49 protein-coding genes and 1 pseudogene (1 of these 50 cut by a window edge) are annotated in these 49,206 nt (G+C 53.4%); 27 read left to right on the top strand and 23 right to left on the bottom strand.

What is annotated here, in order from left to right; genetic code table 11:
* Nucleotides 1-490 precede the first annotated feature (490 nt).
* Nucleotides 491-1,777, top strand: coding sequence for a Glu/Leu/Phe/Val dehydrogenase (locus tag H6F67_RS07500; RefSeq protein WP_190764859.1), 1,287 nt, complete (start codon nucleotides 491-493; stop codon nucleotides 1,775-1,777).
* Nucleotides 1,778-1,790: 13 nt separating this feature from the next.
* Here the strand turns inward: H6F67_RS07500 and H6F67_RS07495 are convergent, their stop codons facing one another.
* Complete coding sequence (locus H6F67_RS07495; protein WP_190764858.1) at nucleotides 1,791-2,678, bottom strand: UPF0104 family protein; 888 nt, start codon at nucleotides 2,676-2,678, stop codon at nucleotides 1,791-1,793.
* A 503-nt stretch (nucleotides 2,679-3,181) separates the two neighbouring features.
* Between H6F67_RS07495 and H6F67_RS07490 the strand changes: the two genes are divergently transcribed.
* Nucleotides 3,182-4,432 (top strand): glycosyltransferase family 4 protein, encoded by a 1,251-nt coding sequence (locus tag H6F67_RS07490; protein ID WP_190764856.1) that lies wholly within the window; start codon nucleotides 3,182-3,184, stop codon nucleotides 4,430-4,432.
* Nucleotides 4,433-4,468: 36 nt separating this feature from the next.
* On the opposite strand, the gene H6F67_RS07485 is transcribed toward H6F67_RS07490, so the two are convergent.
* A complete protein-coding gene (locus tag H6F67_RS07485; RefSeq protein ID WP_190764855.1) occupies nucleotides 4,469-5,245 on the bottom strand; it encodes an HAD family hydrolase in 777 nt (258 codons plus the stop codon).
* A 38-nt stretch (nucleotides 5,246-5,283) separates the two neighbouring features.
* Between H6F67_RS07485 and H6F67_RS07480 the strand changes: the two genes are divergently transcribed.
* Complete coding sequence (locus H6F67_RS07480) at nucleotides 5,284-6,951, top strand: D-Ala-D-Ala carboxypeptidase family metallohydrolase (protein ID WP_190764852.1); 1,668 nt, start codon at nucleotides 5,284-5,286, stop codon at nucleotides 6,949-6,951.
* 260 nt (nucleotides 6,952-7,211) lie between these two features.
* On the opposite strand, the gene H6F67_RS07475 is transcribed toward H6F67_RS07480, so the two are convergent.
* Entirely contained in the window at nucleotides 7,212-7,694 is a 483-nt protein-coding gene (locus H6F67_RS07475) for a GNAT family N-acetyltransferase (RefSeq protein ID WP_190764851.1), read from the bottom strand.
* A gap of 153 nt (nucleotides 7,695-7,847) precedes the next feature.
* Between H6F67_RS07475 and H6F67_RS07470 the strand changes: the two genes are divergently transcribed.
* Complete coding sequence (locus H6F67_RS07470) at nucleotides 7,848-9,044, top strand: glycosyltransferase (RefSeq protein WP_190764849.1); 1,197 nt, start codon at nucleotides 7,848-7,850, stop codon at nucleotides 9,042-9,044.
* Here H6F67_RS07470 and H6F67_RS07465 read toward each other — a convergent pair.
* Nucleotides 9,023-9,241, bottom strand: a complete 219-nt coding sequence (locus H6F67_RS07465; protein WP_190764847.1) for a hypothetical protein — start codon at nucleotides 9,239-9,241, stop codon at nucleotides 9,023-9,025. The two genes, H6F67_RS07470 and H6F67_RS07465, sit on opposite strands and share 22 nt — an antisense overlap.
* A gap of 103 nt (nucleotides 9,242-9,344) precedes the next feature.
* Entirely contained in the window at nucleotides 9,345-9,710 is a 366-nt protein-coding gene (locus H6F67_RS07460) for a hypothetical protein (RefSeq protein WP_190764845.1), read from the bottom strand.
* Between the two features lie 561 nt (nucleotides 9,711-10,271).
* Between H6F67_RS07460 and sigC the strand changes: the two genes are divergently transcribed.
* Nucleotides 10,272-11,513 (top strand): RNA polymerase sigma factor SigC, encoded by a 1,242-nt coding sequence (gene sigC / locus H6F67_RS07455; protein ID WP_190764843.1) that lies wholly within the window; start codon nucleotides 10,272-10,274, stop codon nucleotides 11,511-11,513.
* Between the two features lie 172 nt (nucleotides 11,514-11,685).
* On the top strand, nucleotides 11,686-12,144 hold the full coding sequence (locus H6F67_RS07450) for a transcriptional repressor (protein ID WP_190764841.1): 459 nt from the start codon (nucleotides 11,686-11,688) through the stop codon (nucleotides 12,142-12,144).
* On the opposite strand, the gene H6F67_RS07445 is transcribed toward H6F67_RS07450, so the two are convergent.
* The 5 genes from H6F67_RS07445 to H6F67_RS07425 all read right to left on the bottom strand — a co-directional run bounded on the left by H6F67_RS07445 (nucleotide 12,141) and on the right by H6F67_RS07425 (nucleotide 18,759).
* A complete protein-coding gene (locus H6F67_RS07445; RefSeq protein ID WP_190764839.1) occupies nucleotides 12,141-12,719 on the bottom strand; it encodes a peptidoglycan-binding protein in 579 nt (192 codons plus the stop codon). The genes H6F67_RS07450 and H6F67_RS07445 overlap by 4 nt on opposite strands.
* Nucleotides 12,720-12,793: 74 nt before the next feature.
* The gene (locus H6F67_RS07440) at nucleotides 12,794-12,961 is read right to left on the bottom strand and encodes a hypothetical protein (RefSeq protein WP_190764837.1); all 168 of its coding nucleotides are present in this window, start codon (nucleotides 12,959-12,961) and stop codon (nucleotides 12,794-12,796) included.
* 127 nt (nucleotides 12,962-13,088) lie between these two features.
* Nucleotides 13,089-16,352, bottom strand: a complete 3,264-nt coding sequence (locus H6F67_RS07435) for an efflux RND transporter permease subunit (RefSeq protein ID WP_190764835.1) — start codon at nucleotides 16,350-16,352, stop codon at nucleotides 13,089-13,091.
* 3 nt (nucleotides 16,353-16,355) lie between these two features.
* Nucleotides 16,356-17,735, bottom strand: coding sequence for an efflux RND transporter periplasmic adaptor subunit (locus H6F67_RS07430; RefSeq protein ID WP_190764914.1), 1,380 nt, complete (start codon nucleotides 17,733-17,735; stop codon nucleotides 16,356-16,358).
* A 112-nt stretch (nucleotides 17,736-17,847) separates the two neighbouring features.
* The gene (locus tag H6F67_RS07425) at nucleotides 17,848-18,759 is read right to left on the bottom strand and encodes a M23 family metallopeptidase (RefSeq protein WP_190764833.1); all 912 of its coding nucleotides are present in this window, start codon (nucleotides 18,757-18,759) and stop codon (nucleotides 17,848-17,850) included.
* A gap of 521 nt (nucleotides 18,760-19,280) precedes the next feature.
* Between H6F67_RS07425 and H6F67_RS07420 the strand changes: the two genes are divergently transcribed.
* The 3 genes from H6F67_RS07420 to H6F67_RS07410 are packed head-to-tail and all read left to right on the top strand — an operon-like array spanning nucleotide 19,281 to nucleotide 20,521.
* Nucleotides 19,281-19,451: a chlorophyll a/b-binding protein gene (locus H6F67_RS07420; RefSeq protein ID WP_190764831.1), complete on the top strand. Its 171-nt coding sequence runs from the start codon at nucleotides 19,281-19,283 to the stop codon at nucleotides 19,449-19,451.
* A gap of 18 nt (nucleotides 19,452-19,469) precedes the next feature.
* Complete coding sequence (locus tag H6F67_RS07415) at nucleotides 19,470-19,721, top strand: YlxR family protein (RefSeq protein WP_190764830.1); 252 nt, start codon at nucleotides 19,470-19,472, stop codon at nucleotides 19,719-19,721.
* A 2-nt stretch (nucleotides 19,722-19,723) separates the two neighbouring features.
* The gene (locus tag H6F67_RS07410) at nucleotides 19,724-20,521 is read left to right on the top strand and encodes an SDR family oxidoreductase (protein WP_190764827.1); all 798 of its coding nucleotides are present in this window, start codon (nucleotides 19,724-19,726) and stop codon (nucleotides 20,519-20,521) included.
* Here the strand turns inward: H6F67_RS07410 and H6F67_RS07405 are convergent.
* Nucleotides 20,505-22,223: an NFACT family protein gene (locus tag H6F67_RS07405; protein ID WP_190764825.1), complete on the bottom strand. Its 1,719-nt coding sequence runs from the start codon at nucleotides 22,221-22,223 to the stop codon at nucleotides 20,505-20,507. The two genes, H6F67_RS07410 and H6F67_RS07405, sit on opposite strands and share 17 nt — an antisense overlap.
* Nucleotides 22,224-22,467: 244 nt before the next feature.
* On the opposite strand from H6F67_RS07405, the pseudogene H6F67_RS07400 reads away from it, so the two are divergent.
* The 3 genes and pseudogenes from H6F67_RS07400 to gmk form a co-directional block, all read left to right on the top strand.
* A pseudogene (locus tag H6F67_RS07400) lies at nucleotides 22,468-22,794 on the top strand (extracellular matrix/biofilm biosynthesis regulator RemA family protein); the annotation flags it as partial.
* 42 nt (nucleotides 22,795-22,836) lie between these two features.
* Complete coding sequence (gene remA, locus H6F67_RS07395; RefSeq protein WP_190764912.1) at nucleotides 22,837-23,100, top strand: extracellular matrix/biofilm regulator RemA; 264 nt, start codon at nucleotides 22,837-22,839, stop codon at nucleotides 23,098-23,100.
* A gap of 78 nt (nucleotides 23,101-23,178) precedes the next feature.
* Nucleotides 23,179-23,742, top strand: a complete 564-nt coding sequence (gene gmk, locus H6F67_RS07390; protein ID WP_190764823.1) for a guanylate kinase — start codon at nucleotides 23,179-23,181, stop codon at nucleotides 23,740-23,742.
* 66 nt (nucleotides 23,743-23,808) lie between these two features.
* Here the strand turns inward: gmk and H6F67_RS07385 are convergent, their stop codons facing one another.
* The 5 genes from H6F67_RS07385 to H6F67_RS28075 form a co-directional block, all read right to left on the bottom strand.
* Nucleotides 23,809-25,122 carry a DUF58 domain-containing protein gene (locus H6F67_RS07385; protein WP_190764821.1) on the bottom strand — a complete coding sequence of 438 codons (1,314 nt, stop codon included), beginning with the start codon at nucleotides 25,120-25,122 and terminating at the stop codon, nucleotides 23,809-23,811.
* Nucleotides 25,123-25,127: 5 nt separating this feature from the next.
* Entirely contained in the window at nucleotides 25,128-26,078 is a 951-nt protein-coding gene (locus tag H6F67_RS07380; RefSeq protein WP_190764813.1) for a MoxR family ATPase, read from the bottom strand.
* 36 nt (nucleotides 26,079-26,114) lie between these two features.
* On the bottom strand, nucleotides 26,115-27,221 hold the full coding sequence (locus H6F67_RS07375) for a DUF4350 domain-containing protein (RefSeq protein ID WP_190764811.1): 1,107 nt from the start codon (nucleotides 27,219-27,221) through the stop codon (nucleotides 26,115-26,117).
* Between the two features lie 13 nt (nucleotides 27,222-27,234).
* Nucleotides 27,235-28,524, bottom strand: coding sequence for a glycosyltransferase family 4 protein (locus tag H6F67_RS07370; protein ID WP_190764809.1), 1,290 nt, complete (start codon nucleotides 28,522-28,524; stop codon nucleotides 27,235-27,237).
* Between the two features lie 224 nt (nucleotides 28,525-28,748).
* Nucleotides 28,749-28,871, bottom strand: a complete 123-nt coding sequence (locus H6F67_RS28075) for a hypothetical protein (RefSeq protein ID WP_277874563.1) — start codon at nucleotides 28,869-28,871, stop codon at nucleotides 28,749-28,751.
* Between the two features lie 33 nt (nucleotides 28,872-28,904).
* Between H6F67_RS28075 and H6F67_RS07365 the strand changes: the two genes are divergently transcribed.
* A complete protein-coding gene (locus H6F67_RS07365) occupies nucleotides 28,905-30,890 on the top strand; it encodes an alpha-amylase family glycosyl hydrolase (RefSeq protein ID WP_190764807.1) in 1,986 nt (661 codons plus the stop codon).
* Between the two features lie 22 nt (nucleotides 30,891-30,912).
* On the opposite strand, the gene H6F67_RS07360 is transcribed toward H6F67_RS07365, so the two are convergent.
* A complete protein-coding gene (locus H6F67_RS07360) occupies nucleotides 30,913-31,131 on the bottom strand; it encodes a hypothetical protein (RefSeq protein ID WP_190764805.1) in 219 nt (72 codons plus the stop codon).
* 233 nt (nucleotides 31,132-31,364) lie between these two features.
* Between H6F67_RS07360 and H6F67_RS07355 the strand changes: the two genes are divergently transcribed.
* Nucleotides 31,365-32,165, top strand: a complete 801-nt coding sequence (locus tag H6F67_RS07355) for an alpha/beta fold hydrolase (protein ID WP_190764803.1) — start codon at nucleotides 31,365-31,367, stop codon at nucleotides 32,163-32,165.
* Here H6F67_RS07355 and H6F67_RS07350 read toward each other — a convergent pair.
* The gene (locus tag H6F67_RS07350; RefSeq protein ID WP_313926779.1) at nucleotides 32,162-33,136 is read right to left on the bottom strand and encodes a diguanylate cyclase domain-containing protein; all 975 of its coding nucleotides are present in this window, start codon (nucleotides 33,134-33,136) and stop codon (nucleotides 32,162-32,164) included. The two genes, H6F67_RS07355 and H6F67_RS07350, sit on opposite strands and share 4 nt — an antisense overlap.
* Nucleotides 33,137-33,510: 374 nt before the next feature.
* Here H6F67_RS07350 and H6F67_RS07345 point away from each other — a divergent pair, with 374 nt between their 5' ends.
* Entirely contained in the window at nucleotides 33,511-34,389 is an 879-nt protein-coding gene (locus tag H6F67_RS07345; RefSeq protein WP_190764801.1) for a hypothetical protein, read from the top strand.
* 190 nt (nucleotides 34,390-34,579) lie between these two features.
* Nucleotides 34,580-35,116 (top strand): DoxX family protein, encoded by a 537-nt coding sequence (locus H6F67_RS07340; RefSeq protein ID WP_190764799.1) that lies wholly within the window; start codon nucleotides 34,580-34,582, stop codon nucleotides 35,114-35,116.
* Between the two features lie 3 nt (nucleotides 35,117-35,119).
* Here H6F67_RS07340 and H6F67_RS07335 read toward each other — a convergent pair whose 3' ends face one another.
* Nucleotides 35,120-35,404: a hypothetical protein gene (locus tag H6F67_RS07335; protein ID WP_190764797.1), complete on the bottom strand. Its 285-nt coding sequence runs from the start codon at nucleotides 35,402-35,404 to the stop codon at nucleotides 35,120-35,122.
* 393 nt (nucleotides 35,405-35,797) lie between these two features.
* Here H6F67_RS07335 and hisH point away from each other — a divergent pair, with 393 nt between their 5' ends.
* The gene (gene hisH / locus H6F67_RS07330) at nucleotides 35,798-36,445 is read left to right on the top strand and encodes an imidazole glycerol phosphate synthase subunit HisH (protein ID WP_190764795.1); all 648 of its coding nucleotides are present in this window, start codon (nucleotides 35,798-35,800) and stop codon (nucleotides 36,443-36,445) included.
* Nucleotides 36,446-36,448: 3 nt separating this feature from the next.
* Complete coding sequence (rsmD, locus tag H6F67_RS07325) at nucleotides 36,449-36,988, top strand: 16S rRNA (guanine(966)-N(2))-methyltransferase RsmD (protein ID WP_190764793.1); 540 nt, start codon at nucleotides 36,449-36,451, stop codon at nucleotides 36,986-36,988.
* Nucleotides 36,989-37,021: 33 nt separating this feature from the next.
* Here the strand turns inward: rsmD and H6F67_RS07320 are convergent, their stop codons facing one another.
* The 3 genes from H6F67_RS07320 to H6F67_RS07310 all read right to left on the bottom strand — a co-directional run bounded on the left by H6F67_RS07320 (nucleotide 37,022) and on the right by H6F67_RS07310 (nucleotide 39,570).
* Nucleotides 37,022-37,840, bottom strand: coding sequence for a WecB/TagA/CpsF family glycosyltransferase (locus tag H6F67_RS07320; RefSeq protein WP_190764791.1), 819 nt, complete (start codon nucleotides 37,838-37,840; stop codon nucleotides 37,022-37,024).
* A 384-nt stretch (nucleotides 37,841-38,224) separates the two neighbouring features.
* On the bottom strand, nucleotides 38,225-39,244 hold the full coding sequence (locus tag H6F67_RS28330) for an HD domain-containing phosphohydrolase (protein ID WP_190764788.1): 1,020 nt from the start codon (nucleotides 39,242-39,244) through the stop codon (nucleotides 38,225-38,227).
* 131 nt (nucleotides 39,245-39,375) lie between these two features.
* Entirely contained in the window at nucleotides 39,376-39,570 is a 195-nt protein-coding gene (locus H6F67_RS07310) for a hypothetical protein (RefSeq protein WP_190764786.1), read from the bottom strand.
* 377 nt (nucleotides 39,571-39,947) lie between these two features.
* Here H6F67_RS07310 and H6F67_RS07305 point away from each other — a divergent pair, with 377 nt between their 5' ends.
* The 9 genes from H6F67_RS07305 (at nucleotide 39,948) to acs (ending at nucleotide 47,981) form a co-directional block, all read left to right on the top strand.
* Nucleotides 39,948-40,763: a sulfurtransferase gene (locus tag H6F67_RS07305; protein ID WP_190764767.1), complete on the top strand. Its 816-nt coding sequence runs from the start codon at nucleotides 39,948-39,950 to the stop codon at nucleotides 40,761-40,763.
* Nucleotides 40,764-41,035: 272 nt separating this feature from the next.
* The gene (locus H6F67_RS07300; protein WP_190764765.1) at nucleotides 41,036-41,554 is read left to right on the top strand and encodes an NYN domain-containing protein; all 519 of its coding nucleotides are present in this window, start codon (nucleotides 41,036-41,038) and stop codon (nucleotides 41,552-41,554) included.
* Between the two features lie 86 nt (nucleotides 41,555-41,640).
* Entirely contained in the window at nucleotides 41,641-43,260 is a 1,620-nt protein-coding gene (locus H6F67_RS07295) for a 2-isopropylmalate synthase (RefSeq protein ID WP_190764763.1), read from the top strand.
* A gap of 139 nt (nucleotides 43,261-43,399) precedes the next feature.
* Nucleotides 43,400-43,588: a DUF4089 domain-containing protein gene (locus tag H6F67_RS07290; protein ID WP_190764908.1), complete on the top strand. Its 189-nt coding sequence runs from the start codon at nucleotides 43,400-43,402 to the stop codon at nucleotides 43,586-43,588.
* The gene (locus tag H6F67_RS07285; RefSeq protein ID WP_396797705.1) at nucleotides 43,585-44,976 is read left to right on the top strand and encodes an AtzE family amidohydrolase; all 1,392 of its coding nucleotides are present in this window, start codon (nucleotides 43,585-43,587) and stop codon (nucleotides 44,974-44,976) included. The genes H6F67_RS07290 and H6F67_RS07285 overlap by 4 nt, the downstream gene beginning before the upstream one ends.
* 97 nt (nucleotides 44,977-45,073) lie before the next feature.
* Nucleotides 45,074-45,355, top strand: coding sequence for a DUF4258 domain-containing protein (locus H6F67_RS07280; RefSeq protein WP_190764760.1), 282 nt, complete (start codon nucleotides 45,074-45,076; stop codon nucleotides 45,353-45,355).
* Nucleotides 45,349-45,597, top strand: a complete 249-nt coding sequence (locus H6F67_RS07275; protein ID WP_199304270.1) for a type II toxin-antitoxin system MqsA family antitoxin — start codon at nucleotides 45,349-45,351, stop codon at nucleotides 45,595-45,597. Before H6F67_RS07280 ends, H6F67_RS07275 begins: the two co-directional genes overlap by 7 nt.
* Before the next feature lie 49 nt (nucleotides 45,598-45,646).
* Complete coding sequence (locus tag H6F67_RS07270; protein ID WP_190764759.1) at nucleotides 45,647-45,862, top strand: hypothetical protein; 216 nt, start codon at nucleotides 45,647-45,649, stop codon at nucleotides 45,860-45,862.
* A 151-nt stretch (nucleotides 45,863-46,013) separates the two neighbouring features.
* Nucleotides 46,014-47,981: an acetate--CoA ligase gene (gene acs / locus H6F67_RS07265; RefSeq protein ID WP_190764757.1), complete on the top strand. Its 1,968-nt coding sequence runs from the start codon at nucleotides 46,014-46,016 to the stop codon at nucleotides 47,979-47,981.
* 71 nt (nucleotides 47,982-48,052) lie between these two features.
* Here acs and H6F67_RS07260 read toward each other — a convergent pair whose 3' ends face one another.
* Nucleotides 48,053-49,206, bottom strand: partial view of a DEAD/DEAH box helicase gene (locus H6F67_RS07260; RefSeq protein ID WP_242020550.1) — the 3' end only. The gene runs 1,546 nt beyond the window's last position; only the last 1,154 of its 2,700 coding nucleotides appear in the window; its start codon lies off the right edge, out of view — the gene reads right to left on this strand; its stop codon occupies nucleotides 48,053-48,055.

Raw genomic sequence — 49,206 nt, 5'->3', positions numbered from 1 at the left:
TTAACGGTCGAACAAACAGCGGTGGGTACATGATCAAAAGCATCTTTGGGATAAGTAATAGCTTATCGATTGGCTGCTGCTTGTGCAAAATAGGTCTCTTAAGACTGCACTAGCTTAATCGAAAAGGTTAAGAATTAATTGCAGCGTTCTTCAGCGAATACTGACCATGATACGAGCAGCAATCGCGGTCGAAACGCCTGTCGCAAGGTAGTTTTGAGTGAGGCGGAAGCGGGCGATCGCTCAAGCATAGTGATATCGGGCGATCCCTCAAAAAAGCGAAACCTCAAGAAATTTAGTTTGTCACGAAAAATTGATTTTTCTGTCTCAGGTTCGATTGACGTAGATTCTCGCGACAAATTTGGCTCTAAGAAGCGATCGCTTCATTTAGCATTACATTTGATTTAATTCTGTAACTTTCACTACATTTTACTCCAAAATAGGAATACAGGCTTCGCTCCAACCCAGTCTGTGATTGAGTTTAGAGGATTCTATGTCAGATACGCTTTTAGCCGATGCCAACCTGCGCCTCGAAAAGGCGTTGCGCTATGTGACGATTAGCCAAGACGCGATCGAACGGCTCACCCATCCCAAAGCCAGCCTCAGCGTCGCGATCCCGGTGCGAATGGATGACGGCTCGCTGCGCGTCTTTCCGGGCTATCGCGTCCGCTATGATGACAGTCGCGGCCCCACAAAAGGCGGTGTGCGCTTTCATCCGAATGTGTCGATCGATGAAGTGCAATCGCTCGCGTTTTGGATGACGTTTAAATGTGCCGTATTAAACTTGCCGTTCGGCGGTGGCAAAGGTGGCATCACGGTCAATCCTAAAGCCCTCTCGAAACTTGAATTAGAAAGGCTCAGTCGCGGCTATATTGATGCGATCGCCGACTTCATCGGTACGGACGTTGATATTCTCGCACCAGATGTCTACACGAACGCAATGGTCATGGGCTGGATGATGGACGAATACAGCATCATTCGGCGGCAGTTTTCTCCCGGTGTCGTCACGGGAAAACCGATCGCAATGGGCGGCAGTTTGGGGCGCGAAACCGCGACGGCAATGGGCGCTTTCTTCGTGATTCAATCGGTTTGGTCGCAGCAAAAGCGATTGCCCGCCGAGACAACGATCGCGATTCAAGGCTTTGGCAATGCAGGCGCAATCTTAGCTGAATTGCTGTTTCATGCAGGCTACAAAATTGTGGCCGTCAGCGATTCGCAAGGAGGAATTTATGCCGAACAAGGACTCGATATTCCCAGCGTTCGGCATTTGAAAGAAGCGAGCCGTAAACTGAAAGCCGCTTATTGTGAAGGCTCTGTTTGCAGCAGCGTCGAGCATCAAGTAATTACCAATGCAGATTTGTTAGCCCTGAATGTTGATATTTTGATTCCTGCTGCCTTGGAAAATCAAATCACAGTTGAAAATGCCGATCGCATTCAGGCAAACTACATTTTTGAAGTCGCCAATGGCCCGATCGCCTCTTCTGCTGACGCCATTTTAGAAGCCAAAAACATTCGGGTTTTTCCTGACATTTTGGTGAATGCAGGCGGCGTCACAGTCAGCTATTTTGAATGGGTACAAAACCGCAGCGGCTTCTACTGGACATTGGAAGAAGTTAACGATCGCCTCAAAACCAAAATGGTCGAGGAAACTGCAAAAATTCAAGCGATCGCACAAGAACTTGCCATTTCCCTTAGAACGGCGGCGTATGTTCACGCCCTGAATCGATTAGGAGAAGCGATCGACGCGAAAGGCACTCGCGAAGATTATCTCAGGCAGTAACTCAACTCGCGACTCAACTCGTCTGACTGCGATCGATCAGCCACGCCACGCCTGCCCCGATCGCCTCGGCTAACACGCTAATCAGCCGATAAAGCGCCACTACGCTGAGGACGATCGCGGTGGGCAGCAGGCCATCGAGCAGGGCGATCGCAGTAGCTTCAAACACACCCAACCCTCCGGGCGCACCGGGGATCACAAGTCCCAGCAGCCACGCCCAGCTAAACGCGCCGAGCAAACGCGGAATTTGCATCGGATCGAAGCGAGTGAGGGCAAGCAGCGTTAGCAAAAATCCGGTTCCGCGCAGCAGCAGAAACCCCAGTTCGCCCAAAAAAGGCCGCAGCGGATAGTGTTGCAGTTGCCACTGCTCGCCTGTGCCTTTCGATCGCTGCAAGCGACTCAGCAGCGGATTGAGGCAGCGCGGATGCACGATCGCCAACCCGATCGCCAAGCTCAGCAGCGACCAAGCCCAATGCGTCACATTGCCGATCAAGGCGACCACCAAGGCCGCAGTTGCCATCAGCAGCGGTTCCATAAAGACGCTCAGCGTGGCGGCAGCGATCGGAATGCCTGCGGATTTTGCAGCGGAAATGCGACCGTAAAAATGCCAAACGTTTCCCGGTAGATATTTGCTGATGTTGGTTTTGAGATAGGTTTTGATGCCCCAGCTCGCAGAAGCAGGCTGCTTGAGGTCTTGCAGAATCCAGCTCCAAACGCAGCCTGCCCAAATGTGGGCAATCAGCGTGACGGCGAGCGCGATCGCCAGCATTTCAACCGCCGATCGATCGAGTCGAATTGCGGCGACTTCTTGAGCATGACTGCGTAGCACTTGCAGTAAAAAAAACAGCGTTGCCCCCAAAATCAGCCAGCGCAGGTAGGGCTTGAGACGAGTTACGATCGACATAATGGACAAAGCAACTGATCAGCATCAGGCGATTGGAAATGCAAGCAATTTCTTACGATATTAAGAAGAATTGTCTTCATCAAATTTTCAGATTTTGCCTTCGTAATTTTACTGCTTCTTAACTCAATCAAGATTGATCTTATGACAAGATATCAGCAGAGCATGAAACAAAGATTACCGATCTCTGCGTCATCAAACAACATACTCAAACCGCTCGTTCCAGGTAAGAGTTTTTACACTCTTTCAGCTTGTTTCCTGGTTGAACTGAATTAATTTCACATATTTGTTCTCATAGGTTGATTCAACGTGTTTCACTCGTTTCTGGATTACGCCTGACAAGTTTGATCAGAGCAAACCAGCTTTAACTAGGCAAAACTTTCAAGCCTTAAGGGTTATACAATCACCGATTGAAGATAAATTTGCAACACCTGTTTTGTTGAATCTACTGAGTCATACAGCAAAAGCAAATGACATTATTAAGGTAATTTTGCGTCAAGGTAACCATGCTTGAGAAGACAGTTCGATCGCTCCGAGTTCTATATGCCGCTGGACCTGGAAATGTCTTGGGAACTTATCGGCAGTGGTTGAATAGTCAAGACGACACTTCGCAAGTTTCCGTCACCTACTCAAGCCAGTTCTACAATGCGTGCCGCAGCCTGAATGCTCAAGGCTACGTTGTGGCCTACCCCGCAGAAGCAACCGTCTATGAAGATGAACAGTTCAAAATTGAACATCGTCCACAGGCAACTCAGGGCAAGTCTGGAATTGCCTATCACCTGAGCTACTTATGGTACGGAGTGCGTTTGGTTGCCTCAGCGCTGCGCTGGAAGGCAGATGTGGTGGTAGTGGCGGATGGCACAACACACTGGTTTGTTTTACGGGCATTGCCACTGTTGGGCGTCAAGATTATTCCTACAATTCACTGTGTACTCTGGAGTAAATATCAGCCTCAAACAAAGCTAGAAAAGCAAATTACCCAGCTCAATCGTCATCTGTTTGCTCATAGCCATCAGATCATGGTGGCTTCAGAGGACATTGCAGAACAAATTAAACAAATCACGCCGAATTCACCGAAGCTCGCTGAATTCTTGCCGCTCTATCGCCGCAGTGAATTTCAGGAGATCGCGCCGCCCTCGATCGATCGATCGCCGTTCAATGTTTTATTTGTTGGACGAGTTGAAGTTGATAAAGGCGTGTTTGATCTACTCGAAATCGCTAAACGCTTCGCTGCCGAAGGACGGCAAGACATTCACTTTCATCTGTGCGGCGTTGGGACAGCCCTCGAAGCCTTGCAGCAGGCCGTCGCGGAGGCAGGCTTGAGCGAAACCTTCATCTGTCACGGCTATTGCCTCAAGCCGCAGATGCAGACGCAATTTAGCCAGTCGCATGTGGTCATTGCGCCAACGACGACGCAGTTTATCGAAGGCTTCTGTCAGGTTGTCGCAGAAGGGGTTTTGGCTGGGCGTCCGGTCGTTACCTCCAGCGTTTGTCCAGCACTTGCGTATGTGCGTCCGGCTGCGGTTGAAGTTCAGCCAGATGATGTACAGGGCTATGGCGATGCGCTGCTGAAGCTGTGTGACGATCGCGCCTTCTACGAAACCAAGCAGCAGGGCTGTCTAGAAGTGCAAGAGCAGTTCTATGACTGGACGCGAAGCTGGGAAGCCACGCTTAAATCTGCCTTGATCGCGGCGCACCCTATGCAACCCGCCAGCAATGCAGTGATTCCCGACAGTCCTGCATCTGCTCAGCAATGAAGCCAGAACAAATTGGAGCAGTGCTGCGCGAGTGGCTCAATCCTTGCTGGCCGATATCAGCAGTTGGGCAAGTTCGCAAAAGCCGTCAACTTCGGCTTTAGCAGTAAGATGGGCGGGCTGATGCTGCATTCGATCGGCATAGTGCCGCAGATTGGCGACGCCGATCGAATGCGGAAACCGCTGGGGATCAAACAAGCTTTCATCGTTCGGACTGTCGCCCACTGTGGCAACCTGCGCGGCGGAGAGGTGCGGAAAATGGCGATCGATCACCTGCTGCAAGCCTGCGGCTTTGTCCTGCTCTGGCAATTTGATGTGGCACTGCACGTTGCTATAGGTAAATCCCCATCCCAAATGGTGAGCGCGATCGCTCAGCCGCTCTAAGTCCGCCAAGCTCAAGCCCTGCACGTCAAACGTCCAGTCGGTGAGACGAAACGCATTATCGATCGCAGGCTGCAACTGCGGAAATTCTATTTGCAGTTCGCGAAAGACTTGTGCGAGGCGATCGCGATGATCGACCGTCAGGGAAACTAGCGGTTCCGGAGCGCGATCGGCATTGGGAAAATAGAGGCCGCCATTTTCGGCAATCGCCCCGTCGATCGGCAGGTAGTTGACGATCGCCTGCACCCAGCCTGCCGATCGTCCCGTCACAATGGCGATCGCGATATTGGCCTTGCGTAATTCCACGAAAGCGTTTAGTAAAGCAGGCGTAAATTTGCCGGATTTCGTCAAGGTTCCGTCCATATCGGTGGCGATCAGGCGAATTTCTTTAAGAAACTTGGCGCTTGAACCCGAAGTGAGAAGCGTTGGCGTCATAATCTGGTGTTTAGCGTGCCTTTGTTTCAGTATCGACGATGGCGAATCTCAATCCAGATCAGCGCAACTACTTCTACCTGTTTGAGGCCGATCGAGCAGGCATCCACAAACCGATTTTGGCTGCCCTCTATGTTGCCCACAAAAGTCCGAATCTGACGGACGGCGAAACAGGCTTGGGGATCGCTCCAGCCAATCGCATCCCGATCGATCAGGTAGACACCTTTCAAGAACAAGTGCTGTATGCCGCCAACACCGTCCGCAGCATCACCGATCGACTGACGACGCAGGGCTGGAAAGGCAGCGATATCTGGGACGCTGACCAAGGCCGCTACAGCGATCGCTTTGTGCAGTCGGTGTCCGAAGGATATGTGCCGCCCGCCAGCGATCGCACCGCCGCCCGACTGGAGCCAACCAACGTCCAAACGCTGCTGAAGGCATATTTGGAAGATATCGCAGCGGATTTCCGGGGCGATGTTTTGCCGCAAAATTTGGCTTATCTCGATCGCAGCCTGCTTTCCTTCACTGAACGCATCAGCAGCTACTACACCGGAATTCCCTATCAGCGCGACGCCCTGCTCGAAACGGTGCGGCTGTGGCGCAAGCTGGATGTGCGCGACGAAGCCGTCAATGCCATGCGAGCCACAATTCCCGGCGGCGCTCCGGCCAATCCGCCGGATGAAAGCTATCTCGATCGCCCCCTCCTTCAGTTCATTCGCAACATCTCGCCGAACTTTACAGGCTATCCGCATCAGCGTGAGGCGATGCTCCGGCTTGTGATGCTGTGGCGACAGTTGGATTCCCGCGAGGAAGCGATCGAATCGCTGCAAACTAACTATTCCGCCGAAAGCAACATCGAGATTGTTGATCCTGCCCTGGTTGCCTTCGCGCAGCGATTGCCGCAGTTCTATCAGGGCAAAGGCGACCAGCGCAACGCTCTCACCGAAGCCTATCGCCTCTGGGCCGGACTCGATTCTAGAGGCGCAGCGCTTTCGGCTTTGGGCGTCAATTCGCAGGTGTTGAACTCGGCCAATCCAGCCACCACCGATCTACAAAACGCCGCACGACAACTCGATCGCGAACTGATCAATTTCATCAGAACAATTCCCTACACCTATGAAGAAACGCCACAGCAGCGCGAAGCCCTGATTCGTCTCGTTCAGCTTTGGCGCGGTTTGGGCGTCCGAGAACAAACAATTCAGTCGCTCTTCAACGACATCCGCCGGATGCAGCAGGCGCGGCGCGACTCGCAAGACGCGCCGCCGCGACCCGAACCGCCCCCCTTGCCGCGCCGCCCCGATCGCTGGACGCTGAGCAACATTCAGCTTGACGCCGCGATCATCCCCAACGGCAGCTTCACCTGGGCAGAAGCGACACGCGGCGGCGCAAGAATGCCACCGAATCAAGCCGTTCTCGATGCGATGATTCGGATTGCGCGATTGGCACAGCAAGGCCGCGATCGCATCGGTCGCCCGTTTCACGTTACAAGCTGGTATCGTCCGCCCGACGTAAATCGGCGCGTCGGCGGTGCATCGCGCAGCCGCCACATGGTCGGCGATGCGATCGACTTTTACTGTGATGGACTAACCGGAAATCAAATTTACTGGGCACTCGACCCTTGGTGGCCGGGTGGCCTCGGTCGCTACACGCAGTTTCCGCGCTTGTGCCATATCGATTCACGCGGCTTCCGGGCACGCTGGCGGCATTGAGGGATGAGGGATGAGGGGTTGGAGTGTGTGTTGACAGCCTGCGATCCTCCCTAGCCCTCCTTCTCAAGGAGGGAGCCGAACCGCTCAAAGTCTCCTTGAGAAGGGTAGAGATGATTCTCTAGAGGAAGGAAATCAGCGTGGGTAGATCATGCCTGAATTGCCGCATCGCTTTGGTATTGCATCCTAAGTTTTTCATTCCGCTACTTCGGCATTCGCTGCGTTGATTAGTGATTAGAATCGATCGTCTTTTCTACATAAATTCACGACGCTTGAGCGCTCAGCGCCTTGCGGAAAACAATTTTGTCTGCTCCTTCCGCATAAAACTCGCGTATCCGTGCTTCCTCGTCGAAACCATTTCTGCGATAGAACGATCGCACATACTCAAAATCTGGCGTACCCAACGTTTCAACTAATAAGATTCGCGCACCCCGCTCTCTCAAGGTCTGCTCTAGAAAACGGAGCAGTTTCGCGCCGCGTCCTTGCTTTTGGTGTGTCGGTCGGACACCAATCAATTGCAGGTTCCATGTCCCGTTCGTCATTCGTTCTGGTTCGCAGTAGGCCAATGCCACCAGTTCGTTATCCTCGTCGTCCGTAATCCAAAATGGATGAGCATCGCTATCTTTGCTCAACGAATTGTCTAGCATCTGACGCAACTCTTCTAGTTCGTCGGACGAAAAAAGTTCGATCGAATCGGCTAAAGCAATCAGCGCATCTGTATCATCAAGCGTAACTGGTCGGATCATTGTGGACTTTATCCATGTAGATATACTACAACATACTACATTAATGACGCCGGAGAAGCAAACTAAAGGTTCATCTATTGAGCGAAGGATCGATCCTTCATCAAATTCCAATGTTGAAAACACCGATTCCCGAACCAGCTAAGCTGTGAAATCATGACTGCTCGATCGCCCTTTCGCTACTATTTGTTTTTCACGCGAAATGCGCTACCGCAGCCCAGAGCGGATTTGGTGCAGGTGACAAACTGCGCGAACGCAGCAGCAAACTTGGGATATCCGACCGTTTTGGCTTATCTTCAGCGCGATCGCGCCGCCAACCATCCGATCGCCTGGATTGCGCCACAGATTCGATCGCCCAACGCTCAGTTGCAGCAGTTCTATCATTTGCAGGCGCGATTGCAAACGTTGCCGCTACCGATTCCGCAGTGGTGCGATCGAGTTGCGCCGTTGCATCCCAGTAGGATCGCCTGCAAATACTACCTGCCGCTGCATCTCAAGCGGATCACGCAACTGGTGCATACGCGCGACTGGAATTTTGCCAAAGCTGCGGTTTTGAACGGCATTGCCGCAATCTACGAACATCATCACCACGAAGACAAACAGTTTGAAGCCTCGATCGTTCAGCATCCGCTGTTTCAAATTGCCGTCACAGTGGCGGACTCGGTGCGCGATCGCCTCATCTCGCAGGGAATGCCCGCTGCCAAAGTCGTCAAAATCCACAACGGCTTCAACCGCGCCTTTCTCGATCGCCAGCCCCAAGCGGCACAGGCATGGCGCGATCGACTGCTTACCCCAAATTTTCAGCATCTCGTTGTGTATGCCGGGGCGCTCTACCCGTTCAAAGGCGTTGATTTGCTGCTGCAAGTGGCGCGATCGATGCCGCAGGTGCAGTTTGCCTTTGCGGGCGGCAGTGCCGATCAGGTGCAGTCCTATCAGCAGCAGGCGCGGGATCGATCGCTGCAAAACGTGATGTTTCTCGGCTTTTTGCCACAGGCGCAACTGGCAAGTCTGCTGCAAGCGGCTGACGTTTTGGCGCATCCGCACACCAGCGGCGCGGCATCAACTTTCACCTCGCCGCTCAAGTTTTTTGAATATCTCGCCGCCAATAGGCCGATCGTCGCGACCGAAATCGCTTCCCTGAAAGAATTTCGATCGCTCAACCTCGTCGCAGGCTGGTGTGAACCCGACAATCCAACGCAGTTTCAAGCCTGCCTTGAGCATCTGCTGCGCCGACGTTACGGCAGATTCGACCGTCAAGCGATCGAATCTGTGCAGCAGTTTTCCTGGGAAAATCGCATCCAGAAAATTCTCAGCTATGTTGATCCGATTCATCAGCCGCGATCGATCGCGTAATCTTGCCCATAGGCCGCGAGGTATTCACCTAAAACCTGCTGCGCTTCGTCCTCAGTTTCCAGCCGCTGATTGATCATAAAGAGAAACGGCTTGAGCCGCTGATTGTTCATGGGGGCAGGCTCCCAAATTTTCAGCAGAACGCCAGGATGAGCGGGTGTCACATTATATTTCAATAGATGCGGAGTCGTCGATCGCATAGCAAAATGGATGAACTCAGCAAAATAAGCTCGATCGCAAACAGCCTTCCGTTCGTGCTCACGAAGGGCATAGTCAATTTTTGCACTAATGTCATCGTGATTTCTACGGAGAAGACGATACGCGAATAATTTTTGTAAAGGTGCGATCGAACCAGTCCGTCGCCTGCTGCTTCGCCTGCAAATCTTCTAAGTCGCGAATGCACATCATTTCGGTGATTTTGCTGTTCACCTCACTGGGAAAATCGCGATCGAAATACTTAAATCCGTAGTCATACCGATCGGGTCGGTGCAGCATTCCCAGCAGTTCCACCAGCGGCTTGATCGTCAGCTTGTGATAGTTGGCGATCGCTTCTGCCAAATGGCCGCGATGCAGTTCTTTTTGCACAAAAAGCTGACCGAGCGAAAAGGTCTGACCACGCATCTGTCTTGCCGTGTGCTTCGGAGCCGCTCTGCCACAGCGCCAACCCAAAGCTGAGCGCCTCCAAGATGGCAGCGATCGCGCTTAGCAGTTCTGTCCGCTTCAGCACAGTGGTTAGCCACCTGCGGCAAATACGGCCATCAGCAGAATTGACAGCAGCAAACCGGGGGTGAGCAGCAAAATCAGCGTGAATAAATCGTTGAGTTCCATCGTGTCTCCTTCACAAATCCATTTTTCTCCATCCTATCGATCGCGAGCTTGCAATGTTGCGCCGTTCCGAAATTACAGGCCATCTTCAGGATCGTGCTGCATCCGTGATTTCCGCGCTCGATTGTGAAGCTTTTCAGGAAACAAAGGCGATCGTCATGAAGATTCACCTATTGCAGTTCCCAAATCGTTCATCAGCGGCATTCCGCTTTCTATACTGCTTGACGGATACAGGCCTCGCTGCTCCAGCCCCATTGTGAGCAGTTCCGCCGCCCCCAGGGAAGCATCACGGCTACAAGGAACCCCCGCGCTTGTTAAATAGTCCTGAATTCCGGGAATACTAGCGCAAATGAAGTAGATAGCAGAACGCCCCCTTACTTAACCTGGAGCAACGAGACAGTCACCATGCCAGCAAACTCTTTTTACGCTGAAGCAGAATACGATGAGCCGTCCACCGCGATCGACTTCCAGCCAGAAGTTGATGTGGATATGGAGCGGATGGCAAGCGATCTCGCCAGCCTAGAAATTGAATACGCCAGCTCAGACATGGCAAAAGGCGTCGGTCGCCGCAGTACCGATCTGGTGCGCCTCTACCTTCAGGAAATTGGCCGAGTGCGTCTGCTCGGTCGTGATGAAGAAGTTTCTGAAGCTCAGCGCGTTCAGCGCTACATGCGCCTGCTAGAGCAGTGCCACGAAGCGGCTACAACGGATGAAGCGCTGCAAATCTACGTCAAGCTAATCGAAGCGCACGATCGCCTCGCTTCGATCCTCGGTCACCGTCCTTCTCTGGAACGCTGGGCCGCCGAAGGCGGCGTGGCATTGGCCGACCTCAAGCCCACGATCGCTGAAGGCAAGCGCCGCTGGGCAGCTTTGGTTGATCTCACGCCTGCGGAACTAGATCAGGTACAGCAAGAAGGCACATCCGCCAAAGATCACATGATCAAGGCGAATTTGCGCCTCGTAGTTTCCGTTGCCAAAAAGTACCAAAATCGCGGTCTGGAACTGCTCGATCTGATTCAAGAAGGCACGCTCGGATTGGAGCGGGCAGTTGAAAAGTTCGACCCGACGAAAGGCTATCGGTTTAGCACCTACGCTTACTGGTGGATTCGTCAGGGCATCACGCGAGCGATCGCCACGCAAAGCCGCACGATTCGGCTTCCGGTTCACATCACCGAAAAGCTCAACAAAATCAAAAAGGCTCAGCGCAAAATCTCGCAGGAAAAAGGCCGGACAGCCACGATCGACGACATCGCGGTTGAACTGGAGATGACCGCTCCCCAGGTGCGCGAAGTGCTGCTGCGCGTTCCCCGTGCGGTTTCGCTCGAAACCAAAGTCGGCAAGGAGCGCGACACGGAACTGGGCGATCTCTTGCCGGAAGAAGGTGTTTCGCCGGAAGAACTGCTGATGCGCGAAGCGCTGCGGCGCGATCTTCAGCAGTTGCTCACCGATCTCACTAGCCGCGAGCGCGATGTGATTCAGATGCGCTTTGGTTTGGGCGACGGTCAACCCTACTCGCTTGCTGAAATTGGTCGCGCCCTTGACTTGTCGCGCGAGCGGGTTCGACAGATTGAAGCGAAAGCCTTGCAAAAGCTGCGCCAGCCGAAGCGTCGCAATCGTGTCCGCGACTACCTCGAATCGCTGAGCTAGTCTTGGTTTCCTCCGTGTTCTGACTGAATCGATCGGGATGGGTGTGACCTGCACTCATCCTTTTTTTTTGCTGCTTATCAGTGATTATTCTCAATAAGCAAATTTTGTTGCAACTTCGATCGCCAATTGTGTATCCTGTCAGTAAGCCAGCGCTATTGAGAAGGAAAAGCTAATGGCAATCTACACAGCCTCGTCACTCAAAGCCGAATTGAACGAGCGCGGATGGCGGCTAACGCCCCAGCGTGAAACGATTCTTCAAGTTTTTCAAAATCTTCCCGAAGGCAATCACCTCAGCGCCGAAGATCTCTACAACCATCTGCATCGGCAGGGCGAAAACATCAGCCTTTCGACAATCTATCGGACGTTGAAGCTGATGGCACGGATGGGCATTCTGCGCGAGCTGGAATTGGCGGAAGGCCACAAGCACTACGAGATCAACCAGCCTGCGCCGCATCACCACCACCATTTGATCTGCGTCCGCTGCAACAAAACGATCGAGTTCAAAAACGATTCGGTGCTCAAAACAGGCACGAAAACCGCCCAGCGCGAAGGCTATTACCTGCTCGACTGTCAGATGACGATTCACGCCATCTGTCCGGCCTGTCAGCGTGCCCTGCTGCCGCTCGGTTAAAAGCGTCCGTTGAGAATGTCATCTGCCTCCAGTCCGTATGCACGCTGGGCAGCACGGATGGCGGCGCGAGTTTGCGACCCTAAAATTCCATCGATCGCACCCTGATAAAATCCTCTGGCCTGAAGTCGCCGCTGAAGTTCGACCACGCTGAAGCGCCCGCCTTGAATTGAACTTGCAGGCGCACTTGGAACTCCGCTGACAGGTGCAGGCAGCGGAATCGGATCGGTAACGATCGGGCTAGGCGAACTGGTCAGGCGGTCGATCGCGGCGAGGGTTTGTGGCCCCACAACGCCGTCTGGTACTAGACCTTGTGACGTTTGAAATTGAATTACTGCCGCTTCGGTCTGAGATCCAAATTCACCGTCGATCGCCCCTTGATAAAAGCCCAAACTCGCCAGTTGCGTTTGCAACAGCGCGACTGCATTGCCGCTGTCACCCACACCAAGCAGTCCACTAGCTTGAGCAACGAGCATGGGTAGCGCCACCTGAGCAGCACTCAGAGGCAAAGCCATCGCCGCAGGTGAAACGGCAATCAGCGAAATCAACAGCAGGCCGAAGCGAAAAGAATTTTTCACAGGTCATCGCACCTCGATCGAATGGCGGCTATTCTACCAAAGCAACTGCATCAGTCGATCGAGGTGACAAGTTTCTAGGCGTAATGATCGATCATCAGCGCAGCAGCGATCGCCATTCCCGTCACGCCAAACGCAACTAGCGGATGCTGACCTTGGCTGATGGCAAAAGAGGTGACAACGCCTGCACCGATCGCGGCCGTAACGATCGAACCGAGCCAGTCTTTTTTCGTATTTTTATACATTTGGGCAGATGAAAAAAGGAAAATGATGTTTTTTAAGCTACCATTCTCTTTTTTTCAGCTACGTCTGCGCTGAGAAATTGTAATTAAGATTTAGCTTCTTTTACTTTCTGTTACAGATAAGTAGCTGCTACAGGCGAGTTGAAACAGAATCGATCGCCTCCTGACGGGGCGGTGCAGGCGGACGAGGGCGCGATCGCCGTTCCAGCAACTCATGCAGCAGCACATAGAAGCAGGGGATAATAAACAGCGTCAGCAGTGTCGCCACCGACAAGCCGGAAAAAACCACAATCCCCAATGGCTGCAAAAATTCGCCGCCCTGCCCCAGTCCGAGCGCGAGGGGAAACATTCCTAAGACCGTTGTAATCGTCGTCATCAGGATCGGGCGGAGGCGGGACGGAGCGGCTTGGAGAATGGCCGATCGCCGATCGAGTCCTTCGCGATCGCGAATTTGGTTCGCCAGTTCGACCATGATGATTGCGTTGTTGACGACAATCCCGACCAGCAGGACGGCTCCAACGATTACGGTTGCACCGATCGCCGTTTGTGTGAGGAACAAGCCCCAGATGCCGCCCGCCAACGCCAAAGGAATTGTGAACATAATCACCAGCGGATCAACCAGTGAATTGTACTGAACCGCCATGACAACGAAGACGAGAAAGGCCGCCAATCCACCCAGTAACGGCAAGGCAGACTGAATTTGCTGATTGCTTTCCGCTGCGGAACTGGGTAGGCGCGTAATGCCGTCGGGAAGCTGAACGCTGCTGATGAGGCGATCGGCTTCCTCCAAGGCTTCACCCAAACTTGCCCCTTCCGCTAAGTTTCCAGCAATCAGAAACACCTGACGCTGATTGATGCGCTGCACTTCTCCTGGCGCTTCGTTTGGCTCGATGCGGGCAACGTCTTGAAGGCGAATTTGGCGATTGTTGGAGGTAAAGAGCGGCAGGCGATCGAGTTGCGAAGGCTGCGCGATATCCGCTTCATCAAGCTGGACGCGCACATCCACAAGGCGATTGCCGCGCTGAATTTGCGTTGGAATCGAACCTTGAATGGCCGTTTCCAACGTTTCACCGATGTTTTGAACCGTGAGGCCGAGGCTGGCGAGGCGTTCGCGATCGGGAATAATCTGGATTTCGGGCTGACGGCGATCGCCATCCGGTCGATATCTCGCCAAGCTTGCCTGCTCTAGCGCTCCAAGTACCTGAAGTCCAGTCGCCGCCAGTTCGCGAGCATCTTGCCCCTGCAAAATGATATCGAGTTCCGCGCCACGAACCGGGGAGTTATTCAAAATCAAGCCGCGCACCTGTCCTGGACTGAGGCGCAACCGCACATCCACGAGATTGAGCTTGTTGAACTCCTGTGTGACTTTGGCGACGAACGCCTCGACATCCGCACCTGGCTTCAGCGTCACGGTACTGGATGCCCGCAGCGGGTTTTCGCTAGTCGCGCTGCCAAACAGCGAACCACCGACAGTTGAAAATGCATATTCGGTTTCCGGCTGCGCCACCAAAATTTCATCCACAGCGGTCATAATCTTGCGGCTTGTTTCTAGCGGCGTACCAGGCGGAAACTGAGCAAACAGCGAAGCTTGCCCGGTATTGATGCGCGGCAAAATTTCCTGGGGAATTCGGCCAACCATGAACAAGCTGCTGCCGCCAAAAATGACGATCACCACGCCAATCACGAGCCAGCGCAATCGCAAGACCCGCTGCAATAAGCCGCCATAGCCACGAGTCGCCGCCTCAAATCGTCGGTTGAACTCGCGCAGCAGCCAAAAGTTTCCAACGTGGCTCGATCGCCGAATGCCCAGCAGCCGCGAGGTCAGCATTGGCACAACCGTCACAGCAATCAAAATTGAGGCAGCAACCGCAAACGTAATCGTCAAAATCAGTTCGTTAAACAGCAGGGCGATGAAGCCGCCGATCAGCAAAAATGGCAAAACGGCAACGAGGTTTGTGCTAGTGGAAGCAATCAAGGCCGATTCGACTTCTTGACTGCTGCGAATCGACTGATCGATAAGCTGTCGGGGCGTCAGTCGCGATCGAGAATCTTGTCCGGGTGTCAGTCCGGCTCCGTCTGCGATCGTCTCCAGCATCACAATCGCGTTGTCCACCACGATCCCCACGCCCAAGGCCAAACCGCCCAAGCTAAAAACGTTCAGCGACAAGCCAAATAAGCCCATCAAAATAATTGCGGCCAGCGTTGCCAGAGGAATTGCCAGCACGATGATGAAGGTTTGCCGCAGCGAGCCAAGAAACAGAAGAACGGCGATCGCAGCCAAGCCCGCCCCGATCAAGCCCGAAGAAGTTACGTTCGAGATCGCGTTGCGGATGAACACCGATTCGTCGAGCGTCGGCAAAAGCTGCATATCTTCGGGGATTAGTCCCGACTGGCGTAGCTGCTCGATCCGCTGCTTGACACCATCGACAACGGCGATCGTATTCGCGTCCGGCTGCTTCTGAACGCTAAGCTTGACCGCAGGCTGACCGTTGAGCGACACGAAGATGCGCTGCTGCTGCGTTCCGTCTACGACTTTGGCAAAATCACGTAGGTAAACGCGACGGGGTGGCAGGGGATCAGGCGTTGCGGTCGCCTCAGCGGTTGAGGCATTCTGAGATTCACCCTGAGATTCACCGACGAGAAATGAGACATCGGCAATTTCGTTGGCGTCTTGAAACCGCCCGATCGCCCGCGTCAACGGTTCCGAGTTTTCACCCAAAATTCGTCCGCCAGAAATGTCTTGATTGGTTTCCGTCAAGCGATCGAGTACGTCTGTCAGTCCGACGCCCAGCGCTTGCAGGCGATCGAGGTCGATCGTCACGTTGACTTCTTCCTCGACGCCGCCCGCCACATCAACTGAGGCAACGCCAGAAATCACACCCAGTTCGCGACTGAGTTCTTCATCGGCAAACACGCGCAAATCCGAAGCTTCAAGCGAGGGCGAAGTCAAAGCAAATTCGTAGACCGGAAGCTGGGAGGGATCAACTTTGAACAGGCGCGGTTCTTCGATCGTGTCTGGCAGATTTGCTCTGGCGCGGTTGAATGCTGCCGTCGCGTCGTTCAGCGCCTGATCGATATTGCCTCCAGGCTGAAAGAACAAGTCGAGACTCACCTGGCCTTCGCGAGTTTGCGAATACACCTGCACGACGCCTTCCGTTGCAGAAAGCGCTTCTTCTAAAGGGCGCGTCACCTCATCAACGGCAACCTCCGGCGAAATTCCAGGCGCATTGACGCGAACGCCGATGCGCGGATAGGTGATGGAAGGCAGCAAATCGACCTGAAGCGTCGTGATGAAGAACACGCCCAAGACGATCACGGCTAACGTCAACATCAGCGTGCCGATGTGCCGCCGAATGGAAAGGGCGCTGATGCTGAAACCAGAAGAATTCGCCATCGGTTAGGAATTAGGAGTTTCTGAGATTATGCTGAGTCTCACGGTTGCGCCGTCTTCTAGCTCACCGCTGCTGCGAATCACGATCGATTCTCCGGATCTCAGGCCAGAAATTACTTCTACCTGACCATCCGCGCGATCGCCCAGTCTCACCGTTCGTTCGCTGACAGTGGCCGATTCGCCGCTGCCATTGACCACAAAAATTTTGCCCTCGGTCGGCTGGCTATCTGGCTGGCTGTTGGCTGACTGGCTGGCTGACTGATCGGCAGATGGAGCAGCCGCAGACGATTCACCGGATGGCGCTTCGCTCGATCGCTCCCCGGAATCTTGCAGTGCCGATTCCGGAATCACTACGCGATCGGCTTCTGGCTGAGTGAACTGGACACGAGCCAGCAATCCGCTTCCGATGCGGCGATCGACATTCGGGATCGTCACTTCAACGGGGATCAGGCGAGCTTGGGGATCGGCGGCGGGCGAGATGCGGGTGACTCGTCCGGTGAACGTGCGATCGCCAAATGCATCGAGCCGCACTTGCACCGTTTGATTCGGGCGAATGTTGGCAAGCTCTAGTTCTGACACCTGCACCACGATTTTCACCTGGCTAAAATCACCCAGCCTCAAGATTTCGCTGCCGACCTGCGCCAAATTTCCCGGTTCTGTGACGCGCTCCAGCACCAAACCTGTGACAGGAGAAGTCAGCACGGCGAAAGACTGCTGCTTTTGCAACTGCGCCACTGCCGCTTGCTGCGCTTGCACCCGACGCTGCGCGGCGGCGACGGCCTGCTGGCGCGTCCGCACCGTTGCCTGAGCCGATCGCACCGCCTGCTGCGCCGTTCCCACTGCCGTTAAGCTCGTTTCGTATTGCTGTTCGGGAATCGCGCCGCTGCGAAAAAGCTGACCTAGTCGATCGGCATCCGATCGCGCCTGTGCCAGTTCAAGCTGTGCCTGATTGACTTGCGTAACGGCGTTGTTGACTTCCGCTTGAGCGCTGGCAACTTCCGATTCGCGGGCGGCCACTTCTGCTTCGGCTTCCAGGACGGCGGCTCTGAGCGTTTCGCCGTCAAGCTGACCGATCGTTTGTCCCTGCTGCACTGAATCACCTGTGTCAACCGTGAGATTCACCAGTTGACCTGTGACTTGCGATCGCAGCGACACTTCGCGGTAAGGGCGCGTTGTGCCCGTGTATTCCGGGTCGTTCTCAACGCGGCCTGTTTGAGCAACTTGGGCATCGACAGCGGGGGGTTGCTGACTTTGCCCAGGCGGTTGAGTTTGGGCTTCTCCGGCAGGAATCAAATTGCAGCCGCCCAGCAAAAGGCCGATCGTAAGGAGGCTCCCAGCGATCGATTGTTGGCGGTAAAAGCGTATCCGGGCGATCGCATTTGACATAGACACGGCAGCGCTTCTTCAAACTTTCTTAACATAGTTTGCCTATAGAATACGCTGCTGCCGACAGGTTATGCCTCTAACGATCTGAGTAGATCCATCGAGAAACGGCAGTTTACTCAAATCCCTGATTGCGCCAGGGAACCGGATCAACTGCAACGCCGTTCACGTACAGCCCCCAATGTAGGTTTGGACCTGTGGCGGAACCTGTAGCACCCAACGTGCCGATCGTCTGTCCGGCCTGCACGCTGTCGCCTTCTTGCACGTCGATGCGGCTGAGGTGAATGAAAATGCTGCTCACCCCTTGCCCGTGATCGATGCCGATCGTGTTGCCGTGCAGTCGAAAGCCATCCGCAACACGACCGACCAGCACGACGCGACCTGCGGCTGGAGCAATGATTGGCGATCCGCTGCCGCCTGCATAATCAACGCCTCGGTGATAGTAGTTTTCGGCAAATACGCCGTTGTAATAGCGACGAACCCCATAAACTGAGCTGACTTCACCGCGATTGGGGCGCTGCATTGCGCCACTCCAAAGCTTTTGTGGCGATCGCACTTCGCGAAACTGAGCAACGCGATTCATCTCAAAATCAGTTCCGTCTGAGCCGCCGCCGCGCACGGTAATCCGCTGAGTGGGAAAGGAGCGTCCACGCAGGTTCAAGGCGATCGCTTGTGTCTCGCCACCTCGATTCACGCGCAAATTCAATCGTCCGGGGCGATCGAGCGGGCTGGTCGGCACAAAGGCACGGAAGCGATTGCCTGAAATTGGATAGGACGGGTAGGAGCGATCGCCCAACGTCACGGTTGGTGCAGCGTTGCCTTCGGCGGGAACAATGACGGAAATTGTGTCGCCAAGCTGCGGATTGGTTGGGGAAACTTGGACTTGGAAGGCTTGGGCGGGCGTTGTGAGCCAGGTGAGGAGGGCGATCGATCCCAGCACCAGGGTAACTAAAATTTTGTGCGACCAGAGATAGCGGGTGAAGGGGCGAATGGTTTTGAGCCAGTGCCCGGAGTGGCGTGTGTTCATGGGGAGCGATGGGGAGTGTTGCTATTTCGCAGCTAGACTAGCATTCTCGCGGTTTCGGTTCCAGTCGGGATGTTTCTTAAGGGGCGATCGACCTTCGCGAAACAGATTCGATCGCTTACGCCTATCACCAGGAACTCAATTTTCTGGCTCAAAGCTCCAGTCCGTTTCAACAGACTTAGCCTGTCACCCTAACCTATTTGAATGGGTTTGCGCTTTCAGCCGGAAATTGATTGCACGGCTTTTGCCGCCGTCCTGTTTTGATTTCTCGAGCCAGTGGAGGCTAGGAGATGTTTTCAAAGCGCTAGCGGAAGTGCAGGGTATGCGATCGATCCCCTAAATCCCCTTTGATAAGGGGGACTTTGAGGATGACTCCCTCCTTGTTATGGGGTGGGGAGGATCAAGCGGGTTTTTCACGGCCTAGGCGATCGCAAGCGCGAATCCGTTCCGGCAGCGTTGCACGAATCCGTTTCGGCAGTGCTGCGCGATCGCTCCTACAATAAATGAAGATTTGTAAAAAAGCCATGACGCAATCTCAACCTACCGTTACCCCAAAACTGCAAGAGCCGAAGTTTGGTTTCAACGACTATGCCGAACGTCTCAACGGTCGCGCTGCGATGATCGGATTTGTTGCCACGCTGCTGATCGAATACTTCACAGGTCAAGGTTTGCTAGAGTGGCTTGGCCTCTACTAACTGCGTTTTGATTGCCCTATGCCGATCAACGATCGCCGCTGTGTCAGTTGTCGCAAGCTCGCCTCCAAGTCGGAATTTTGGCGAGTTGTGCGCGAGCATCCTTCGGGAACGGTGCGACTCGATGAAGGTATGGGGCGATCGGCCTATCTTTGTCCGACAGCCCAATGTTTGCAAGCTGCCCAAAAGAAAAATCGTCTCGGTCGCGCTCTAAAGGCTCAGGTTGATAACAGCTTGTATCAGGCTTTAAGCGATCGACTCTCACAAAAATAACAATGAAGACCGCTTTGATTACTGGCGCATCAATGGGAATTGGTGCAACCTTTGCACAAACTTTAGCAGCGCGATCGACGAATCTGATTCTTGTAGCTCGATCGCAAGACAAGCTCGATCAGCTAGCCGAGCAACTGCGAACTCAACATCAGGTGCAGGTAGAAACGATCGTCCAAGATCTCACCGCGCCGAATGCCGCTACGATCGTTTTTAATCGCGTCAGAGAATTGGGTTTAACCGTTGATTTGCTGGTGAATAATGCCGGATTTGGCGAATATGGCGCGTTTGCAGACATCGATCGCCAGCGTCAACTCGATATGGTGCAGCTTAATGTTTCGGCAACAGTGGATCTGACGCATCAGTATTTGCAGGAGATGCGATCGCGGCGATCGGGCAGCATCATCAACCTCGCCTCGACTGCCGCTTTTCAAGGAATGCCCTACCTCGCCGTATATGCAGCAACAAAAGCATTTGTCCTCAGTTTCACCGAAGCTTTGATCGAGGAAAATCGCGAATTTGGGGTGCGAATTTTAGCGCTTTGTCCGGGACCAACCGAAACAAATTTCTTTGACGAAGCTGACTTTCCGCCTAACTTGGCGAACGTAGCCGCTCGTGCTGCAACTGATAAGAAAACGGTCGTGACTCAAGCGCTAGATGCTTTGGAAAAAGGACAGGCGATCGTCGTTCCCGGACAAATTTACAATCAGCTATTCGCCAGTAGCTACCGCCTGCTGCCGCGAGAATGGCTGTCTAGCATGATCGGCAAATTGTTGCGTCCGCAGCCTAAGTCGCCGGATTAAACTGTTGCGGCTCTCCCCACAAAATCCGCTCTTGTTTATAGATAACCATCCCCGGTTTTGCGCCTTTCGGTTTATACACATTCCTCGGCTCCGTGTAGACAACTGGGGCGCGATCGCTCTGCCGTGCTCGACTAAAATACGCCGCCACATTCGCCACATACTGCAAATCCGTCTCGTCCGGCGCATCTCCCGCAGATAGCCGCAAAAGCACATGACTACCGGGAATTTCCTGTGTGTGGAACCACAAGTCGTAATCGCTAGCGATGCGAGTCAGGCGATCGTTCTGCCCGTTGTTTCGCCCGACCCAAACTTCAAATCCGCTTGGCGTTTTGTAATGACGAAAATCAGTTGATTCGTTTGTTTCACGCAGTCTTTGATCGGGGTCTTCCATGTAGCCCTGCGCGATCAGTTCCGATCGAATTTCCTGCAACGCCTGCAAATCTTCTTGGCTCGTTTCGGAAGCTTGCCGAACGGCATCTTCGACCTGTTCAAGATAGTCAATTTCCGTTTGAACTTCGGCTAAAAGTGGATCGATCGCCGCTCTCGATCGCTTCAATTTCTGATGGCGTTTGTAAAGCGCCTGCGCGTTCAAAACCGCATTTTTCTCAGGATTTAAGGGAATCGTTATCTGTTCACCCGTCGTGAAATCGGGGAGGTCGATCGACTTCATTCCCGGTTGCCATTCGTGCAGATAGGCCATCAGCAAATCGGCTTGTTCGCGAAACGATTCGGCGTTGTCGGACTGGGTGAGGCGCGATCGAAAATCCGCTGCCTTGACGTACAATTTTTTCAACAGATTCGCCAGTTTTTGAGTCAACTGCTGCTTTAGCTGCACAAATTCTTGCTGGCGCAGTTGCTCGCTGTAGTAGTCGTTCAAAAGCTGCTGCACGGATTTGGCCGGACGCACCGCACCCCAGCCTAGAACCGTGTAGCCCGATTCGCGCCAAGCCGGATCGAACTGTTGCTGCTCGATCGCGCTCAGCCATTCCTGCCAGCGATCGAACAAACTTTTCCACTCTGATTCGCTCAGCGTGTCCGTCGTGCGATCGCCCTCTAGTCCCGCCGCCTCAATCATCGACAAGACGAGGGCAGAACTGAGGCCGCGATAGGTGCGGAGCAAATTGCGCTTCAGTGGTGCGGGGATCAGGCCGACGCGATCGCGCCATCGATCGATCGATTCAGCCAAACTCGGAATCGGATCGTTCAAACTCGGCGGAAATTCATACGGCTGTCCGGTTTGAATCGGGCGGACGCTGGACTGTTGAGCGCTCACCTGATGCGCGACCGTGACAACTTGGCGATCGGCAGTGGTGAGAATCACGTTGCTGTACTTGCCCATCACCTCAACATAGAGATGCCACAGAGCCGGATCGCCCGGACGCCGCGAGAACTGAAGATCGAGCGCTCGTTCCCAAGGCGCAATGAACTCAATTCCCACCAGCGCTAACCCGCTAAGCTGATGGCGCAACTGCTGGCTGAACGTGAAGGTGTCGGGCGATCGCGGCGGTGCATCCTCAATGCCAATTCGTGCGGCCTGCGGATGCCAGCAAATCGTCAGCCACTCGCGCTTTTGCAGCGTGCGGAGAGCAAGTGAAAGCGTGAAGCGATCGCGCTGATAAACCTGCTCCAGCCGAGCCGGAAGCCAGTCGCGGCGCAGTTCTGCACAGGCAGCAGTCAAAGTCGTAAAGTCAACAGGTTGCAAGCAGATTCTCTCTATTGATGCAAATGCGATCGCCCTAACTCCTAACCCCTAGCCCCCTCTCAGCATACTTCGCTCCCATCCGCAGAAACTCAAGGGAAATTTATACCAAAAGGTAGAAAAACGCTGGAAGTCTATGGATGATCGCGGTTTCGGCACAATATCGCCTTGTTAGGCAAAATTTTTGCAGATACCATTAAAACTAACCTTTTGCAAGCGCTGCCAAGCCGCCTGATGTCAATGAAATATGCAGTTTCAGCTTATCAACATTGGGTTTGGCAATACCGTTTTGGCAAGTGAAGTAGTCGCCGTTATTAGCCCGGATTCTGCGCCGATTCGCCGCCTGATCCAAGAAGCGCGATCGCGGCAACGACTCAGCGACACAACGACAGGTCGCCCGATTCGAGCGGTGATTGTGACCACACAAGGCGATCGTCGATCGCCCCATTCATCCGCACATCCCAAATTGAATACACTGACGCTCAATCCGCATTTTGCTGCGACGACCGAAGCCGAAATTATTCTTTCCGCGATTCAGCCGGAAACCGTTGCCCAGCGCTTTGTGTTTGAAAGAAGCGACCGCTTGTCCCCGCTCTCCTCTGTGGATTCCGATTCTATGGACATTAAGCTGATTAACATCGGATTTGGCAACATCGTTTCTGCCAATCGCGTGATTGCGATCGTCAGCCCCGAATCGGCTCCGATCAAGCGCATCATTACCGATGCTCGCGATCGCGGCCAGCTTGTGGATGCCACGTATGGACGGCGGACGCGAGCAGTGATTATTACAGATTTTGGGCACATTATTCTTTCCGCAATTCAGCCGGAAACCGTTGCCAATCGCTTTGTGGTCAGCAAAGATAGCACCAGCGAGGATTGAGTGAATCGGTAGCGATGGTAACGAGTAGAATGGAATTTCTTAGCACTGCACGATCGCATCATCCTAGAGCAGGAGATCATGAGTACGGGTAGATTAATTGTTTTAACTGGCCCCAGCGGAGTTGGCAAAGGTACATTGGTGCGATCGCTCCTTCAGCGACAGCCGAATCTGAGTTTTTCCGTTTCCGTGACGACTCGCGCTCCCCGTCCCGGAGAAATCGAAGGCAAACACTACTACTTCACCGCTCGCGAGCAGTTCTGCGAAATGGTTGCCAACGGCGAACTGTTGGAATGGGCAGAATTTGCCGGAAACTTTTACGGTACGCCGCGCCGCCCGGTCGAGCAGCAAATCAAAGCGGGAAAGTGGGTGCTGCTGGAAATTGAGCTAGAAGGCGCTCGTCAAGTCCGCGAAACCTTCCCTGAAGCGCTGCGGATTTTCATCTTGCCGCCTTCGCTGACCGAACTTGAACACCGTCTGCGCGATCGCGGCCAAGATTCCGACGATGCGATCGCCCGTCGCCTCCGCCGCGCCCAAATTGAAATCGAAGCTGCCAGCGAGTTTGACATCTGCATCGTCAACGACGATTTGGAGACTGCACTGAAGCAGGTGGAAGAGGCGATCGCCGCGCCGCTGTTGGTGTAGCGATCGATTTTGCAAGCGGTGGAGGCGAAATGTCTTTCCGTCTTCACCGTTACAGTTGCGATGCTTTTAAAGTTTGTTGCGGGCTTTTAGCTGCAAATAGCGATCGACGAGTTCTTCCGAAATTTGATTCGCAGGCGCATCGAGGACGAGAACGCCTTGCTGCTTAAGCTGTTCAAAGGCAATTTGCCGCTGGGCGATCAGATCGATCGCCACTGCTCGCGCATAGGTAGCGGGAATGTCGGTGCTGACGGTTTGCGCCTGTCGATCGAGTTGCGGATCGCGCAGAGTGACGCAAAAGGGCAGATAGCGCGGGGCGAGTCGTCCCAGCGCGGCGAGCAGTTCTGAGGAAGCCGTCGTATCGACAAGATCGGTAATCAGCACGACCAAGGCGCGGCGCGTTTGCTGATTGGCGATCGTCGTCACGGCTCCGAGGTAGTCAGGTTCAAGCAAAGCGGGTTCGATCGGCGTCAGGCGTTCCAGCAAGTGATTGAGGTGCTGCTGCCCACGCTCCGGGGGAACCCAAGTGTGCATCTGGCGATCGAACACGCCGACGCCGACGCGATCGCCCCGGTGCAGCCCAGCCAAGGCGAGGGAAAGCGTGGCGTTTAAGCCCCAGTCGAAGCGGGTTAAGCCTTGTACTCTCGCGGTCATCAGTCGTCCGCGATCGAGCAGAATAATTAGCGTTTGCTCCTGATCCGGTTCTAAAACGCGCACGAGGGGCTGGCCGCGCCTTGCGGTCGCTTTCCAGTCGATGAAGCGCGGATCGTCACCAATGCCGTATTCGCGCAGTTCAGCAAATTCCGTTCCGGCTCCTAATCTCCGCGCTCGACGGATTGAACCAGTCGATTCCAAGGTCAGGCGGATTGAAAGCGATCGCAGCCCGATCAAGTCCGGGTAAACCGCGACAGCTTGATCTTGATCGACTTTCCAACTGTGCCACGCCAGCTTCCAGGGCGATCGCTGCCGCACCTGAAGGTTGCCCCAGTGAAATTCGCCGCGTCGATCGGGATGAATCGTGTAGCTCAAGTCTTCGGTTGTGTTCGGTGGCAAGATAGCTTGCAGTTGCGGCGCAGAAACGGCGAATTGCTGCGGATAGTCGTCGCGCAGTTGAACTTCGGCTGGGCGCTTGCCCGATCGAACTTGCAGCGTGACGGGATTATCGCGTCCGATCGACAGGCGATCGAGCCGATGCCATTCGACCGAGACGCGATCTGCCTTCGTGCGCCGCGCATCCCACAGCGTCACGAGCAGGACAACGAAATCAAAGATCAGCAGAATTCCGACAAGCTGAAGCGGTGGCAGGAAGCCAAAAATCGAGAGCGGCAGGACGATCGCCAATCCCAACAGCAGCAGCAGATAAACGCGAAACGAAGCAATCATGACGGCTAGCGAGGAACAGGAACTTGATTGAGAACGCCGGAAATCACCGCATCCATTGCCAGTCCGTCGAGTTGCGCTTCAGGACGCAAAATCAAGCGGTGGCGCAAGAGCGGCGGGGCGATCGCCTTGATGTCGTCGGGCGTGACGAACGATCGGCCTGCCAGCCAAGCGTGGGCTTTGCTCGCTTGCAGCCAAGTGACTGCCGATCGCGGGGAGGCTCCAAGGTTGAGATCCGGATGTTTGCGCGTCCGACCGACAACAGCCAGCAGATAGTCGAGAATTGGCTCTTGCACTTCGATCGACCGCACGGACTGCCGCGCTTGCAAAATTTGCTCGACGGTGGCGATCGGTTTGAGCTTGGCGAGGTCTAGGCGTTTGGCTTGAAATCCAGCTTGCGAGTTGAGCAGCATTTGCTTTTCGGCAGCAGTTTCGGGATAGCCAACCAGCAGCTTAAACAGGAATCGATCGAGCTGGGCTTCCGGCAACGGATAAGTTCCCTCAAACTCCAGCGAGTTTTGCGTGGCGATCACCCAAAACAGTTCCGACAACGGCAAACTCTGCCCGTCCAGCGTTACCTGCTGCTCTTCCATCGCTTCCAGCAGAGCGGCTTGCGTCTTTGGCGGCGTGCGGTTGATTTCGTCGGCCAGCAAAATCTGAGTGAACACTGGCCCCTTCTTGAGGCTGAAGCTGCGCGTGTTCAAATCAAAAATCGTTGTACCGAGAATATCCGAGGGCAAAATGTCCGGTGTCAGTTGAATGCGGCGAAAGTCGGCCTGCACCAATTGCGCCAGCGCCTTAACGAGCAGCGTTTTTCCGGTTCCCGGTACGCCTTCGAGGATCACATGTCCGCCCGAAAGCAGCGCGACCATGAGCTGCTGCACGATCGCTTTTTGCCCGACCACAACTTGATTCAGGGTTTGACCGAGGCGGGAAATTGTGGCGGAAAGCTCTGACATGGAAGAAAAGGGTGAGGAGTGAGGGGAAAGATAGCTTCAGGAGTTGTCCAACTGTTTGCGGACAGATTGGATGGCTTGCAACCAGGTTAGCAGGTCGCGATCGCTGGCTCGTCGATTGGCAAACGGCGGATTCAGCACGGCATCCAGGTCGGCGGCGGATCGGTCGGTCTGCTGCTGCCAAGCGATTCTTAGGTTTTCAGGATCGATCGGTATGGTTCCCAGACCGAGGGCGCGTTGAATGTGAAGCTGTTCGGCTTTGCCGATCGTGTCGATCAGAAATTCGCTGCGTCCGGCTTTGTGCAGCACACCTGCTAAGGCTTGAATGTAGGCTTCGCTGTTGTCGATCGCGGGCGACGCGATCGACATGGGCGCACCAAATCGCCGATTTTGGCTCCACAGCACAACGAAAAACAAGACGATCGCCTGAATTAGAATCAGCAGCAGCGGCGTTCTTGCCAGATATCCAGCTAAACTGTCGGACGTTGTGGGATCGGCGACTGTCGATTCTGCGTCGGGGTCGCGGTAGCCGTGCAGAAATTCGTCAATCAAAATTCGCCCGTTGTTTTGCCGTACCAGTTCCGCCAAAAACGCGAAGTTTCCAGGTTCGTTTTGGTAGGCGTTGGCGGCAAGATACGGCGTTGTCGCACGAATGACTTGGCCGCGCCCGACTCGTTCTCGCCAAACGATCGACCCAAAGCGATCGCTCAAAAGTCCGCCAGATGAAACGCGGCGCGTCGTTTCGATTTTGACTTCGCCCTGCGGACTTTCCTGCTTTGTCGTGAACGGGGCGCGAGTGGCGGGCGCATAGATGCCAAGCTCGATTATCGTATTGCCGCGCTTGAGCCAATCTTCAACTCCCTCGTCGAGGCTGAGCAGCGTTCCGCCTTGCAGTTCATAGTTGACGCGCAGCAGGGTCGTCGGTTCGGTTGCGTTTACCAAATCAGCGATCGATCGCTGCCACCGCTCAACAGGAATCTGCTGCTGCTGCATATAGGCAAACCAAGCAGCATAGCCGTCGGGAGCGCGATTGTAGGTTGAGCCGCGTCGTTCGATGCTGCCGCCCGGAGCGAGAATGAGCGTCAGCAGCACGATCGCCCCGATCGCCAATCCGATAAACCACTGCCAGCGATTGCGCTTCGTCATTGCCTAAGATTGGTTATTGCTTGAGGTCTGCAACTGCCGCCTGATCGACTGCGGGCGATTCAATCCTAGCCGCTCCCGGTTGACCGCTCAGTTGGGCAAACAGTGATTCATACTGGCTCAACGCCTGCTCAAAATCGTAGCAGTCGATCGCATGACGGCGGCCTTGCTGTCCCAAGCGCTGCGCCCGCTGCGGATCGCGATAAAGCTGCAAGACAATTTCAGCTAAGCGATCGGGCTGCTCTGGTTCAATCACCATGCCGCCACCGCTTTCCAAAACGGCTCGTGCTGCCGTGCCGTCCAGCGGAACAGAGGCAATAATCGGGCGGCTGCTGGCAAGGATGAGCTGCATCTTTGAAGGCATGTTGAACGAAACGACGTTGCGCTTTTGCACGATCAGACCCACATCAGCGGCAGCCAGCATTTCCGGCAGGCGCGATCGCGGCTGAAACGGCAGCAGCCGCACATTGGGCGCGTCATAGGTTTCGCAAATCGATCGCAACTGCGCCAGCGCTTCGGTTTCACCGACAATGACAAACACAATTTCAGGCAGGTGACACAATTTCGCGGCTGCTCGCACAACCGTTTCCAGCCCTTGCGTCAGGCCGATGTTGCCGGAATACATCACGACAAATTTGTTTTGCAGATCGTGCGCTTGCCGAAAGGCGTTTTGGCGCGGCAAAGCGCAGATGAAATCGGTGTTGACCCAGTTGGGAATGCAAACGAGCTTTTCGGCGGGAACGCCTTTTGTCAGCAGATTTTCGCGAAACGCTTCGGCAATCACGCAGATTTGATTGGCCGATCGATAAGCAAACTTCTCCAACGCCTGAAAAACGCGAATTGCCAGCTTATTTCGTACCAGTCCCAGCCGAATTGCCGCTTCCGGCAAAATGTCCTGCAAATTCAGCACGATCGGACAGCCATACAGCCAGGAGAGCAACACACAGGGCACACACACAGGCAGCGGCGGAGCGGTGTAGAGAATCACGTCGGGTCGCCAGCCGCGCAGCGCTTGCAGAAGGCTCGTCACGACAAAGCTGCCATCGAGCAAAATGCGCGTCAGCAAATTTGGTTTGGGACGAATCCAAACGTAGCTGCGCTGAATTTTGACGCCGTTGCGAATTTCGGTGTCGTACCATTTGCCGCGATAGGCCGGATAAATGCGGCGTTCCGGGTAGTTGGGCATTCCGGTGATTACGCGCACCTGATGCCCGCGTGCAGCGAGTCCTTCGGCCAGTTCGGTCATCAGCGGCGCAATTCCGATCGGCTCTGGATGATAGTTATAGGAATAGATCAAAATTCGCATGAATGGAGACGCTCAGCGACAAAGCAAGAACGATCGAGCTAGTAGTTGAAACGCTGTTGCACGCAGCGATCGCCACCTGCAAGTCGAACTCCAAGCAGCGACGCTCCAGCTCTGTCGCCCCCGCACAACGCTAGCCACCCTTCCAGCCAACCGGGATCAACGCGATCGCACAATGCAAACCGCGATCGCACAATGCAAATTGTAAAAACGCGAGATGCAACAGGTTACAGTGTAACGCCAACCGCTGCCACCAAAGCGCCAACGCGATCGCGCCAGCGGCAAGCTTTAGGAAACTGTAAGCTTTGCAACCGCTCGCAATGTGCTTCAATCTCGATCGAACCTTCCATCAGGAACATCTCATTACAAGCTTGGGAGATGCCATGTTGATCGATTTGTTTCGCCGCCAGCAAACGCATTTTGTCTTGTGGCGTCCCGCTGGAAACTCAACGCCTGCGCTGATTATTCGATCGAGCGATCGCAACTGCCGAGAAATTCCGCTGAAGCGATCGAGCTTTCCCGATTTGTGGGAACTGGCGGCCACCGATGCTGGGCTAACAGACGGGCAGGTGTATTGGTATTGGTTCAAAGTGCAAAACGCCTCAGTTTACTCGCGTGACCCGCAGATTGTGTACTGCACCGATCCGGTTGCGACAACGATCGATCGGCGGTTTCTTGCGCCGGATGGCAGCGGCAATCCGGCCAGCGTCATTCTCTACCAAAACGAGCAACTGCTGCCTTGCGATCCCGACCGCAAACAACCAGATTGGCAAGACGACGCACCGCTGGACTCGCTGCCGCCCAACCATCGACTGGTGATCTACGAACTGCCGACCCGCTGGACTCGCAGCAGTGCGGGCATTGGAACAGGCACGTTTCGCGACGTGGTTGCGCTGGTGCAGCCGGAAGTCGCAGCCCCAGATTTTCAGGAGACGGACGCGCTGCGATCGGGCAAAGCACATTTGCTGGAATTGGGCGTGAATGCGATCGAACTGCTGCCGCCTGCCGACAGCGTAGATAAAGACAACGAGGATAAATACAGGTGGGGCTACGGCACGGCCAACTATTTTGCCGCTGACTACGATCTCGGTCGGCCAGACGGACAAGATGCACCCAACGCCTCAACCGATCTAGCAAATTTGATTAAGGTGTGCCATCAGCACGGCATCCGCTTTTTTCTGGATGCGGTGATGGCCTTTTCGCGCTCCAATCCCTACCACAACGTCAACTTTCTGGACTTCTACATTCACTGGAAACCGATCGGCGATCCGACTCGTGACCCGGAACAAGGCGATCGCGACGGATTTGGCGGCGACTTGTTTAAGTACAACTACTGGGTTGAAGGCTATCATCCGCTGACGGGAACGCGCGATCGCTATGTGCCTGCCCGTGAATACCTCAAGGCACACATGGCGCACTGGATGCTCTATTACCGTGTCGATGGCTTACGACTCGATAGCGTTAACAACGTCGGCAACTACGATTTTTTGCAGGAATTCAAGGACTTCGCTCGACAAATTTGGCGCGATCGCAACGGCAGCGACGATCGCTTTTTGGTTGTCGGGGAAGAACTCAGCGTACCGCTTGCCCTTGTGCATCAAAATCGACTAGATGGCTTGTGGAATGAGCGGTTTAAGCAGATTCTGCGACAGGTGATTCTGGGGCGATCGAGTTCGGGTGACAGCTTTGAGTGGAGTGTGCGAAAACTAATTGACTGTCGCTTACTCGGCTTTCGCGACTGTACACAAGCAGTGAACTATCTCACCTCGCATGATGTTGGCGGATATGGCAATGAACGGATTTATAACTATCTAGTTAGTAACGGCGTGATCGACTGCGAAGAACGCATCAAGCTCGCCTTTGTTTGTCTGCTTACGGCAGTTGGAATTCCGATGATTTTGGCGGGCGATGAATTTGCCGATCAGCACGATCTAGAAATTGAAGAACACGGTTCCAATAAGCAGGTTGATCCGGTCAACTACAACCGTATGAATGAAGATTGGCGCAAACGAATCTTTGATTATGTGGCACGACTGGTACACCTTCGCACAACCTCAGATGCGCTTGCCACCAACGACACGGTTTTTCTGCATGTCGATTTCGATGAGGGAAAGCGCGTTTTAGTTTGGCAGCGCGGCTATGGTGAAAATTTGGTGGTTGTCGTGGCGAACTTCTCAGACTATGGAACACCCAATGGTGAATCTGCCGAAGCAGAATACGTGATTCCCAACTGGCCGAACTTGCCTGACAACCAGCATTGGAAGGAAGTTACACAAAACCGATCGATCGATCGTCGCTGGCAAGGACGCGAACCGATTTTTCCCTGGGAAGCGAAGGTTTATGCAAGCGTTGCGGGTGCACCAGTTTAATTGTGAGCGCACCCGCGATCGCTTACTTTTGCCGACAAATCGTGACATATTCTGGCGTTTCAACTAACATGCAGAACACGCCAGAATTGAGATAGCTTTTGTATAGTTCGATCGCCGTCTCGCGAATGCGCTGCGAAAAGGAAATTGTTTTGGTGAACAATCGTCCTTGAAATACAAACTGCGACTTTTGGTTGTAAGGAATGCCGCGCTGTTCAAGTTCCTCAACCGTGAATAGCAACATGTTAAATGCTCCTGCTCAAAAACGAGATAAAAGGGTATGGAAAAAAGGCAAAACAAATTTCTTTATCTTTTTACCTTAGAGAAAATAGTGCTTTGTGAAGTCTTGACGAAGATAGAGTTTTCCCGCAGAAGCCTCCGCCAACCGGATGAGGAAATTCGCCCTGAGCATTCGGCCAGGCGATCGAGTAAACTAGATAGGTAAGTAAGATTGCTTATTTTCCTCGCTTGTCGCCGATGCTTGCTGCCAATCCGCTGCGGTTTTTGCAACCGCAAACCTCTCGCCCTGATGCACCGCTGTTCGTATTTCTGCCGGGAATGGACGGCACTGGGCAGCTTTTGCGGACGCAAACCGAAGGGCTAGAATCTCGATTTGAGGTGCGCTGTTTGTCGATTCCGCCTGATGACCTCACCAGTTGGGAAGATTTGACCGAACAAACGATCGCCCTGATCAAAGCCGAAATGCGCCACGAAAACGAACGCACCGTTTATCTGTGTGGTGAATCGTTCGGTGCGTGTCTAGCGATCAAAGTTGCGCTGCACTCGCCACATCTGTTTCGCCGCGTGATTCTGGTTAATCCGGCTTCCTCATTTCATCGCTATCCCTGGGTACAGTGGAGTACGCAGATGACGCGCTTGCTGCCTGAACCGCTGTATCGCGCGGGTTGTGTGGCGTTCATGCCGTTTCTCGCTTCGCTGGGGCAGGTGGAAAGTGCCGATCGCCGTGCTTTGTTAAAAGCAATGCTGTCGGTGACGCAGGAAAGCTCGGTTTGGCGATTGTCGCTGCTCAGCCAGTTTCACATTACGCCCGCTCAGCTTCAGCGCATCACTCAGCCCGTTTTGATCATCGCCAGCCAAGACGATCGAGTTTTACCGTCGCGCGTCGAAGCCGAACTGCTCACGCGCGAACTTCCCAATGCGCGGATGCATCTTTTGCCCAACAGCGGCCACGCCTGCCTGCTCGAATCGGGAGTCAATCTATATCAAATTCTGGAGCGGTGCAGCTTTTTGGAGCCTGCGATCGCAGCGATTTCTTAGCTGGCAACCACAATTCGATCGCGTCCGGTCTGCTTGGCCTGGTAGAGGGCGCGATCGGCTTGGGCAACCAGTTCAGCGGGTGCAACTGAGTCAGACGGAATCAGGCAGGCGATGCCAAAGCTTAAGGTGATCGTTTGTGCAGGTTCATCAGTCGGAATCGCTTGTGTCCACAGATTGGCTTGAATCGATCGCGCCACTGCTGCCGCTTCGCTCGCTTCATAGTCTGGTAAAATCAGCGCAAATTCTTCGCCGCCATAGCGAGCCGCAAAACTGTTCGCCTCCACCTGCTCAAGCAGTCGCGCCACGTACCTGAGGCATTGATCGCCGACATGATGTCCGTAGGTGTCGTTATAGCGCTTGAAGCGATCGACATCGCACAAAATCAGCGAGAGCGGAGCGCGATCGCGCTCCAGTCGTCGCCATTCCCGCGCTAGGCACTCGTCAAAGCAGCGACGATTGGCAATTTGCGTCAGGCCATCGATCGCGGCAAGTCGCTTTAGCGCAGCGTTGGCGGCTTCAAGCTGCGCCATCAGCAATCGCTCTTGCTCCATTTTTTGCTGAAGTTCTGCGATCGTGGCGTGCATTTGCAGCAGACGGCGGACGCGCTGCCGCAGCACTGCCCAGTGGATCGGCTTGGTGATGTAGTCGCTCGCGCCTGCGGCAAATGCCTGATCGACCGAGACTTGATCTTCCAAACTCGTAATCATCAGCACAGGCGGACACTGCTCGCCAAACTGCTGCTGAAGCGCGGCACAGCAGTCAAAGCCGTCAATCACAGGCATAAGCGCGTCGAGCAAAATCAAATCGGGCAACTGCTGCTGACACAAGGCCAAACACTCCGCACCGTTACAAACGGAAATGACTTGATACGCTTCTTGCAGCATCATGTGGCTCAGCAGCAAGCGCATGGTTCTTTCATCATCCACCACCAAAATCTGCGGAGCGGCTGAGATTTGCACACGAGGTTGCACCGATCGATTCCTTAAGGTCACTTCCTCAAGCGACTTCACGACTGCTCCACCTGTGCGATCGAAAGCTGGCGATCGACCATTGCTTGAATGTCTACTTGACTGTTTAAATTCTCTTGCTGCTGATCAATTGAGCCAGAAATCTGTGAGCCTTGCATAGTGCCAAGTTGATGCGTAGTTATCAGTATTCCCACAGCAGGTGTGCAGTTGGGCAGTTTGGTATCAATCTGTAAATAAAGCCTTGAAGTTTAGTGAATTTCAAGCGAAGTTTTATCTTCAAACTTGAGCATTGGTAACGCTATTTTGCAAAGGTTGCAGCAGCCGATCAGCATCCGCAATCCCTGCGTCACAATGAAAGTCTGCATGGAATCGCTGCCATGACTCATTTTGTTTCGACCTACCCGCACCCGGATCGCGTCGCCGCTTCACTTCACGATCAGGTGCAAATTGCTCTCGCGATCGCAGACGAATCGCTGCTGCGATCGCTGCTGCTCAACTGTTTGCCTGCTGTTCTGCCTGCCCATCAGCTTGGAGCGGTGTCTGCCGCGATCGGCGTACCCGTTGGCAAAAAAGCTGCTGATGGCGTCCTCACCGTTGAGCAGATTCACTGCATCCTGGCCGATTCGATCGACACAGACGCAACGGCTGCAACTCAACGTCCCGATCCGCGATCGCTCAAGTGCGAATCGGAACTGCAAACGCTCGGCCAGTCGATTTCGCTCGCGCAGGCGATCGCCCTGCTTCAGCAAGCCGAGTTTTCTCCGGCTCAGGTCGAAGAAATTTTGCATCTTTCCTCAGAAGGCTGGTACAAATCTTGGTGGTATTCGATCGACGCAGAGGGCAATTTCACCGTGCCGTTTTTGCGTCAGCTTCGCACCTTGCGCTATGCCAACGGTCGCGTCACGCTGCAATATAAAGACCGCTTCGAGCAAGACAAGCCGCCGTGCTTTCGCAGCCAGCCGCGACAGGTTTTGGTTGAAATCGAAACCGAGCCGCAAAGCTTTCGCCACACCTTAGAAAAGATTAACTATGCCAAAGCGAAACTCAACATTCCAGCAGCGATTCTGATTTGCGATCGACTCTCCGACCTGGAAGTGCAAGGCTTTGTTAGCCAGCAGATCAGCATTTACAGTTCAACCGCCGAACTACCCGTTCAGGCCGACTGTCAATCTTGCGCTGCGATCGAGTGTCCGCTGCATGGTCACACTGATTCGCCCGTCATCACCTGCCGTCAATATTGCGTTCAAGCGGTGTGAAAAGGCAGCAGACAGCAGGCGATCGCTGGTGAGTGAACCTTAGCGGTTGACTTTGCTTCTGCCCTGTATCGATCTCTACTTCGGATGGCGGTTTTCTCGCTGAAACTGTAGCGCAGCGATCGATTAACATAAGTTTATATTTGTTATAGTTCTTCATAGAACAACTCATTTACATATCTTCATAAGACTCATGACGCTCACTCAACGCCTTTCAACGCTGGCGGTTGCAGCTTTGCGACCGAGCCTTGCGCCCAACTACTGGTCACAAACAGCCTGGACGATCCTGCGGGTTGTCGCAGGCTTGGTGATGATCCACAATGGCCTCGACAAGCTCTCGAACATCGAAAGCTTTGCCGAAGCGTATGTGAAAGTCATTGGTCTGCCTTTTCCCATCTTCTTTAGCTACTGCGCGGCCTTCACCGAACTGATTGGCGCTCCGCTGCTGGCGATCGGTTTGTTCACTCGCCCTGCTGCGGCTGGATTGTTCTTCACAATGGCCGTTGCCATGTTCCACCACATCAAAGTAGCAGGCTTCAGCATTCCCTATCTGGAGCTGTCGATGCTGTATGCGGCCTGCTTCTTGTTCTTTGCGGTGAATGGGGCTGGATTGTTTTCGATCGATTCGCTGCTGGCCGGATGGCTCAACGCCGCCTTGCCGCAGACGGCTCAACAGCGTGAAGCGCTGGAAGCGTCGTATCAAACTGCGGAAACCGCCTCGAAGCAGTAGGCTTTAGGTGGTCAGCTTGGATGACGAAATCGGCATCGTCGCCACGCGATCGCGATGAAAGTAAATGTCGATCTGCTGGGCAATCCGAAGCTGGGCGATCGGCGCTTTAATCAAGCTTGCAGCCGCGACGATGCGATTGACCGATTCCAATGAGTAGCAGTTGATGCGTAAGACGCCCCACCGCCGAGAAATGCGGCAGTGACGTAGCGCCTGTAGCTGTCGCAGCTCGTTTGGGTCTTCACGGTAGAAGTCTAAAATCAGTCGATTAAGCTGAAGAAACCAATTCATGTCGGCTGTCAGGTGCAGAGGTGGCCGGACGCAGTTTGACAGCACAATTTGAGGTCATTTGCTGACCTGTGCGCCAGGACTGCGAAGCGCTGAACTGATTTCATTCAAGCGTGTACGCGCAGCATTGTGGGCATTTGCAAGAAGATTTAACTTCAACCTCGATCGGCTTAATCAAGCTGCGATCGCCCTCAGCCTCATCATGCGCTGGTTCTGGCGATCGCAGCTTGATTGTTGCTGACGGTAACTTGTAACAATCACGTCATTGCTCTTTACAGAACGATAACTCTCGTTGCGTCCGGCCTGCGATCGTGTAGGAGGCTTCGTTTTCAGCATTGCCGCGCGATAATGTGACTAGAAGCGGAATTAACGACGATCGCGCAATCAGGAGGAAAGATGATCATCGCCGTAGTGGACTACGACATGGGAAATTTGCACTCGGCCTGTAAAGGACTAGAGCAAGCAGGCGCAACGCCTCATGTCACCGATGATGTGCGCGATCTAGAAGCAGCGGATGCCGTTGTTCTGCCAGGTGTGGGTGCGTTTGATCCGGCGATCGCCCATTTGCGATCGCGCGATTTGATTTCGCCGATTCGAGACATTATTGCCAGCGGCAAACCATTTCTAGGCATTTGCCTTGGCCTGCAAATTCTGCTCGACGGCAGCGAAGAAGGTCGCGGTGAACCGGGATTAGGCGTCATTGCCGGAACGGTGCGCCGCTTTCGTCCTGAACCGGGAATTACCATTCCGCACATGGGCTGGAATCAGCTTGAACTGACGCAGCCTCATTTGCCGCTGTGGAATCAGCTTCCGCCTGATCCCTGGGCATATTTTGTGCATTCGTTTTATGCTGACCCGATCGATCCGACCGTCCGCGCCGCGACGATTACACACGGAACGCAGCAGGTGACAGCGGCGATCGCTCGTGATAACCTGATGGCCGTGCAGTTTCACCCGGAGAAATCCTCGGTGGCTGGCCTCAAGATTCTCTCCAACTTTGTGCAGCACGTGCGCGATCGGCAAATGGTCGGAGCGGGACTTTAATTCATGACGCTCCGCATTCACGGCAACCGTCCGCTGAAAACGCTGCCCGGATTGGCAACCCGACCAACGCCCGCACGAGTGCGAGAAGCCATCTTTAACATTTGGCACGGTGCGATCGCGGGCTGCCGCTGGCTGGATCTGTGTGCGGGCAGCGGTGCAATGGGAGCCGAAGCCTTGAGTCGAGGAGCGGCTCTTGTAGTCGGAATTGAGCAGTCCGCTCCGGCCTGCTCGGTGATTCGGCAGAACTGGCAGAGTATCGCTCGTCCAGACCAAGAGTTTCGTATTTGGCGTGGTGATGTCGTCCAGCAGCTTTCGCGCCTGCACGGACAAGCGTTCGATCGCATTTACTTCGATCCGCCCTACGCCAGCGCACTTTATGCACCAGTTCTGGACGCGATCGCTCGTCATCACCTGCTGGATGCAGCGGGAGAACTCGCCGTTGAACATAGCCCCGATCGATCGCTGCCTGTGCCTGAAGGTTTGACGCCGTATCGCCAGAAAATCTACGGCAATACGGCGGTTAGCTTTTACTGCTGGCACTAGCGATCGCCAACTATCAAAAACGATTGGCGCAGACTATTGAGCTTTGCCTGAGACAGGCAGAACTTCTTGAAAGCCTTCTTGAAAGCAATGTGACTCAACGGGCGGCATCTCGCTGAACGGCTCAGCGTATAGATTGAGCTTTTGCTTGAGAATCAGCCAAACAAACGGCAGATCTTCGATCAAATAGCGTTTCCACAATCGGCGCGGTTCGGCAATCAGGCGGTAGATCCACTCCATGCCCATTTCACTGATCCAACGGGGCGATCGCTTCACGTTTCCAGCTTCAAAGTCAATCGTTGCACCGATCGCCAAAAAGATTTTGACACCTGGCATTCGGTGCTTGTGCTCGTGAATAAACTTTTCTTGCTTGGGTGCGCCCACACCGATTGCCAAAACGGTTGCGCCAGAGCGATTCACCATTTCAATAATCTGTTCGCACTCGGCTTCGTTCTTCTCAAAGCCGAATGAGGGCGAGTGAGCAGCTACGACGATCGAGCGACCGACCTTTGCATTGATGCGTCGCTGTGCTTCGCAGGCAACACCTTGACGAGCACCTAGCAGGAAAATTTTAATTTCTTCATTGTGCCGATGATGCTCATAAAAGGCAGGAAACAGGTCTGAGCCTGAGATCTTTTCTTTTAAGGGTGTTCGTAAGAACTTTGACGCCCAAAGGACAATTTTGCTGTCGCAGACGACATAATCCGCAGCACAATATGCCTCGTAGAATTCCGTGTCATGCTGAAGCTTCATCAGGTGATCGACATTCGGGGTAAACACAACGCCGCGATCGAGGTCATTGAGTAGCTGTAAGCGTGAAAAATTATGAATGTTTAAGTTTAGGATTTTGATCATCTGAACCTCAAGAACATCTCATCTCTCGCCTTGTGGCTTTTCATCAGGTGGAGCCTGTGAAACTGGAATTGTGTAGTTTTGTGACAGTCCCTTGCAAATCTTAGAGCAAATGCCTTGGATCGGCCAGAAATTGTCTGAGCCGACGGAATGAAGAAACGGTAGTTGTCTGACAGGGTAAGAGCAAATCTGCGACAGTCAACAACTAGCGAATCCATCATGGCACAAGGTTCTTTGGGCGATTTAAACAAAATGACATGATTTACTGGAAGTTTATACGGATTGCTTTCCATATGAAGCAGACACCATATAACTTCTATCCTCAAGCAAATCAGTAGTTCACCCTGGCTTTAGAGTGCCCAAAGCTGGGCGATCGTAACAAAGCAATTACACTTGCAACATTGGAGACTTGGCGCGATCAGGGGCGATCGCAGCTTCTACCTGGGTCAGACGCACAAATTCGGCGAACTGTTCCATCAGGCGGGGGTTGCGCCAGCCACGAGCTGTTTCCTCAGCCATGATTGCCAGGGACTCTTCCGGTGTGAAAGCTCGCTTGTAGGGGCGCTCATGCGTCAGCGCATCGTAGATATCGACCAGTTGAAACACCTGAGCGAGGTAGGGAATTTCGTCACCCTTGAGCTGGTCTGGGTAGCCGGAGCCGTCCCAACGTTCGTGGTGATGGCGAATAATTGGTACCACGCCGCGCATGGTTCGCAAGGGCTGGCAGATGCGCTCGCCAATCAAAACGTGCTGCCGCATAATTTCCCACTCTTCAGGCGTGAGCTTGCCCATTTTGAGCAGAACTGCATCGGGAATTCCAACCTTGCCAATGTCGTGTAGGTAGCCGCCCCACTGGAGGTCGCGAATGTCGTTGCGTGACAGATTGAGAAATTCACCAAAAGCTCGGCCACGATTGACCAGTCGCTCGCAGTGATCGCCCGTGTTGGGATCGCGGCTTTCAACTGTGCGAGCGATCGAAAACAGCACTTGCCCCGCATGGTCAAGGTCTTCGTTGAGGCGCTTTTGGCGAATCAGTGATTTGACTCTGGCCGACAGTTCAAGCTGGTCAAACGGCTTGGTGAGAAAATCGTCTCCGCCCGCTTCGATGCCACGTACACGAGCGCGTCGATCGTTGAGCGCGGTGACAAAGATAACAGGTGTGAGGCGCGTCTGCTCGTCCTGCTTGAGGCGACGGCAAACTTCAAACCCATCCATACCCGGCATCATCACATCGAGCAAAATTAAATCTGGATCAGATTCAGCAACGCGACTCAGGGCAGCCGCTCCGCTATCTGCTTCCAGCACTTCATAACCATCAACGGTTAGAAGTGCAACAGCCGTCATGCGGCTAGCTGGATGATCGTCAACTACTAAGACCTTGGGGCGTTCAGAGTCAGTGTAATTCACAGGAGACGCTTACTTTCAATCGTTTACCTAGGAGCGAGAAATGGTTGCCCAGCCTGACATCGAACGCTTGGCAGCGAAGCATTCGATCGAGGGTAACTGTGAAGATATAAGCTTAGTATGTTCAATTAGTATCATGACGAAATCAGGCTTATTACTGAGATTAAAAACAAGTGAACTACTTGAATCTGCATGGCTTTGACAGTATTGGCGATCGCTTGGGACAAATGCAGTTCGCCCTGATACAGTGTTGCGGCTACGCCAAGCGATTCAATTGCTGGTGAGATCACTAGATTTCTTGCCAAAATTTTAGCAAGAGATTGAGCCATGCAGAATTGAGCCGTCACCCGTCCATTGTCCTCAAGCAGCTTGTAGGGGCGCGATCGCTAAGCACTGCGTCGGGCAAGCGCATCGTGGGTTTTCGCCATTGTGCTCCACGATTTTTAAGGCTCAATTACGATGATTTCGATAACAAATCTTGATGCTTGCTCAGAACTGGCCTGATCGATCGGCTTGGCAGTGAGGCCGTTTTGCAAAGTTGCGTCGATCGCGATTCAGGCACTGATTTGACCCAGCACCCGCACTTATGAACTGAAATATGAAGATATCAAAGAATGAGTGCTAACAGAAATCATCCAGTTGATTCATTGACTGTAAATTACAATTGGCTCCTAGAATTAAAACAATCCTCAATTTTGTTTAACTCGTGCTTTCGATCGTTTCGGCTGAATGGCTTGCTCACCATCTTGACGATCGCAACGTAGTGATTGCGGACTGTCGCTTTTCGCTAGCTGATGCATCGCTAGGTCGTCAGCAATACGAAGCAGGTCATATTCCCGGAGCATATTATTTCGATTTGAATCAAGATTTATCGAGTCCAGTTCAGCAGCATGGCGGACGGCATCCGCTGCCAGAGCCTGAAGTTTTGGCAGCAAAATTGGCGCAGGCAGGCATCAGTGCCGACACATTTGTAGTTGCCTATGACAATTCGCGCTTGGCGTTTGCAGCGAGATTTTGGTGGCTGCTGCGCTATTTGGGACACGATCGCGTTGCGGTTCTCGATGGTGGATATCAAGGCTGGCTCAATGCAAAATATTCCCACACCACAATCATTCCGCCTCAAAGATCCGGTGAATTTTTGGTGAATTTGCAGCGCGATCGCGTCGTGAATATTGAACAGGTGAAAGCGCGATCGAACGATGCGATGCTGATTGATTCTCGCGAGCCAGAACGCTATCGCGGCGAGCGGGAACCGATCGATCCGATCGCGGGTCACATTCCCGGAGCGATGAACTATCCTTGGCAAGAGGCAACTCAGGCAGATGGCTACCTTAGGCCGATCGCCGAACAGCAGCAGCGCTGGTCAACCGTGCTGTCTACCTCAGAACTGATGGTTTATTGTGGGTCGGGCGTCACGGCCTGCGTCAATTTGCTATCGCTGGAACTGGCCGGACGGAAAGCCAAGCTTTATGCCGGAAGCTGGAGCGATTGGTGTTCTTATCTGCTGGAAGTGTCCAATTAGTTTTTGAGGAAAAAAATAGCCGTTGCTGGCGATCGCTGATTCGATCGCTTTTTGTCTTGCCAATCGAACAGTAGATCGTCTCCAATTGCAAATTTCCTACTTGAGATTGATGTATTTAGGGTCAAGATTGCTCAAAAGTTTTGGTAAGCTAAAATACTTTTAACTTAGGTTAAGCTATCAGTTTTAAGCTTGAGTCGGCTGGCGATCGCGCCAATTGATTCACCATTTCAGTCTAATTTGATCTCGCTTTATTTAATTAGGTCTAAACTTCTATGTCTTCTACAAATAACCGTCTCTCCATCTTTGTAGACGGAAACAATATGTTCTATGCACAGCAAAAAAACGGCTGGTTTTTCGATCCGCGTCGCGTCTTGCGCTATTTCACGCAGGAACCCAACATCATGCTGGTGAATGCCTTTTGGTACACGGGATTAAAAGATCCGCAAGACCAGCGCGGCTTTCGCGATGCGTTAATCAGCTTAGGCTACACGGTTCGCACCAAAATTTTGAAAGAATACTATGACGACACGTCAGGACGCTATTCGCAAAAAGCAAATTTAGACATCGAAATTGTCGTCGATATGTTCAGCACGGTTGACCAGTACGATCGCGTCATTTTGTTTAGTGGCGATGGCGATTTTGAGCGGGCGATCGAACTGCTGCGAGCCAAAAATACGCACATCACAGTCGTCTCCACTGAAGGCATGATCGCGCGGGAATTGCGGAATGCGACCGATCGCTACATCGACCTCAACGACATTCGCACCTACATCGAAAAAATCGACATCTAAAAAATTTGTCTGACCGCAGAATTGACGCACTACAATAGCGGGTATGTCTTTCGACGCATCTGTTACTTTCTAGTGTCAATCCATCCATGAGTACTTCCCAGTCTGACCGCATCATCATTTTCGACACCACCCTCCGCGATGGCGAACAAGCTCCGGGCGCAACCCTGAACGTGGACGAAAAACTGGCGATCGCACGGCAGCTAGCACGACTGGGCGTGGACGTGATTGAAGCCGGATTTGCGTTTGCTAGCCCCGGAGATTTTGAGGCCGTTCAGAAGATCGCGCAGGCGGTTGGAACCGAAAACGGCCCCGTGATTTGCAGCTTGGCGCGAGCGATTCGCGACGACATCAAAGCCGCTGCGGAAGCGCTCCAACCTGCCGCCAAGCCGCGCATTCACACCTTCATTTCGACTTCCGATATTCATCTGGAGTATCAGCTTAAGAAATCGCGATCGGAAGTGCTGGCGATCGCGGAAGAAATGGTCGCCTATGCCAAATCGTTCGTGGATGACGTGGAGTTCTCCCCGATGGATGCGGCTCGGTCTGATCCGCAATTCCTCTATCAGGTTTTGGAGCGGGCGATCGCAATGGGAGCCAAAACGATCAACATTCCCGATACGGTCGGCTACATGACGCCTTCGGAGTTTGGCAATCTGATTCGCGGCATTCGCGAGAATGTGCCGAATGTCGATCAGGCGATCATCTCGGTTCACGGTCACAACGACTTAGGATTAGCCGTCGCCAGTTTCCTGGAAGCCGTCAAAAATGGCGCGAGACAGCTTGAATGCACGATCAACGGCATTGGTGAACGGGCAGGAAATGCCGCTTTGGAAGAACTGGTGATGGCGCTGCACGTGCGGCGACAGTATTTCAATCCGTTCTTGGGTCGTTCCCCAGACTCCACAGAACCACTGACAAGCATCAACACGCAGGAAATCTACAAAACCTCGCGCTTGGTGTCGAATCTGACGGGAATGCTGGTGCAGCCGAACAAAGCGATCGTCGGCGCAAATGCCTTCGCGCACGAATCGGGCATTCACCAAGATGGAATGCTCAAAAACAAGCAGACCTATGAAATTATGGAGGCGCAGACGATCGGCCTCAGCGACACGACGCTGGTTTTGGGCAAGCACTCCGGTCGCAACGCCTTCCGCACTCGCCTGAGAGAACTGGGCTACGAACTGTCAGAACAAGATGTCAACAAAGCGTTCTTGCGGTTCAAGGAACTGGCCGACAAGAAAAAAGAAGTCACCGATCGCGACTTGGAGGCGATCGTCAACGACGAAACGCAGCAGGCTCCCGAACTGTTCAAGCTAGAGCATATTCAGGTGTCCTGCGGCGATCACGCTCGTCCCACTGCCACCGTGACGATTCGCACACCGGACGGCGAAGAACTGACGGATGCAGCGATCGGAACAGGTCCCGTTGATGCCGTCTACAAAGCGATCAACCGCGTTGTCGATGTGCCGAATCAGCTAATCGAATATTCGGTTCAGTCCGTCACGGCAGGAATCGATGCGCTCGGTGAAGTGACGATTCGGCTGAAGCATGACGATCGCTTGTTCTCCGGTCATGCGGCAAATACGGATATCATCGTCGCTTCGGCCTTGGCCTACATGAACGCGCTGAATCGGCTTTCGGCCAGTTTGCAGAGCGGAAAAGTTCTGCATCCTCAGCACGATCAGGCACAGCAGCCCGTCGGCTAGATTGTTTGTGAATTGAGGAAAAGGCGATCGCCAGTCGATCGCCCTTTTTTGATGCTCCTGCCTAAAAAGGTCAAATTTTACTGATGCTCAACGTCCCTTCATGGCAAAATCGGGGCGTACCTCCCGCAATCTGGTGCGTATGCCTGAACCGAATCAGTTGGATGTGACGGCTTTTGTTGAGCAGCAGGCGATCGCGCTTGACCTGCCGATCGCTGATTATCAGGCGGGAGTGACCGCAAATTTCGAGCGGATTCGATCGATCGCCCAAGCATTTCTAGAATTTCCCCTACCGACTGATTTGGTTGCTGCGCCGAGGTTTGAGCCGTGATTAATTTTGCAACTGCGGATGCGATCGCGATTGCCGCAGCGGTGCGATCGCAAGCGGTGCGGGCAGTTGACGTGACGCAGGCAGCGATCGATCGAATCACAGCTTCCGATTTGAACTGCTTTACAACAGTTTTGGCGGAATCAGCCTTAGCACAGGCGGCGGCTGTGGATGCCACTGTCGCGCAGGGCGAAGATCCTGGACAGTTGGCGGGTGCGCCATTTGCGGTCAAAGATTTGTTTGATATTGCCGGAGTGGTGACGATCGCCGGATCAAAAATCAATCGCGATTTGCCGCCTGCAACAGCCGATGCCTTTGCCGTCGCTGCCCTCAAGCGAGCCGGAGCCGTGCTGGTCGGAGCCTTGACGATGGACGAATATGCCTACGGCTTCACGACCGAAAATCATCACTACGGAGCCGTTCGCAATCCACACGATCGCACCCGAATCGCAGGCGGTTCGTCAGGCGGATCAGCCGCAGCCGTCGCAGGTGGCCTTGTTCCGATCAGCCTCGGTTCCGACACAAATGGCTCGATTCGCGTTCCGGCTTCTTTGTGCGGCATCTTGGGATTGAAGCCGACTTACGGGCGTTTATCGCGATCGGGCGCTTACCTGTTCTGCAACAGCCTCGACCACATTGGCCCATTTGCGCGATCGATCCGCGATATCGCGCTCATCTTCGATCTGCTTCAGGGCGAAGATCTCAGCGATCCCGTTTGCACAAATCGCCTACCGGAGATGTGTTCGCCGCAACTCGATCGCGGCCTCGACGGTTTACACATCGCCGTTGCCGATGGCTACTTCGCAACCGGAGCCGAACCGGAAGCACTTGCCGCTGTCGAACAAATTGCCGCTGCTCTCGGCACAGTCGATCGCGTCACCCTCCCCGAAGCCGATCGCGCCCGCGCCGCCGCCTTCATCATCACCGCTTGCGAAGGCAGCAATTTGCACCTGAAAGATTTGCAGACTCGTCCCCAAGATTTTGATCCGGCCACTCGCGATCGCTTCCTTGCAGGCGCAATGATTCCCGCAAGCTGGTACATTCAGGCGCAGCGGTTTCGTCAGTGGTATCGCGATCGCGTCCGCGAAGTGTTTGAATCGGTCGATGTCATCCTCGCACCGACTACGCCTTGCTCCGCCACAAAAATTGGTCAGGAAAAAATGACGATCGCCGGAGTTGAAATGCTGGTGCGCCCCAATCTCGGTATGTTCACGCAGCCGCTTTCCTTCATCGGTCTGCCCGTTTTGTCCGTGCCGTTGCAGTTTCGCGATCGATTGCCGCTCGGTGTCCAACTGATCGCTGCACCTTATCAGGAGGCGAAACTGTTACGAGCGGGAGCTTATTTAGAGGCACAAGGCATTATTTCAGCCGCAGTTGCATCATCGTTTTAAGATTGCAAGTAATCGACTTCTCCAAACTCACTTCTACAAGTTCGATCGATTGGGGCGATCGCTTTACAATAGCTGAAGACCGAAGCGGCATCAATTTGTGTTTAATCAAGTTCTGCAACAAATACAGGAGAAAATTCGCCAGCGCCAGTATGTAATGACGCTTCATGCAGAAGAAGAAATGACAGACGATGATTTGCCAATCTTTGATATTGAATCGATCGTGCTTACAGGTGAAATTCTAGAGCGTCAGAAAGACAGAAATACAGGCGAGTGGAAATATCGAATCAAAGGATTGACTATTGAGAATGATGAAGCTGAAGTGATTGTTAAACTAGGATTAACCGGAAAAGTTGTAATTATCACGGTTTACTTATGTTGAATCAAGACAAATCGATCGCCTGTGACATTTGCGGCCAAGCTGGAGCGCGAATCCGCAGAGTGAGTAGAACTTATGGCAAAGGTCAAGATCTACTCGTGATTGAAAATATTCCTATGATTAGCTGTCCTCATTGCGGTGAAAGCTACTTGACCGCAGAAACACTGCATCAAATTGAAAAGATTAAGCGTGAACGCAAGCAGCGATCGATCGAGCGTCCGGTTGCAGTCGCCAGCTATAGCTGAAAAGTTTGATTGCGACACTCCGATCGATTCATCACAACCCATCAACATCATGCTAGAAGTCGAATATCTCACTGATAAACAAGGTCAACTTAAAGCGGTTGTCGTCCCGATCGAATTTTGGCGACAGCTTTTTCCTGAAAACATTTCGCTTGAGGAAATACTAGAGCGAATTGAAGATTACTGTTTGAGCAGAGCAATGGATGAAGCGCAGGAGAGTTCTTTGCTGAATCAAGAAGAGGCTTTAGCTTGCCTGGAGAAAGAGTAAGGACGCGAGTTTTATCGATACTTTTCTAATCCCCGTCAGCAACGAAACGTTAAGGAAAACCCGATCGCTCACTCAGATCGGCAGGCGAAAACGTATTGTGTTAAACAGATAAATCTCGTTACACATCTTTGATTTCGACTGCCGCGAACTTATGTCAGAATCCTCGATCGAATCCATCCTGCAAGAAGGCCGTTTATTTGAGCCGCCTGCCGAATTTGCCGCCCAAGCGCAGATCAAAAGCTTGGCCGAATATCAGCAGCTTTACGATCGCGCCAAAGCCGACCCGGAAAAATTTTGGGCAGAACTGGCCGAGCAAGAACTCCACTGGTTTGAGAAATGGCAAACGGTGCTGGACTGGCAACCACCTTTCGCCAAGTGGTTTGTCGGCGGCAAGATCAACATTTCCTACAACTGCCTCGATCGCCACCTGACCACCGCCCGCCGCAACAAAGCCGCCCTAATTTGGGAAGGCGAACCCGGAGACTCGCGCACGCTCACGTATGCACAACTGCATCGCGAAGTGTGTCAGTTCGCCAACGTCCTCAAGCAGCTAGGCGCGACCAAAGGCGACGTGATCGGAATTTATATGCCGATGATTCCCGAAGCGGCGATCGCAATGCTAGCTTGTGCCCGAATCGGTGCGGCGCATACGGTTGTGTTCGGCGGCTTCAGTGCCGAGGCGTTGCGCGATCGCCTGATTGACGGTAAGGCGAAGCTGGTGATTACGGCTGATGGCGGCTGGCGCAAGGATGCGATCGTTCCATTGAAAGAACAGGTCGATAAAGCTCTGGCCGATCCGAATGTGACAGTGGAAAGCGTCCTTGTCGTACAGCGCACCAATCAAGGTGTGAATATGCAGGAAGGGCGCGATCACTGGTGGCATGAAATCCGCAAGGGTGTTTCTACTGATTGTCCTGCCGAACCGATGGACAGCGAAGATTTGCTGTTCATTCTCTACACATCCGGCAGTACGGGAAAGCCGAAGGGCGTCGTTCACACGACTGGCGGCTACAACCTCTATTCGCACATCACAACCAAGTGGATTTTTGACCTCAAAGACACCGATGTTTACTGGTGTACCGCTGATGTCGGCTGGATTACCGGACACAGCTACATCGTCTATGGCCCCCTGTCGAACGGCGCAACGACGCTGATGTACGAAGGCGTGGCGCGTCCCTCGAATCCCGGTGCAATTTGGGACGTGATCGAAAAATACGGCGTCAACGTTTTCTACACGGCTCCAACCGCGATCCGCGCCTTCATCAAGATGGGCGAACATCTGCCGAAGCAGCGCGATCTATCTTCCCTGCGCCTGTTGGGAACTGTTGGCGAACCGATCAACCCGGAAGCCTGGATGTGGTATTACCGCGTGATTGGGGGTGAACGCTGTCCGATCGTGGATACCTGGTGGCAAACCGAGACGGGCGGGATCATGATTACGCCTTTGCCGGGAGCGATCGCCACCAAGCCCGGATCGGCGACGCGCCCCTTCCCCGGCATTCTCGCAGATGTGGTGGATCTCGACGGCAATTCGGTCGGCGTCAATCAAGGCGGCTATCTGGCCGTGCAGCATCCCTGGCCGGGAATGATGCGGACGGTTTACGGCGATCCCGATCGCTTCCGCCGCACCTACTGGGAACATATCCCGCCCAAAGACGGCCACTACACCTACTTCGCAGGAGACGGAGCCAGACGCGACGAGGACGGCTATTTCTGGGTGATGGGTCGCGTCGATGATGTCCTCAACGTTTCCGGCCACCGCTTGGGCACGATGGAAATCGAATCCGCCTTGGTCTCACATCCGGCTGTGGCAGAAGCCGCTGTCGTCGGCAAACCGGACGACCTCAAGGGCGAGGAAATCGTCGCGTTCGTCATCCTCGAAGGCAGCTTCAGCGGCAGCGAAGAACTGCGATCGGCTCTTAAAAAGCACGTCACGCAGGAAATCGGCGCGATCGCTCGTCCGGGAGAAATCCGCTTCAGCGATGCCCTCCCAAAAACCCGATCGGGCAAAATCATGCGCCGCCTCTTGAGAAATCTCGCCGCAGGCCAAGAAGTCGCCGGCGATACTTCAACGCTCGAAGATCGATCGGTCTTGGATAAATTGCGCGAAGAAGGTTGATGAAGTGAGAAGCGATCGCTTCTTGTCGTGAAGATGAGGGGCGATCGCTCTTCATGGCCCATGTAAAGGTTTTACTCTATGTCCTCACTAACGCCTTCAAGGAAGGCTATAAAACCTTTACCCCAAGGATCAGACTCGGTGAAATGTTCTGCAACTTTGACTGCTGCTTTCTTTCCACCGTTCCAGAGACGTTTAACATTTATCAAATCCCGCCACTGAGGAAGCTGTTTAGCTCTAATCTCTTTAAACTCTGCATCAATAATGCTGAGCGCCTGTTGCTCATCTTTCACAAGGGTATTTTTCTGCTTCAACGCCTGAATAACTTCCACAACAGCAGCTAGAGCTGTCTCCGAGGAATTTTGAGTGTTTTGAACGTTCTGAATAACTTTAGGATTGCTATCTTTAGCGGCGTAGTTAACACCGATAGTTGCGCCTTGCTGATTAAAAACGGGTTGTTGATCTGACATTAATGTGAGTTCCTTTACAGATATGTAAATGTGGTTTCCTTGGACATTAATCATGCGTTGTGATGAATCAGCTAGGGTTTCTAACGTCCGCTTAATTTGTTCCACCTCATGCATGAGGCGAGACGAGTCACTGGGTGGAGAGAGTTTATTCTGATTGTTCTGAAGGTTCGATCGCCCCACTAACCGTCTAGCTTGAATCTTTTGATCTAACTTTCCAACATCAGCTTGCCCATTCACTGTCTTCTTGACAAGCTTAATATCAAAGATATCTAGCCAATCTTCGGTGGACAACAGTTTATCATCATCTACTCCAACAGCCAAGCTATTGATTGTATTATCAATCAAGATGCGCTTATCAATTAGCTTCTTTTTGATCCGTTCCTCAATGGTGTTTTTCATCCAGAAACTGTAAATTGTTACTCCTTTCTCTTGACCGAATCGATGCACGCGATCCTCGGCATTTTGCATCCTAGCTGGATTCCAAGGATGGTCAAAATGAATAACATATGTTGCTTCAGTTAGAGTGATACCATATCCAGCAGTTTGAATTGTTGATAGAAAAACTGTAACTTCTGATTTATTCTTGAAATCACTTAGAGCTTGGTTTTTCTGCTCTTGTGATCCTTTATAAAATACATAACGGATTCCTGCTTGAGTCAGTAGCTTGGCGATCTTATCCGTTCCTTGTGTCCGGTATTGAGAGAAGACAAGTACTTTTTTCTGGTTGGCTGCAATAGTTTCTAATGTTTCCAGCAATA

Origin of the sequence: Microcoleus sp. FACHB-1515 (genome assembly GCF_014696105.1) — a bacterium.
Taxonomy (GTDB): Bacteria; Cyanobacteriota; Cyanobacteriia; order Elainellales; family Elainellaceae; genus JAAUTJ01.
The sequence above is the reverse complement of the archived record's forward strand: the minus strand, read 5'-3'. Positions and strand labels throughout refer to the sequence as shown.

Coding starts and splice junctions, on each gene's coding strand:
- H6F67_RS07500 (WP_190764859.1), top strand. CDS start 491: ATGTCAGATACGCTTTTAGCCGATGCCAACCTGCGCCTCGAAAAGGCG.
- H6F67_RS07495 (WP_190764858.1), bottom strand. CDS start 2,678: ATGTCGATCGTAACTCGTCTCAAGCCCTACCTGCGCTGGCTGATTTTG.
- H6F67_RS07490 (WP_190764856.1), top strand. CDS start 3,182: ATGCTTGAGAAGACAGTTCGATCGCTCCGAGTTCTATATGCCGCTGGA.
- H6F67_RS07485 (WP_190764855.1), bottom strand. CDS start 5,245: ATGACGCCAACGCTTCTCACTTCGGGTTCAAGCGCCAAGTTTCTTAAA.
- H6F67_RS07480 (WP_190764852.1), top strand. CDS start 5,284: ATGGCGAATCTCAATCCAGATCAGCGCAACTACTTCTACCTGTTTGAG.
- H6F67_RS07475 (WP_190764851.1), bottom strand. CDS start 7,694: ATGATCCGACCAGTTACGCTTGATGATACAGATGCGCTGATTGCTTTA.
- H6F67_RS07470 (WP_190764849.1), top strand. CDS start 7,848: ATGACTGCTCGATCGCCCTTTCGCTACTATTTGTTTTTCACGCGAAAT.
- H6F67_RS07465 (WP_190764847.1), bottom strand. CDS start 9,241: ATGCGATCGACGACTCCGCATCTATTGAAATATAATGTGACACCCGCT.
- sigC (WP_190764843.1), top strand. CDS start 10,272: ATGCCAGCAAACTCTTTTTACGCTGAAGCAGAATACGATGAGCCGTCC.
- H6F67_RS07450 (WP_190764841.1), top strand. CDS start 11,686: ATGGCAATCTACACAGCCTCGTCACTCAAAGCCGAATTGAACGAGCGC.
- H6F67_RS07440 (WP_190764837.1), bottom strand. CDS start 12,961: ATGTATAAAAATACGAAAAAAGACTGGCTCGGTTCGATCGTTACGGCC.
- H6F67_RS07435 (WP_190764835.1), bottom strand. CDS start 16,352: ATGGCGAATTCTTCTGGTTTCAGCATCAGCGCCCTTTCCATTCGGCGG.
- H6F67_RS07430 (WP_190764914.1), bottom strand. CDS start 17,735: ATGTCAAATGCGATCGCCCGGATACGCTTTTACCGCCAACAATCGATC.
- H6F67_RS07425 (WP_190764833.1), bottom strand. CDS start 18,759: ATGAACACACGCCACTCCGGGCACTGGCTCAAAACCATTCGCCCCTTC.
- H6F67_RS07420 (WP_190764831.1), top strand. CDS start 19,281: ATGACGCAATCTCAACCTACCGTTACCCCAAAACTGCAAGAGCCGAAG.
- H6F67_RS07415 (WP_190764830.1), top strand. CDS start 19,470: ATGCCGATCAACGATCGCCGCTGTGTCAGTTGTCGCAAGCTCGCCTCC.
- H6F67_RS07410 (WP_190764827.1), top strand. CDS start 19,724: ATGAAGACCGCTTTGATTACTGGCGCATCAATGGGAATTGGTGCAACC.
- remA (WP_190764912.1), top strand. CDS start 22,837: ATGGACATTAAGCTGATTAACATCGGATTTGGCAACATCGTTTCTGCC.
- gmk (WP_190764823.1), top strand. CDS start 23,179: ATGAGTACGGGTAGATTAATTGTTTTAACTGGCCCCAGCGGAGTTGGC.
- H6F67_RS07385 (WP_190764821.1), bottom strand. CDS start 25,122: ATGATTGCTTCGTTTCGCGTTTATCTGCTGCTGCTGTTGGGATTGGCG.
- H6F67_RS07380 (WP_190764813.1), bottom strand. CDS start 26,078: ATGTCAGAGCTTTCCGCCACAATTTCCCGCCTCGGTCAAACCCTGAAT.
- H6F67_RS07375 (WP_190764811.1), bottom strand. CDS start 27,221: ATGACGAAGCGCAATCGCTGGCAGTGGTTTATCGGATTGGCGATCGGG.
- H6F67_RS07370 (WP_190764809.1), bottom strand. CDS start 28,524: ATGCGAATTTTGATCTATTCCTATAACTATCATCCAGAGCCGATCGGA.
- H6F67_RS28075 (WP_277874563.1), bottom strand. CDS start 28,871: ATGGAAGGTTCGATCGAGATTGAAGCACATTGCGAGCGGTTGCAAAGC.
- H6F67_RS07365 (WP_190764807.1), top strand. CDS start 28,905: ATGTTGATCGATTTGTTTCGCCGCCAGCAAACGCATTTTGTCTTGTGG.
- H6F67_RS07360 (WP_190764805.1), bottom strand. CDS start 31,131: ATGTTGCTATTCACGGTTGAGGAACTTGAACAGCGCGGCATTCCTTAC.
- H6F67_RS07355 (WP_190764803.1), top strand. CDS start 31,365: ATGCTTGCTGCCAATCCGCTGCGGTTTTTGCAACCGCAAACCTCTCGC.
- H6F67_RS07345 (WP_190764801.1), top strand. CDS start 33,511: ATGACTCATTTTGTTTCGACCTACCCGCACCCGGATCGCGTCGCCGCT.
- H6F67_RS07340 (WP_190764799.1), top strand. CDS start 34,580: ATGACGCTCACTCAACGCCTTTCAACGCTGGCGGTTGCAGCTTTGCGA.
- H6F67_RS07335 (WP_190764797.1), bottom strand. CDS start 35,404: ATGAATTGGTTTCTTCAGCTTAATCGACTGATTTTAGACTTCTACCGT.
- hisH (WP_190764795.1), top strand. CDS start 35,798: ATGATCATCGCCGTAGTGGACTACGACATGGGAAATTTGCACTCGGCC.
- rsmD (WP_190764793.1), top strand. CDS start 36,449: ATGACGCTCCGCATTCACGGCAACCGTCCGCTGAAAACGCTGCCCGGA.
- H6F67_RS07320 (WP_190764791.1), bottom strand. CDS start 37,840: ATGATCAAAATCCTAAACTTAAACATTCATAATTTTTCACGCTTACAG.
- H6F67_RS07310 (WP_190764786.1), bottom strand. CDS start 39,570: ATGGCTCAATCTCTTGCTAAAATTTTGGCAAGAAATCTAGTGATCTCA.
- H6F67_RS07300 (WP_190764765.1), top strand. CDS start 41,036: ATGTCTTCTACAAATAACCGTCTCTCCATCTTTGTAGACGGAAACAAT.
- H6F67_RS07295 (WP_190764763.1), top strand. CDS start 41,641: ATGAGTACTTCCCAGTCTGACCGCATCATCATTTTCGACACCACCCTC.
- H6F67_RS07290 (WP_190764908.1), top strand. CDS start 43,400: ATGCCTGAACCGAATCAGTTGGATGTGACGGCTTTTGTTGAGCAGCAG.
- H6F67_RS07275 (WP_199304270.1), top strand. CDS start 45,349: ATGTTGAATCAAGACAAATCGATCGCCTGTGACATTTGCGGCCAAGCT.
- H6F67_RS07270 (WP_190764759.1), top strand. CDS start 45,647: ATGCTAGAAGTCGAATATCTCACTGATAAACAAGGTCAACTTAAAGCG.
- acs (WP_190764757.1), top strand. CDS start 46,014: ATGTCAGAATCCTCGATCGAATCCATCCTGCAAGAAGGCCGTTTATTT.